Annotated in this window: 47 protein-coding genes (2 of these 47 only partly in view); 19 read left to right on the top strand and 28 right to left on the bottom strand. The window is 73.4% G+C overall.

The genetic code is table 11. From position 1 onward, the window contains the following. From ACFWPI_RS15400 to ACFWPI_RS15385, 4 genes are all read right to left on the bottom strand, one after another. Window positions 1-2,009 carry the 5' portion of an Hsp70 family protein gene (locus tag ACFWPI_RS15400; RefSeq protein ID WP_380380421.1) on the bottom strand. The gene continues 559 nt to the left of window position 1, outside the view, so only the first 2,009 of its 2,568 coding nucleotides appear in the window; it begins with the start codon at window positions 2,007-2,009; the stop codon falls past the left edge of the window. A gap of 31 nt (window positions 2,010-2,040) precedes the next feature. Continuing rightward, window positions 2,041-2,787, bottom strand: a complete 747-nt coding sequence (locus tag ACFWPI_RS15395; protein ID WP_380380423.1) for a nucleotide exchange factor GrpE — start codon at window positions 2,785-2,787, stop codon at window positions 2,041-2,043. After that, window positions 2,784-3,209, bottom strand: a complete 426-nt coding sequence (locus ACFWPI_RS15390) for a hypothetical protein (RefSeq protein WP_063346590.1) — start codon at window positions 3,207-3,209, stop codon at window positions 2,784-2,786. The genes ACFWPI_RS15395 and ACFWPI_RS15390 overlap by 4 nt, the downstream gene beginning before the upstream one ends. A gap of 163 nt (window positions 3,210-3,372) precedes the next feature. Then, window positions 3,373-7,503 (bottom strand): hypothetical protein, encoded by a 4,131-nt coding sequence (locus tag ACFWPI_RS15385; protein WP_380380426.1) that lies wholly within the window; start codon window positions 7,501-7,503, stop codon window positions 3,373-3,375. Between the two features lie 242 nt (window positions 7,504-7,745). On the opposite strand from ACFWPI_RS15385, the gene ACFWPI_RS15380 reads away from it, so the two are divergent. Next, complete coding sequence (locus ACFWPI_RS15380) at window positions 7,746-9,536, top strand: protein kinase (protein ID WP_380339735.1); 1,791 nt, start codon at window positions 7,746-7,748, stop codon at window positions 9,534-9,536. Window positions 9,537-9,662: 126 nt separating this feature from the next. Here the strand turns inward: ACFWPI_RS15380 and ACFWPI_RS15375 are convergent, their stop codons facing one another. The 3 genes from ACFWPI_RS15375 to metF all read right to left on the bottom strand — a co-directional run bounded on the left by ACFWPI_RS15375 (window position 9,663) and on the right by metF (window position 14,353). Continuing rightward, window positions 9,663-11,912, bottom strand: coding sequence for a heavy metal translocating P-type ATPase (locus ACFWPI_RS15375; RefSeq protein WP_380424827.1), 2,250 nt, complete (start codon window positions 11,910-11,912; stop codon window positions 9,663-9,665). Between the two features lie 204 nt (window positions 11,913-12,116). Beyond that, entirely contained in the window at window positions 12,117-13,283 is a 1,167-nt protein-coding gene (locus ACFWPI_RS15370) for a permease (protein WP_380370621.1), read from the bottom strand. A gap of 128 nt (window positions 13,284-13,411) precedes the next feature. Beyond that, window positions 13,412-14,353, bottom strand: a complete 942-nt coding sequence (metF, locus tag ACFWPI_RS15365; RefSeq protein ID WP_380370624.1) for a methylenetetrahydrofolate reductase [NAD(P)H] — start codon at window positions 14,351-14,353, stop codon at window positions 13,412-13,414. Window positions 14,354-14,605: 252 nt separating this feature from the next. Between metF and ACFWPI_RS15360 the strand changes: the two genes are divergently transcribed. Next, the gene (locus ACFWPI_RS15360) at window positions 14,606-14,938 is read left to right on the top strand and encodes a heavy-metal-associated domain-containing protein (RefSeq protein ID WP_380370626.1); all 333 of its coding nucleotides are present in this window, start codon (window positions 14,606-14,608) and stop codon (window positions 14,936-14,938) included. Window positions 14,939-15,186: 248 nt separating this feature from the next. Beyond that, the gene (locus ACFWPI_RS15355; protein ID WP_380370629.1) at window positions 15,187-16,398 is read left to right on the top strand and encodes a cytochrome P450; all 1,212 of its coding nucleotides are present in this window, start codon (window positions 15,187-15,189) and stop codon (window positions 16,396-16,398) included. Window positions 16,399-16,467: 69 nt separating this feature from the next. On the opposite strand, the gene ACFWPI_RS15350 is transcribed toward ACFWPI_RS15355, so the two are convergent. Continuing rightward, complete coding sequence (locus ACFWPI_RS15350; protein ID WP_380370631.1) at window positions 16,468-17,679, bottom strand: Dyp-type peroxidase; 1,212 nt, start codon at window positions 17,677-17,679, stop codon at window positions 16,468-16,470. Between the two features lie 31 nt (window positions 17,680-17,710). Here ACFWPI_RS15350 and ACFWPI_RS15345 point away from each other — a divergent pair, with 31 nt between their 5' ends. Then, window positions 17,711-19,075, top strand: coding sequence for a nitrous oxide reductase family maturation protein NosD (locus ACFWPI_RS15345; protein ID WP_380370633.1), 1,365 nt, complete (start codon window positions 17,711-17,713; stop codon window positions 19,073-19,075). A gap of 42 nt (window positions 19,076-19,117) precedes the next feature. Here ACFWPI_RS15345 and ACFWPI_RS15340 read toward each other — a convergent pair whose 3' ends face one another. Both ACFWPI_RS15340 and ACFWPI_RS15335 read right to left on the bottom strand, forming a co-directional pair. Continuing rightward, window positions 19,118-19,882 carry a hypothetical protein gene (locus tag ACFWPI_RS15340; RefSeq protein WP_063346597.1) on the bottom strand — a complete coding sequence of 255 codons (765 nt, stop codon included), beginning with the start codon at window positions 19,880-19,882 and terminating at the stop codon, window positions 19,118-19,120. Between the two features lie 134 nt (window positions 19,883-20,016). Then, a complete protein-coding gene (locus tag ACFWPI_RS15335; RefSeq protein ID WP_380370636.1) occupies window positions 20,017-22,722 on the bottom strand; it encodes an SdrD B-like domain-containing protein in 2,706 nt (901 codons plus the stop codon). Between the two features lie 491 nt (window positions 22,723-23,213). Here ACFWPI_RS15335 and ACFWPI_RS15330 point away from each other — a divergent pair, with 491 nt between their 5' ends. Beyond that, window positions 23,214-23,615 carry a helix-turn-helix transcriptional regulator gene (locus ACFWPI_RS15330; protein ID WP_380370795.1) on the top strand — a complete coding sequence of 134 codons (402 nt, stop codon included), beginning with the start codon at window positions 23,214-23,216 and terminating at the stop codon, window positions 23,613-23,615. Between the two features lie 30 nt (window positions 23,616-23,645). On the opposite strand, the gene ACFWPI_RS15325 is transcribed toward ACFWPI_RS15330, so the two are convergent. The 3 genes from ACFWPI_RS15325 to ACFWPI_RS15315 all read right to left on the bottom strand — a co-directional run bounded on the left by ACFWPI_RS15325 (window position 23,646) and on the right by ACFWPI_RS15315 (window position 25,228). Further along, window positions 23,646-23,810: a hypothetical protein gene (locus ACFWPI_RS15325; protein WP_380370639.1), complete on the bottom strand. Its 165-nt coding sequence runs from the start codon at window positions 23,808-23,810 to the stop codon at window positions 23,646-23,648. Between the two features lie 39 nt (window positions 23,811-23,849). Further along, a complete protein-coding gene (locus ACFWPI_RS15320; protein WP_380370641.1) occupies window positions 23,850-24,128 on the bottom strand; it encodes a helix-turn-helix domain-containing protein in 279 nt (92 codons plus the stop codon). A gap of 221 nt (window positions 24,129-24,349) precedes the next feature. Next, window positions 24,350-25,228, bottom strand: a complete 879-nt coding sequence (locus ACFWPI_RS15315; protein WP_063346601.1) for a LysR substrate-binding domain-containing protein — start codon at window positions 25,226-25,228, stop codon at window positions 24,350-24,352. A gap of 124 nt (window positions 25,229-25,352) precedes the next feature. Here ACFWPI_RS15315 and ACFWPI_RS15310 point away from each other — a divergent pair, with 124 nt between their 5' ends. Next, entirely contained in the window at window positions 25,353-26,405 is a 1,053-nt protein-coding gene (locus ACFWPI_RS15310; protein ID WP_380370644.1) for a bile acid:sodium symporter family protein, read from the top strand. A gap of 16 nt (window positions 26,406-26,421) precedes the next feature. On the opposite strand, the gene ACFWPI_RS15305 is transcribed toward ACFWPI_RS15310, so the two are convergent. Beyond that, window positions 26,422-26,664 (bottom strand): cold-shock protein, encoded by a 243-nt coding sequence (locus ACFWPI_RS15305; protein WP_380370797.1) that lies wholly within the window; start codon window positions 26,662-26,664, stop codon window positions 26,422-26,424. Between the two features lie 457 nt (window positions 26,665-27,121). Between ACFWPI_RS15305 and ACFWPI_RS15300 the strand changes: the two genes are divergently transcribed. Next, window positions 27,122-27,676, top strand: a complete 555-nt coding sequence (locus ACFWPI_RS15300) for a hypothetical protein (protein WP_380370646.1) — start codon at window positions 27,122-27,124, stop codon at window positions 27,674-27,676. A gap of 169 nt (window positions 27,677-27,845) precedes the next feature. On the opposite strand, the gene ACFWPI_RS15295 is transcribed toward ACFWPI_RS15300, so the two are convergent. Then, the gene (locus ACFWPI_RS15295) at window positions 27,846-29,255 is read right to left on the bottom strand and encodes a DUF2079 domain-containing protein (RefSeq protein WP_380370649.1); all 1,410 of its coding nucleotides are present in this window, start codon (window positions 29,253-29,255) and stop codon (window positions 27,846-27,848) included. A gap of 433 nt (window positions 29,256-29,688) precedes the next feature. Between ACFWPI_RS15295 and ACFWPI_RS15290 the strand changes: the two genes are divergently transcribed. Further along, on the top strand, window positions 29,689-31,080 hold the full coding sequence (locus ACFWPI_RS15290; RefSeq protein WP_380370652.1) for a B12-binding domain-containing radical SAM protein: 1,392 nt from the start codon (window positions 29,689-29,691) through the stop codon (window positions 31,078-31,080). After that, window positions 31,077-32,180: an arginase family protein gene (locus ACFWPI_RS15285; protein ID WP_380370655.1), complete on the top strand. Its 1,104-nt coding sequence runs from the start codon at window positions 31,077-31,079 to the stop codon at window positions 32,178-32,180. The genes ACFWPI_RS15290 and ACFWPI_RS15285 overlap by 4 nt, the downstream gene beginning before the upstream one ends. A gap of 27 nt (window positions 32,181-32,207) precedes the next feature. Here the strand turns inward: ACFWPI_RS15285 and ACFWPI_RS15280 are convergent, their stop codons facing one another. Further along, on the bottom strand, window positions 32,208-33,479 hold the full coding sequence (locus tag ACFWPI_RS15280; protein ID WP_380370658.1) for an MDR family MFS transporter: 1,272 nt from the start codon (window positions 33,477-33,479) through the stop codon (window positions 32,208-32,210). A gap of 512 nt (window positions 33,480-33,991) precedes the next feature. On the opposite strand from ACFWPI_RS15280, the gene ACFWPI_RS15275 reads away from it, so the two are divergent. Together ACFWPI_RS15275 and ACFWPI_RS15270 are read left to right on the top strand one after the other, a co-directional pair. Then, window positions 33,992-34,117, top strand: a complete 126-nt coding sequence (locus ACFWPI_RS15275) for a hypothetical protein (RefSeq protein ID WP_380370660.1) — start codon at window positions 33,992-33,994, stop codon at window positions 34,115-34,117. Next, a complete protein-coding gene (locus ACFWPI_RS15270) occupies window positions 34,111-36,720 on the top strand; it encodes an ABC transporter permease (protein WP_380370663.1) in 2,610 nt (869 codons plus the stop codon). The genes ACFWPI_RS15275 and ACFWPI_RS15270 overlap by 7 nt, the downstream gene beginning before the upstream one ends. Window positions 36,721-36,897: 177 nt before the next feature. Here ACFWPI_RS15270 and ACFWPI_RS15265 read toward each other — a convergent pair whose 3' ends face one another. Then, window positions 36,898-37,713 (bottom strand): SAM-dependent methyltransferase, encoded by an 816-nt coding sequence (locus ACFWPI_RS15265; RefSeq protein WP_380370665.1) that lies wholly within the window; start codon window positions 37,711-37,713, stop codon window positions 36,898-36,900. Window positions 37,714-38,154: 441 nt separating this feature from the next. On the opposite strand from ACFWPI_RS15265, the gene ACFWPI_RS15260 reads away from it, so the two are divergent. The 3 genes from ACFWPI_RS15260 to ACFWPI_RS15250 all read left to right on the top strand — a co-directional run bounded on the left by ACFWPI_RS15260 (window position 38,155) and on the right by ACFWPI_RS15250 (window position 41,628). After that, window positions 38,155-38,715 carry an RNA polymerase sigma factor gene (locus tag ACFWPI_RS15260; protein WP_063346610.1) on the top strand — a complete coding sequence of 187 codons (561 nt, stop codon included), beginning with the start codon at window positions 38,155-38,157 and terminating at the stop codon, window positions 38,713-38,715. Continuing rightward, window positions 38,712-39,374, top strand: coding sequence for a hypothetical protein (locus ACFWPI_RS15255; protein WP_380370669.1), 663 nt, complete (start codon window positions 38,712-38,714; stop codon window positions 39,372-39,374). Before ACFWPI_RS15260 ends, ACFWPI_RS15255 begins: the two co-directional genes overlap by 4 nt. Window positions 39,375-39,948: 574 nt before the next feature. Continuing rightward, entirely contained in the window at window positions 39,949-41,628 is a 1,680-nt protein-coding gene (locus ACFWPI_RS15250) for a CDP-glycerol glycerophosphotransferase family protein (protein WP_380370672.1), read from the top strand. Here ACFWPI_RS15250 and ACFWPI_RS15245 read toward each other — a convergent pair. Continuing rightward, window positions 41,568-43,727 (bottom strand): NB-ARC domain-containing protein, encoded by a 2,160-nt coding sequence (locus ACFWPI_RS15245; RefSeq protein WP_380370675.1) that lies wholly within the window; start codon window positions 43,725-43,727, stop codon window positions 41,568-41,570. The two genes, ACFWPI_RS15250 and ACFWPI_RS15245, sit on opposite strands and share 61 nt — an antisense overlap. A 272-nt stretch (window positions 43,728-43,999) precedes the next feature. Between ACFWPI_RS15245 and ACFWPI_RS15240 the strand changes: the two genes are divergently transcribed. Further along, window positions 44,000-44,422, top strand: a complete 423-nt coding sequence (locus tag ACFWPI_RS15240; RefSeq protein WP_380370677.1) for a hypothetical protein — start codon at window positions 44,000-44,002, stop codon at window positions 44,420-44,422. Window positions 44,423-44,705: 283 nt separating this feature from the next. On the opposite strand, the gene ACFWPI_RS15235 is transcribed toward ACFWPI_RS15240, so the two are convergent. Beyond that, window positions 44,706-45,152 (bottom strand): hypothetical protein, encoded by a 447-nt coding sequence (locus ACFWPI_RS15235; RefSeq protein ID WP_380370680.1) that lies wholly within the window; start codon window positions 45,150-45,152, stop codon window positions 44,706-44,708. Between the two features lie 237 nt (window positions 45,153-45,389). Here ACFWPI_RS15235 and ACFWPI_RS15230 point away from each other — a divergent pair, with 237 nt between their 5' ends. Continuing rightward, entirely contained in the window at window positions 45,390-45,632 is a 243-nt protein-coding gene (locus tag ACFWPI_RS15230; protein WP_380339792.1) for a DUF397 domain-containing protein, read from the top strand. A gap of 95 nt (window positions 45,633-45,727) precedes the next feature. Next, window positions 45,728-46,663 carry a helix-turn-helix transcriptional regulator gene (locus ACFWPI_RS15225; protein WP_063346613.1) on the top strand — a complete coding sequence of 312 codons (936 nt, stop codon included), beginning with the start codon at window positions 45,728-45,730 and terminating at the stop codon, window positions 46,661-46,663. Here the strand turns inward: ACFWPI_RS15225 and ACFWPI_RS15220 are convergent. The 5 genes from ACFWPI_RS15220 to rpe all read right to left on the bottom strand — a co-directional run bounded on the left by ACFWPI_RS15220 (window position 46,657) and on the right by rpe (window position 52,111). Further along, window positions 46,657-47,499, bottom strand: coding sequence for an SAM-dependent methyltransferase (locus tag ACFWPI_RS15220; protein WP_380370684.1), 843 nt, complete (start codon window positions 47,497-47,499; stop codon window positions 46,657-46,659). The genes ACFWPI_RS15225 and ACFWPI_RS15220 overlap by 7 nt on opposite strands. 196 nt (window positions 47,500-47,695) lie before the next feature. Then, complete coding sequence (locus tag ACFWPI_RS15215) at window positions 47,696-48,142, bottom strand: hypothetical protein (RefSeq protein ID WP_380370687.1); 447 nt, start codon at window positions 48,140-48,142, stop codon at window positions 47,696-47,698. After that, window positions 48,129-49,145, bottom strand: coding sequence for a helix-turn-helix domain-containing protein (locus ACFWPI_RS15210; RefSeq protein WP_380424823.1), 1,017 nt, complete (start codon window positions 49,143-49,145; stop codon window positions 48,129-48,131). The genes ACFWPI_RS15215 and ACFWPI_RS15210 overlap by 14 nt, the downstream gene beginning before the upstream one ends. 1,154 nt (window positions 49,146-50,299) lie before the next feature. Beyond that, on the bottom strand, window positions 50,300-51,259 hold the full coding sequence (locus ACFWPI_RS15205; protein WP_380339803.1) for a pirin family protein: 960 nt from the start codon (window positions 51,257-51,259) through the stop codon (window positions 50,300-50,302). A 168-nt stretch (window positions 51,260-51,427) separates the two neighbouring features. Continuing rightward, the gene (gene rpe, locus ACFWPI_RS15200) at window positions 51,428-52,111 is read right to left on the bottom strand and encodes a ribulose-phosphate 3-epimerase (protein ID WP_380370691.1); all 684 of its coding nucleotides are present in this window, start codon (window positions 52,109-52,111) and stop codon (window positions 51,428-51,430) included. A gap of 264 nt (window positions 52,112-52,375) precedes the next feature. On the opposite strand from rpe, the gene ACFWPI_RS15195 reads away from it, so the two are divergent. After that, window positions 52,376-53,227 carry a hypothetical protein gene (locus ACFWPI_RS15195; protein WP_380370694.1) on the top strand — a complete coding sequence of 284 codons (852 nt, stop codon included), beginning with the start codon at window positions 52,376-52,378 and terminating at the stop codon, window positions 53,225-53,227. A gap of 55 nt (window positions 53,228-53,282) precedes the next feature. Here the strand turns inward: ACFWPI_RS15195 and ACFWPI_RS15190 are convergent, their stop codons facing one another. The 3 genes from ACFWPI_RS15190 to ACFWPI_RS15180 all read right to left on the bottom strand — a co-directional run bounded on the left by ACFWPI_RS15190 (window position 53,283) and on the right by ACFWPI_RS15180 (window position 55,428). Next, window positions 53,283-54,062 (bottom strand): C39 family peptidase, encoded by a 780-nt coding sequence (locus tag ACFWPI_RS15190; RefSeq protein ID WP_380370696.1) that lies wholly within the window; start codon window positions 54,060-54,062, stop codon window positions 53,283-53,285. Between the two features lie 69 nt (window positions 54,063-54,131). Further along, window positions 54,132-54,689 (bottom strand): DUF4188 domain-containing protein, encoded by a 558-nt coding sequence (locus tag ACFWPI_RS15185; protein WP_363372889.1) that lies wholly within the window; start codon window positions 54,687-54,689, stop codon window positions 54,132-54,134. Window positions 54,690-54,801: 112 nt separating this feature from the next. Continuing rightward, a complete protein-coding gene (locus ACFWPI_RS15180; protein WP_380370698.1) occupies window positions 54,802-55,428 on the bottom strand; it encodes a TetR/AcrR family transcriptional regulator in 627 nt (208 codons plus the stop codon). A 106-nt stretch (window positions 55,429-55,534) separates the two neighbouring features. Here ACFWPI_RS15180 and ACFWPI_RS15175 point away from each other — a divergent pair, with 106 nt between their 5' ends. Then, window positions 55,535-55,996: a hypothetical protein gene (locus ACFWPI_RS15175; RefSeq protein ID WP_380370700.1), complete on the top strand. Its 462-nt coding sequence runs from the start codon at window positions 55,535-55,537 to the stop codon at window positions 55,994-55,996. Between the two features lie 17 nt (window positions 55,997-56,013). Here ACFWPI_RS15175 and ACFWPI_RS15170 read toward each other — a convergent pair whose 3' ends face one another. Then, window positions 56,014-56,614: the 3' portion of a Crp/Fnr family transcriptional regulator gene (locus ACFWPI_RS15170; protein WP_380370703.1), read on the bottom strand. It continues 116 nt past the right edge of the window; the window shows 601 of its 717 coding nt (coding positions 117-717); the start codon falls outside the window, past its right edge; the stop codon is at window positions 56,014-56,016.

The raw sequence follows: 56,614 nt of genomic DNA, 5'->3' as shown, positions 1-56,614 counted from the left end.
GCCTCGGTGAGCTCGCCGCCCCAGCGGTCGGTGAAGGTCTCGATCTGCCGCTGCTGCTCCTCGACCTGGACCTTGAGCTCGGGGTCGAGGGTGACGCGCTCCAGCTTGACGGTCTTCTCGCCGCCGCCCTGGATCCGCACCGACAGGGTGATGGTGCGGTCCCGGTCGAGGCCGAAGGACACCTCCACGGGGGTGCGACCGCCGAGCCCGGCGGGCAGCCGCAGGGTCAGGTGGCCGATCAGCTCGTTCTGCTGGGCGATCTCGTGCTCGCCCTCGTAGACCGCGATCTCCAGCCGCTGGCGGCCGCTGCCGGAGACTACGAACTCGCGGCTGACCGGCGAACTGGTCGGGTAACTGGTGTTCTTGGGGATGATGACGGCCAGCCGGCCGTCGTTGAGCTCGATGCCGAGGTTCTTCGGGGTGATGTCGAACGGGTTGGTGACCTGCATCAGCTCGCCGCAGCCCTGGCAGGCCTCGCTGCCCGGCGGGTTGACCACGCCGCAGGCGGCGCAGCGCAGGCCGACGTCCTCGGCGGCGGTCGAGGCGACCTTGGTCTGCCCGGGTGCGGCGGAGTTGAGCGCCTCGCCGCACAGTTCGCAGGCGGTGACGCCGGGGGCGGCGGGGGTGCCGCAGCGCGGGCAGTTGTCGCTGCGCACGGCGGTGGCCGCCTGGGACTGCGCCGGGATGGCCGCACCTGCGGCCGAACCGCCCAGCTCCTGGCCGCACTTGGGGCAGGCGGCGGCCTCGGCGTCGACCGGGAGGTGGCAGCCGGTGCAGGAGACCCGGGGCCCACCGAGCAGCGTGGTGGCGCAGTTGGCGCAGTTGGAGGCGGAGAGGTCGCCGGGGGCCCGGCACTCGGGGCACTCCACCTCGCCGACCAGCGCGGACTGCACGGCCGCGCCGAGCGCCACGCACTGCATCGGGTTGACGCCGCGCCGGATCCGGCGCGGCCCGAAGACCTCGCCGAGCCGCCGGGCCACCAGCGGGATCGCGGTGGAGCCGCCGACCAGCACCACCTCGTCGATGTCCCCGACAGTGAGGTTGGCCTGCATGATGGCCTTGTGGGTCAGCTCGATGGTGCGCTCGATCTGGGCCTCGATCAGCTCCTCGAAGCGGGCCCGTTCGAACTCCGTCTCCAGCACCAGCTGGCCGGCGCCGAGGCCCGGCAGGATCACCTCGGAGGCCTCCTGGTGGGAGAGCTCGATCTTGATGGTCTCGGCCGTGGAGGCGATCTTGGGACGGTCCCGCAGGTCGGGCTGGTAGTCCGCGCCGTACTCCTCGCGGATGTCCTCCAGCAGTGCGGTGGTGATGGCCCGGTCGAAGTCGTCGCCGCCGAGCAGGTTGTCGCCCTCGATGCCGAGCACCGAGACCGAGCCGGGCACCAGCAGCAGGATGGAGATGTCGAAGGTGCCGCCGCCGAGGTCGTAGACCAGGACGGTCCGGCCCTCGTCGCCGGCCTCGGAGGTGATCCCGTAGGCGAGCGCGGCGGCGGTCGGCTCGTTGATGATCCGCAGCACGTGCAGGCCGGCCATCCGGCCCGCCTCCTGGGTGGCGGCGACCTGCCGTTCGCCGAAGTACGCGGGGACGGTGATGACGGCCCGGTGGAAGGGCTCGCCGAAGCGCTGCTCGGCGTCCTCCTTGAGGCGGTGCAGGATGATCGCGGAGATCTCGATCGGGGTGTAGGAGCGGCCGTTGAACCAGACGTTGACGTCGCCGTCGGTGCCGGCCGTGACCTTGTAGTCGACCTCCTTGAGGGCGGCCTGGACCTGCGGGTCCTTGAACTTGCGGCCCATGAAGCGCTTGACCGAGCGGATCACGTTGACGCCGTCGATGGCGACCCGGCTGCGCGCCGTGGAGCCGACCAGCAGTTCGCCCTTGCGGCCGCTGCCGACCACGGAGGGCGTGGCCTCCTGGTTCTGCCGGTTGAAGATGATCTCCGGCTCGCCCCGGCGCAGGTGGGCCACCACCGAGTTGGTGGTGCCCAGGTCGATGCCGAGTGTGCGGTACATGTCGTTCCCCTCTTGCCCCTCGTGGTCCTGGCTACTTCTTCCGCTTGCGCCGGCCGCCCGCGGCCGTTCCCTTCCGGCGGGCCCGGGGCGGGGCCGCCGTGGCCCGGGCGGCGGGGTCCACCGGCGCGGCGGCGGGTTCGGGGCCGCCGTCCGCGTCCTCGGCCTCCGTGGGCGCGGTGTCGTCGCCCCCGGCTCCCGCAGGCTCAAGGTCCGGCGCCGCGGCCCCCTCCGGTACGGGCTCCAGGGCCCGCTCGACGTCCTCCGCGAGGACCGGCTCCCCCACCGGGGCGGGCTCGGGCGCCGCGGCGACGACGACCTGGGCGCGGCGCAGCACCTCCTCCTCCCAGAAGAACCCGGTGACCACCGTCCGGACGACCGTCTCCGGCGCCACTGCGGGACGCGGCTCGGTGCCGACGATCTCGGTCAGCGCAGGGTCCGCCGCCAGCCCCTCCAGCCGCATCGGGCGCACCCCGGCCTTGGCGAGGCGGCCGAGCAGCCGCCGGCGGGTGGCCTCGATCCCGGTACCGCGTCCGAGCAGCACCAGCTCCCGGTCCAGGCCGAGCGCGGCGAGGGCGTCGTCCACCTCGACCAGGATGCCCAGCAGGTCCCGCTGGGTGGCCCGGGCGGTCTGCGCCTCCTCGGCCCGCAGGCGCTGCAGGAGGGAGGCCCGGTACAGCAGTTGGCTGAACGCCTGGTCGAGGTCGACCTCCAGGGCGCGCTGCGGGACGTCCAGCGGCCGGTGGCCGTCGGGCGCGGGAGCGGTCGGCGTGTCGGTCATTCGGGTACCTCGATCTGCGGCAGCACGGACAGGTCGGCCGCGTAGCGGGCGGGGACGGGCGGTTCGGGGTCGGCGCCGCCGGGGGCGGGTTCGGCGAAGTCGGCCGCCGCCTCGGCCCGGTGCAGCACCAGGAGGGCGGCGGCGGGCGGCAGCGGCGGGCGCTCGACGACCAGCAGCGGTTCGGCGAGGGCGGGCGCCAGCAGGTCGGCGGCCTGGTCGACCGGCTCCGGCGGCAGGGGGCGCTGGAGGTCCAGCTCCAGCCGCCGGTCGGGGTTGCGCAGCAGGGCGGCGGCGTCCTGGATCTGCTGACGGGTGTAGCGGCCGGCCTTCATCGCCGGGCCGACGGCGAGGTTGATCTCGCGCACGCCGGCCGTGAGCGCAACGCCCAGGACCTCGTACGGCGACGGTTCGTGCAGTGGCATGGCGGGCGGCTTCTCTCCTCACGGCTGACGATTACTCAAGGATTGGCTGTGGCTCGTGGATTGGCTGCGGCTCGGGATTGGCTGCGGCTGCGGCTGCGGCTGCGGCTGCGGATCAGGAATGGGCGTATGGGCTACGACGACGGCGGCGGCTCCGCGGTTGCCGTCAGCGCAGTGCGCCGATCCTCCGTTGCAGGGCGCGCAGGTCGCGGTCGTCCGGGTTGTACTCGACGGCCTTGCCGATCAGCGAGCGGGCCTCCCGGAACTGGCGCAGGTTGGCCTGGCCGACGGCGTAGGAGCTGTAGACGACGCTGAGTTCGACGTGCAGCTTGGCGACGTCCTCCGGGGTGCGGGAGAGCGCGAGCGCCTCCTCCAGCAGCCGGATCGCGTCGCGGTAGCGGTGGGCCTCGTAGTGGCCGATGGCCTCGCCGCGCCAGACGCTGACCATCAGGCGGCGGATCTCGGCCGAGTCGTCGTAGGACCTGGCCTTCTGGAGCATGGCGGCCTGGGTGGTGAACGGGCTGTCCTGGAGGTTGTCCAGCATGTGGTTGGCCAGCATCACGGCGACCCGGCGCGGGGCCTCCTCCTCGGTGTCGCCGTCCCATTCCGGGTCGGCGCGCAGGGCTTCCGACATCCGGGCGACGGCGAGGGCGCGGTGGTCCGCGAAGGCGGCGATGCGGGAGAGGTGGCGCAGGACGAAGGCGAGGCCGAGCCGGTGGTCCGGGTCGGGGTTGAGCGTGATCAGCTCCCGCCACGCGTCGGCGGCCTCCTCCAGTTCCGCTTCGGGGGCGTCGGGGCGGCTGAGCTGGCCGGCCCGGTTGCCGAGGGCGGCCTCCAGGAAGTGGACGGCGGTCGGGTCGCCGGGGGCGAGTTCCATGCTCTTGCGCAGCAGGACCAGGGCGCGGGGGTAGTCCTTGGCCTCGTTGTTGATCTTGCGGGCCCACTGGGCGTAGGTGGCCCCGAGGTCGCCGCGCACCTCGGGGTGGTCGGGGGCCAGCGCGAGGGCCTTCTCCAGGAGTTCGGTGGCACCCGCCTGGTCGTCGTCGCTGCTCTTGAGCAGGGCGCGGGCGGCCCGGACGCCGCACTCGGCGGCGATCGCGGGCGCGTCGGCGGGCAGGACGGCGCCGGGCACGGCCCGGGCGCGGGTGAGGCAGTCCAGGGCCTCGCGCCAGTCCTGGTTGCGGTGGTGCTCGCGGGCCTCGCTGACCAGGCTCTCGCCGAGCAGGTCCCGCCAGCCCGTTCCGCGTTCGGCCTCGGGCACCGCGTCCAGGGCGCCGACGGCGGCGGCCTGGCGGCCCTGGAGGAGCAGGTAGCGCTGCGGGCCGAGGTCGCCGAACAGGCCGAGGGCCCTGGTCAGCGGGTGCCCGTCGGGGGTTTCCGGTCGCCGCCAGGCCCGTACGGCCTCGTCGAACCCGGCTGCCCAGGCGGCGAGTTCGGGCTCCTGGCGGAGCAGCCGGTCGAGCGCGGGGCCGAGGGCGAGGCGCCGGGCGGGGCGGCCGGGCAGGGTGATCCGGACGTCCTCCTGGGCGAAGGCGTCGGCGCTGTGCGCCTCCATGCCGAGGCGCAGGGTCCAGGCGGTGACCTCGTCGCCGGTGCGGCCGGCGGCCCGGTCCAGGGCGCGCAGGTCCTCGCGGAGGCGGTCGGTGAGCGCGCTGCGGGCGGTGGACATCCGCTGCGGTTCGGCCGGGCGACCGGTGATCCGGGCGGACTCCGCCCACAGGTCGGGCTGGTGCAGGGCGGCGACCAGGCAGCCGAGCGTCCAGGTCCAGATCCGCTCGTCCGGGCCTTCCGAGGTTTCCGGGCCCGCCTGGAGGGAGACCGCGAGCCGGTAGCCGGCCAGGCCGAGCGCGTGCAGCAGCCGGGGGTGGGCCGGGTCCTTGAGCAGCAGGGCGTGGTAGCCGTCCCAGGCCTCGCGGTGGCGACCCTCGACGGCGTGCTGGTGGGCCTCGTGCTCGGCGAGCAGGACGAGCGCGGCGGCGGCCTGCGGCCGGCCCGGGGCGAGGGTGAGGGCCTGGCGCAGGTCGCCGGCCGCGCGTCCGGGCTCCCCGGCGTCGAGGGCGGCGCCGGCCCGGCGGATCAGGACGGCGCCGCGCGCGGCGTCGGCGTCCGCCGGCAGGTCGGCCAACGCCTCGTCCAGTCGGCCGAGTTCGGCCCGCAGCAGGGCGAGGTCCAGCCGTACGGGCGCGGCGGCGGGGCTGTCGCCGAGGGCCTGCGCCCAGGCGGCGAGGACGGGTTCGGCCTGCTCGGGCACCCCGGCCCGGCGGGCGCAGTCCAGGACGGCGCGCAGCGCGGGGCCGGTGCAGCGTACGCAGCGCGGCGCGGCGCCGTCGGCGGGGCGGTGCAGGTGGGCGGCGCAGACCTCCCGGCCGCAGCCGGCGCAGACGCCGGTGGCGGGGGCGGGGCAGACGGCGCAGTCGGCCGTCGCGGGCGGGGGCTGCGGCGGCTCGGGGGCCTGGCCGGCGGTCAGGAAGTGGCGGTACCAGTCCAGTGCGGCGGCCCAGTTGCCGGCCCGTTCGGCGAGCAGCGCCCGCAGCCGGGCGAGGCCCGGGTCGCCGGCCGGGTCGGGGGCGAGCGGGGCGAGCAGGGCGATGGTCTGGACCGGACGGCCGGTCAGCAGGGCGGCGGCGGCCAGGTGGTAGCGGTCGAGCGGCCCGGTGGCGGCGTCGAGCAGGGTGCTCAGCGGTGCGGTGGAGCCCTCGGCCAGGGCGAGGGCGGCGCGCAGCCGGGCCTGCCGGTGGGTGACGGAGCCGGGCAGGGTGTCGGCGAGGTCGAGGGCGGCGGCGGCCCGCTCGCGCGGTTCGGGCCGGTCGCGGCCGGTGATCAGGAGGTGCGCGGCCTCGCGCAGGGCGGCCTCGCGCAGCGCGGCCCGGTAGCCGGGGGCGGCCGGGTGGTCGGCGGCGGCCTGCTGCCAGAGCTCCCGGGCGGCCACCGGGTCGTCGGCCAGCCGGGTGCGGGCGAGCCGGTCGCGGGCCAGGGCCTGCCGTTCGCGCAGGTCCTCGTCGTGCAGCGGCTCCCAGCGGGCCAGGGCGCCGGCCGGGTCGTCGGTGCGGGCGAGGGCCAGACCGTGGTGGAAGGCGGCGATCCGGGCCCAGCGGGAGTCCGGTTCGACGTCGGCCTCGGCGCCGAGGACGGGCGCGGCCTCGGCGGCCTGCCCGGCGGCGAGCAGGGCCGCGCCGAGCCGGACCCGGGCGGGGCGCCAGTCGGGGGCGAGGCCGAGGCCGGTGCGGTAGTCGGCGGCCGCCTCGGCGGGGCGCGCGGCCCGCTCGTGCACCAGGGCGAGGCCGAACCGGGCCGGGGCGAAGGAGGGTTGGACGGTCAGGGCGGCGGTGAACTGGTCCCGGGCCTGCTCGTCGGCGCCGAGCAGCAGGGCGAGTCGGCCGAGGGCGTAGCGGGGGCGGGGGTCGCCGGGGGTCTCGGTGGCGGCGGCCGCGAGGTCGGACCAGGCGGCGTCGGTGGCGCCGAGCCGCTGCCGGGCCAGGCCCCGGAAGAGCAGGCTTTCGGTGCGCAGCGCCGGGCCGCGCCCCCACGGGGAGGGCTCGCCGGGGCCGCGGCGCAGCGCCTCGCCGAAGGCGGCGACGGCGGGTTCGTCCCGGTGCAGGGTGAACAGCTGGGCGCCCCAGCGGAACCAGAGTTCGCCGCTGCCGCCGGGGGCGGACGCGGCGAGCAGGGTCTCGGCCTCGGCGGCGCGGTCGGTGCCGCGCAGCAGGGCGGCCCGGGCCAGGACCGGCCAGTCCCGGCCGGGCAGTGCGGCCAGCGACCGGGTGGTGGCGCGCTCGCGCTGCTCGGGGGAGCCCTCGCGGCAGAGCCGCTGGAGCCAGTCCGTGGCGCGGGCGGCGGCCGCGGCCTCCTCACCGGGTTCGGCGCCGTCGGCGGTGGCCTGGAGGAAGGCGAGCAGCGGCCCGAGGTCGCCGTCGGGGGCGGATATCCGCTCCTCGGCGAGGCGGTGCAGGCTCCACCGGGGCAGCTGCCGGGCCGGGTCGGCGAGCAGCGGGAAGGCCTCGCGGTGCAGGGCGAGGGTGGCCTGCTGGTCGCCGGTGGGGACGGTGGCCTCGGCCTGGCCGAGCAGGGCCAGGCCGCGTTGCGGGCGCAGTTCCTCGGGGCCGGCGGCGAGCCGTTGGGCGAGGCGCGCGTAGCGGCGCCGGGCCTGCGGGGCCTTGCCGGCGGCGAGCCGTTCGGCGGCCGCGGCCAGGGCCTTGGCCACGGCCTGGGCGTCCAGGCTCCGTCGGCGGCGGGCCAGTACGACGGCTGCCGCACCGGCCAGTGCCACCACGAGCAGCAGCACCGCGAGCTGCACCATGCACCGTCCCCCTGCGCTTGGAAATACGCCGATCGATGATCAACACAAGGTGTGTGATCATGAGTTGACGCCGTTTCGATGTTGATCGGGCGCCCATCAGAATAGGCCCTCCACCGGACAGACGAACAGAATTGAGCACTATCCTGGGCGACGCAGCGGAAGCGGTGTGAGAACCACCGCGCGGGAACCGGCCCGAGGCCGGGTCGGGGCGAACAGGCCAACAGGGTCCAGTCGGGGGATGCGTGTCCGAGTCGCGTTGGGTGCCCGGGCTCCGGTTCGGGCCGGAGTTCGACCCCGAGCAGTACGAGCTCCTGGAATTCCACCACCGGGGCGGCGAGGCCGAGGTGTGGCGGGCGGTGCGGACCGGCCACAGCGGGCTCAAGGAACTCGTCGCCGCGAAGATCATGCTGGAGCGCGACCCCTCCGAGGTGCGGCGCTGGCTCGGCCGCTGGGACGACGTCTCGCACAACGCCCACCGCCTGGGCGTGAACGACCTGGTGGTGCCCAGCTTCCTGCTCGGCCCCTCCCCGCACCGGCCCGGCGCCGCGCCCTCCGCCGGGCTGCTCGGCTACCAGATCTCCCCCTGGGTCGAAGGCGTGCCGCTGCACACCTGGGCCCGCACCCAGCGCGGCGGCCCGGCGGCGGTGGCCGAGGTGCTGGCCCGGCTCTGCCGGATCGTCGACGAACTGCACCGCAAACGCTGGGTGCACCGCGACATCTCCCCCGCCAACGTCCTGGTGGACGCCCAGAACCAGGTCAAGCTGATCGACCTGACCTTCCTGGCCCCGCTCGACCACACCCTCACCGTCGCGGTGTTCACCCCCGGGCACGTCCCGCCGGAGGCCGAGCAGGTCGGCGGCTTCCCCACCACCGCCAAGGACCTGTTCGCGGTCGGCACCCTCGCCCGCACCCTGCTGCTGCCCGACCACGGCCGGCTCGACCACCGGCTCGCCGCCGAACAGGCCCGCGCCGAACTCCTCGCCGCCGGCTACGGCGAGGACCTGGCGCGCTGGGCCTGCGAACCGCTCGCCCGTGAACCGGACCGCCGCCCCTCCCCGCTCGGCCCCTGGGTGGGCCGCGGCCGCGAACTCCTGCGTTCCCGCCGGCCGGTGGCGCGCACCGCGGGCCTGGCCGTCCTGCCCGACCGGGCCGGCCGGCCGCTGCTGGTCACCGGCGGCGCCGACGGCACCGCACTGGCCGGCCCCGGACACCACGGGCAGCGCCTGCCGGCCGGCCAGGGGCCCGGCCCGGTCAGGGAGTTGCTGGCCGGCTGGGCCGGACACCAGGGCGAACTGGTGGTCTGCGCCGAGGACCGCGGCGGGACGCTCTGGGTCGGCACCTCGGCCGGCTGGTGGGAGGCCGCGCGCGGCGTCAGCGGGCTCGCCGGGGCGGTCAACTCCGCCGGGGAGATGACGGTCTGGACGGCGGCCGGCGGCGCCCTGCGCTCCTACCGCTGGGCGCCCGGCCTCACCCTCACCGGCCAGGAGCTGCCCGGCTGCCCGGCCGACCGGGTGCTCGCCGCCCTGGAGGAACGGGCCGGATCCTGGCTGGTCCTGGTCGAGCACCGGGAGCAGGTGCTGAGCTGGCGACCGGGCTCGGCCGAGCGCCCCGCCCCGCTGGGGCCGCCCGGCGCCCTGCGCGCCGGGGCGCTGGCCCGCACCTCCGCCGGACCGCAGGCCGCCACGCTGCGCCCGGACGGCTCCGTCCAGCTGCACACCCTCGACACGGCCGGCCCGGCCCCCGAGATCGGCGACGGCGAGCCCTCCCTCGGCGTCGCGATGGCCGGCCACCGGGGCGGCCCGACGGTGGCGCTGGCCGGCGCGGGCGGCGTCCGGCTGCGGCTGCCGGCCGGCGGCGCCTCCCGGCGGCCGCGCTGGTGGCGGCCGACGCTGCGCCCGGCCACCCGGGTCGCGCTCGCGATGGGCGAGGACTGGCGGCTGTGCCTGGCCGCGGTGGTGGAGGGCGAGTTGCAGTGCTGGCAGGAGGACGCGGCGTACCGGTGGCAGGCGGTGGCGCTGCCCGAGCAGGGCTGAAGCGGGGCTTCGCGGGGCTGAACGGAACGCGCCGTGGGCCCGGAACCAGGTGCGGTTCCGGGGCCACGGCGGGTCGAGCAGGGTGGGCGGGCTCAGTGGAGTGGGCGGTTCAGCGTTCGGCCGCGCTCAGCGGAAGCGGCGCAGTCGCAGGCTGTTGCCGACCACGAAGACCGAGGAGAAGGCCATCGCGGCCCCCGCGATCATCGGGTTGAGCATCCCGGCGGCGGCCAGCGGAAGGGCGGCGACGTTGTAGCCGAAGGCCCAGAACAGGTTGCTCTTGATGGTGGCCAGGGTCTTGCGGGAGAGCCGGATGGCGTCGGCCGCCGCCAGCAGGTCGCCGCGGACCAGGGTGAGGTCGCCGGCCTCGATCGCGGCGTCGGTGCCGGTGCCCATGGCCAGGCCCAGGTCGGCCTGGGCGAGGGCGGCCGCGTCGTTGACGCCGTCGCCGACCATCGCCACGACCTTGCCCTCGGCCTGGAGCCGCTTGACGGTGGCGACCTTGTCCTGCGGCATGACCTCGGCGATGACGTGTTCCGGGGCGATGCCGACCTCGGCGGCGACGGCCTCGGCGACCGCCCGGTTGTCGCCGGTCAGCAGCAAGGGGGTCAGGCCCAGGCCGCGCAGCCGGGCGATCGCCTCGGCGCTGGTCGGCTTGACCGCGTCCGCGACCTCCAGGACGGCCCGGGCCCCGCCGTCCCAGCCCACCGCGATCGCGGTCCGCCCGGCCGCCTCGGCGGCGCGCTTGGCCGCGGCCAGGCCCTCCGGCAGGTACTGCGACCAGTCGTTCAGCAGCGCCTCCCGGCCGGCGACCACCGCGTGGCCGTCCACCACGCCCTGGACACCCAGGCCCGGCACGTTCTCGAAGCCCTCGACCGCGGGCAGCTCACCGGCCTCGGCGGCGGCGGTGGCGATCGCCCGGGCGATCGGGTGCTCGGAGGCGTGCTCCAGGGCGCCGGCCAGGCGCAGTGCCTCGGCCTCGTCGACGCCCTCGGCGGTGTGCACGGCGAGCAGGGTCATCCGGCCGGTGGTGACGGTGCCGGTCTTGTCCAGGACGATGGTGTCGACCTTGCGGGTGGACTCCAGCACCTCCGGGCCCTTGATCAGGATGCCCAGTTGGGCGCCGCGGCCGGTGCCGACCAGCAGCGCGGTCGGGGTGGCCAGGCCCAGGGCGCACGGGCAGGCGATGATCAGCACCGCGACCGCTGCCGTGAAGGCGGCGGTCCAGCCCTCGCCGGTGCCCAGCCAGTAGCCGAGGGTGGCCACCGCCAGGACGATCACGATCGGGACGAAGACGGCGGAGATCCGGTCGGCGAGGCGCTGGGCGGCGGCCTTGCCGTTCTGCGCGTCCTCGACCAGCCGGGCCATCCGGGACAGCTGGGTGTCCGCGCCGATCCGGGTGGCCTCGACCACCAGCCGGCCGCCCGCGTTGACGGTGGCGCCGGTGACCTGGTCGCCGACGCCGACCTCGACCGGCACGGACTCGCCGGTGAGCATCGAGGCGTCCACCGCCGAGGCCCCCTCGACCACCACGCCGTCGGTGGCGATCTTCTCGCCCGGCCGCACCACGAACCGGTCGCCCACGGCCAGGCCGCCGACCGGGATCCGGACCTCGGCCCCGCCGCGCAGCACGGTGACGTCCTTGGCGCCCAGTTCCAGCAGCGCCCTGAGCGCGGCGCCCGCGGTGCGCTTGGAGCGGGCCTCGAAGTAGCGGCCGGCCAGGATGAAGGCGGTGACGCCGGCCGCCGCCTCCAGGTAGATGTTCGACGGGCCGTCGCTGCGGGCGATGGTCAGCTCGAAGCCGTGCCGCATGCCCGGCATCCCGGCGTCGCCGAGGAACAGCGCCCACAGGGACCAGAGGAACGCGGCGCCGGTGCCGAGCGAGACCAGGGTGTCCATGGTCGCGGCGCCGTGCTTGAGGTTGGTCCAGGCGGCGCGGTGGAACGGCCAGGCGGCGTAGGTGACCACCGGCGAGGCCAGCACCAGCGACAGCCACTGCCAGTTGTCGAACTGCAGGGCCGGCACCATCGCCATCGCGATCACCGGCACCGCGAGCGCCACGGCCGTGACCAGCCGCTGGCGCAGCGGGGCGAGTTCGTCGACCGGCTCGGCCTGCCCGGCTTGCCCGGTCGGGCCTTCGGCGGCCGGCGGCTTCGGCAGCGCGGCGCTGTAGCCGGTGGCCTCGACGGTGGCGATCAGGTCGGCGACGTCGACGCCCGCGGGGAAGGCGACCTTCGCCTTCTCGGTGGCGTAGTTGACGCTCGCCGAGACGCCGTCCATCCGGTTGAGCTTCTTCTCGATCCGGGCCGCGCACGAGGCGCAGGTCATGCCGCCGATCGAGAGTTCCACCTCCGTGGAGGCGGGTGCCTGGGTGGTCATCGTTGCTCCTCGTGACAGTCGTCGTTCCGGGGACGTGCTGAGCGTCTCCGGTCCGACCTCCATACCCTCGGGGGGTATCGGTCGGCGTCGGGTTCCTTTATACCCCCCTGGGGTACACAGAACAAGCGGATACCCCCAGCAGGTATCTTCCGGGTCGGCGATCCGCCCCGCCCGAAACCCCCGGGAGGTATCTGCTGCCGGGCGTCAGTGCCGGTCGTGCCGACGCCCGTCCCCGACTGCGGGCTCGCCGCCCATCATCCGGAGCATGGCGCGGCCGCCGGTACGCAGGAAGCGGGCGAGCAGGGCGGCGGCGAGGAGCAGAAAGACGATGTTCAGCCAGGTGGTGTAGTTCCACTCGATGCCCGCCATCGGGATCTCGGCCTCGCGCTGGTCGGGGACCAGGCCGAGCGCGCCGAAGAGGAACTCGACGGTGTAGCCGGCCGCCACCATGGCCGCATAGAAGGTGCCGAGCAGAAACAGGGCCGTCCGACGCCCGTAGTACTTCCGGTAGATGTTGAGGATCGGCAGGATCAGCAGGTCCGCGAAGATGAACGCGACGACCCCGCCGAAGCTGATCCCGCCCTTCCACAGCACCACCGCGAGCGGCACGTTGCCGATCGAGCAGACGAAGGACGCCATCGCCACCAGCGGGCCGACCAGCGGACCCCACAGCCGGCCGGCGAGCGGGTGGTCGGCGAAGAAGAACGCCTGCCAGAAGGAGTCCGGCACCCAGGCGGCGATGGCACCGGCGATGAGCAGCCCGAGGACGAGGTCCTTGAGGATCGCCGCCCACTCCATCACGAACACGTGCGACACGGCCGTGACGCCCTGCCGGGACAGCAGCCGCCGGGCGAAGGAGCCCTCCCCCGCGACGGACATGTCCATCGCCGCGTGGCCCTCCATCGAGCCGGCCAGGCCGCGTTCGGCCTGGGCGCGGGCCTCACGCAGCAGCCGGTCGCGCAGCAGCAGCCGGAAGAGCAGGGCGAGGACGAGGATCATCACCGGCCCGCCGACGAACTCCGCCGCCGTGAACTGCCAGCCGAGCAACAGGGCCAGGATGACGCCGAGTTCGACGACCAGATTGGTCGAGGCGATCTCGAAGGCCATCGCGGCGGTGAAGTCCGCGCCCTTGCGGAACAGCGAGCGGGCGAGGGCCACGGCCGCGTACGAGCAGGAGGAGGAGGAGGCCGCGCCGAGGAGGGCGGCGACGCCGAGGGTGCGGGGGCGGTCGTCGCCGAGCAGCCGGACGACGGTGGACTTGCGGACGACGGCCTGGACGACGGCGGAGAGCAGGAAGCCGAGGATCAGCGCCCAGGCGATCTCCCAGGTCATCGATCCGGCGATGGACAGCGCGTGCAGGATCGCGTGCATGGTGGGTCCGCCTTCCCTGGTGCCCCGGGTTCGCCAGCGCCGAGCACCATATACCCGTACCGGGTATCACCCCTCGCACCTCGCCGGGGGCCCGGCCGCTCCCCCGCCAGACCCCTGTCAGACCTCCGTCAGGCCGCCGCCAGCGGGGCCGACGGCTGCGCCGCCCGGTCCAGCCCGAGGTTGCGGTGGATCTCCAGGGCGGCGGTGGAGCGGTTCAGCGTGATGAAGTGCAGGCCGGGCGCACCCTCGCGGAGCAGGCGCTCGGCCATCCGGGTGGCGTGGTCGACGCCGATGCGGTGAGCGGTCGGCCGGTCGCCGCGGGCCGCCTCCAGCCGTGCGGCCAGGCCCGCCGGGAAGGAGGCGCCGCTGAGTTCGGCGAAGCGGGCGATCTGGCGGACGTCGGTGGCCGGCATGATCTCCGGGATGACCGGGGTGTCGCAGCCGGCCTCGGCGAGCCGGTCGCGCAGCCGCAGGTAGTGCTCGACGTCGAAGAACATCTGGGTGACGGCGTAGTCGGCGCCCGCCCGGCACTTGGCGACGAAGTGCCGGATGTCGTCCGCCCAGTCCGCCGAGCGCGGGTGGCGCTCCGGGAAGGCCGCCACCCCGACCGTGAACGCGCCGCAGCCCTTGACCAGTTCGACCAGTTCGGCGGCGTGCCGCAGGCCCCGGGGGTGCGGCTCCCAGGCGCCGTTCGGGTTGCCGGGCGGGTCGCCGCGCAGGGCGAGGACGTCGCGGATCCCGACGTCCGCGTAGCGGCGCAGGACGGCCTGGAGCTCGGCGGTGGAGTGGCCGACGGCGGTCAGGTGGGCCACCGGCCGCAGCGTGGTCTGGGCGGCGATCCGCTCGGTGGTCTCGATGGTGCGGTCGCGCGAGGAGCCGCCGGCGCCGTAGGTGACGGAGACGAAGGTCGGCGCGACCGCCTCCACCCGCCGGATCGCGGCCCACAGGGAGCGCTCACCGGCGTCGTCCTTGGCGGGGAAGAACTCGAAGGAGTACGTCCGCTCGCCGACCGCCAGGATCTCGCGCAGTCCGCGCGGGCCGCGCGCTCCGGGTCGGGTGGTGTGGTCCATGGGGTGTCACCTCGGGTGATGGGGGTCGGCCGCCTGCCGGGGCCGGCCGCCGGGATGCGGGCGGCCGCTTCCACCCTGCCGGAAGGGCGCAACGAGATTGCCACAAGGATCAGTTGACGATCGGTCGAGTCCGTTTCACGGCCATCGCGAGCGACGCCCTCAGTTACCCCTGGGGGGTATGGTACGTTCTCCAGGCGAAGCGGCCGACCGCACCTGCGGCCGGCGCCGGGCACTGATGACAGGAGCACCCCCATGTCCGAGACCACCGTCACCGTCGAGTCCCCCGCCACCGGGACCGCCACCGAGACCGCCGCCTCCTGCTGCGGCTCCTGCGGCACCGGCGCCACCGAGGCCCCCGCCACCGGGACGGCCGGGCGGGCCGTCTTCCAGGTCAAGGGCATGACCTGCGGCCACTGCGTCACCTCGGTGACCGCCGAACTGCGGAAGATCGACGGCATCACCGACGTCGCCGTGGACCTCGCCACCGGCAAGGTCACCGTCGACAGCACCCTGCCGCTCGCCGACGAGGCCGTCGCCGCCGCCATCGACGAGGCCGGCTACGACCTGGTCGACCGCCTCGGCTAGGTCGCACCAGCCGAACGCCCCCGACGGCAGGACCGTCGGGGGCGTTCGACTTACGGGGTGGGGGTATGCCCGGCGGGATGCGCCCGGCGGGATGCGCGCCGGACAGGCCCCGGTGAAACCCTGACCGGAGGAGGTGAAATCGCTACCATCGGGACCAACGGGACAAGCAGCAGCGGAATCCAATGATCTACGTAAATACGACAGTTGGATTCTCATCCCGCGCCGGACCGCCGACCCCGAAGGGACCCATGTCCACCGCCGCACCCGCCCTCCCCCCGTTGCACCGACTCCCCGTCACCCCCGCCCAGCCGCCCCACCCCACCACCCTCCCTGACGGCACCCCCGCCTGGCTGGTCACCCGCTACCACGACGTCCGCCAGACCCTCACCGACCCCCGCTTCACCCGCGGCGACCTGGCCACCGTCGGCACCCCCGGCGGCGGCGCCGACGTCTCCAGCAACCCGGCTTCGATGTTCAACCAGGACGGGCCGGAACACCGCCGGCTGCGCAGCACCGTCCAACGGGCCTTCACCGCACGCGCCATCGCCGGCTGGCAGCCCTGGGTCGCGGAGGGCGTCCAGCAGGCCGTCGACGCCCTCGCGGCCGGCGGCACCCCCGCCGACCTGGTCACCGCCTTCACCCGGCCGGTGCCCTTCGCCGTCACCAGCCGCCTGATGGGGCTCGACGGCGACGGCCCGGACCACCTCGACGAGCAACGGCTCCGCCGCTGGACCAGGGCGATCCTCGCCGACGGCACCCCGGACGACGGCGGCGACGCGGCCGACGGCGCCCTGGACCCGGCCGAGGCGCTCGCCGAATACGCCGCCTACACCGGCGAGTTGATCGCCCGCCGGCGCCACCACCCCGGCGAGGACCTGGTCAGCCGCCTCGTCCAGGCCGCCGACCAGGACGGCGGCGTCCCCGAGGAATCACTCGTCTACCTGGTCTGCGGGCTCACCGCCAGCGGCAACGAGAGCGTCACCGGCGCCCTCGGCAACGCCCTCGTCTACCTGCTCGGCGAACGCCCCGAGGACTGGCCCCGCCTCGCCGATCCCGACACCACCGAACGCGTCACCGAACGCCTCCTGCACTTCATCCCGCTCGGCGACGACGAGGCCACCACCCGGCGCGCCACCGAACCGGTCGACCTCGGCGGCGTCCACATCCCCGCCGGCGCCGTCCTCGCCGTCAGCCTCGGCAGTGCCAACCGCGACGCCGCCGTCTTCCCCGACGGCCTCGACGCCGGCCTCGACCACCCCCTGCCCGCCCCGACCCTCGCCTTCAGCGCGGGCCCCCACTACTGCCTCGGCGCCTGGCGGATGCGCCTGGAAATGCGCGAATCCCTCCGCCGCCTCGCCACCGCCCTCCCGGGCCTGCGCCTCACCACCCCCGTCGACCGGCTCACCTGGCAGCTCGGCACCACCACCCGCAGCCCCGCCCAGCTGCCGGTCACCTGGTAGCCGGGGGCGCCGGGCCGCCCGCAGCGAGCAGCCCGCGTCGACCCCCGGGCCGTCGCGGGCAAACCGTCCTCAACCCCAGAGCTGCTCGCCCAGCGTGGCGCCCTCGGGGGCGCCGGGCAGGACGTAGGCGACGGCGGAGGCCTGGTGCTGGACGAACGGGTTGAGGGCGTCGCGGGTGGCGAGGCGGGTCTGGACGCGGGTGAACTGGGCGGGGTCGCGCATGAAGGCACAGAAGAGCAGGCCGCGGTCGTCCGGGCCGTCGTCGTAGCTGTAGCCGCGGCGGAGCATGCGCGCGCCGCCGTCGAGGCGGGGGCTGCTGAGCCGGACGTGGGCGGTGGCGGGGATGACGTAGGAGCCGTCCGGGTTCTTGGCGTAGACGTCCGGTTCGTCGTGTTCGGCGCTGCCGGTGAGCGGGGCGCCGTCGCCCGCGCGGCGGCCGATGACCAGGTCGCGCCGGTCCGCGGGGAGGGCCGCGAAAGCGGCGACGTCCATCCGGATCCGCCGGTAGACCAGGACGGTGCCGTTCTCGTGCGCGCCCGCCGGGCCCCAGACCCACTGCCGGGCGGTCGGCTCGTCGGGGTTGGCGGTGCCGTCCTTGAAGCCGAACAGGTTGCGGGCGGTGCTGCCCGGGGCGGTGGCGGGCAGGAAGCCGGACTGGGTCCAGCGGGGCGTGGCCCCGGCGGCGCGGGCGGCGGTGGTGACGAGTTCGGCGACGACGGTCAGCGTCCAGCGGTCGGCGCCGCAGAGTTGGAGGAGGACGTCGCCGCCGCCGCGCGCCGGGTCGAGGCGGTCGCCGGCGAAGGCCGGCAGGTCGGCGAGCGCGGCCGGGACGTTCAGGCCGAGCCGGGCGGCGAGGTCGGGGCCGACGCCCACCAGGCTGGTGAGCCGGGCTGGTTCGGCGCCCTGGAGCCGCAGGTCCGGTGAGGTCCCGGCGGTCGCGGCGGCCAGCAGCCGGGTGAGCTCCGCGAGCAGGCCGCGCAGGACGTCCCGGCCGCCGGCGGTGGTCGCGGGTGCGAGGTCGAAGGCCAGCAGCTGGGTGGCGGGTTGCGGCGGTGTGGTCACGCCGGCCTGGCGGGGGCCGTGGAAGAGGGGCGCCGGGTCGGGCGGCGGGGCCGCCGGGTGCTGCTGCGCGGAGCCGTCGTGGCCGCCGTGCGCCAACGCCTGGACGCCGGCGCCGAGTCCGGCGGCGAGCACCGCTCCGGCCGCGAGCAGCGCCCTCCGCTCGACACCGGGTCCGGCGGCTTCCGTCTGTTTCCGCACTTTTCCGGTTTCGGCATGCATGGGCGACATTGGAGACGATAGAACACCTCTCATGCAAATCCTGATGATGCGTCATTTCACTCGGCGGCCCTCACCTGCACGTGCCACGAGGCCCCTGCGACGGCTGTCCGCGGCGCTGCTCGCCACCACCCTGGCGCTGGCCGGCTGCGCGGCATCGGGCTCCTCCTCCGACGAGGCCCGCCATCCGGCCGGTACGGTCATCCAGGTCCCGGAGGACTTCCCCACCGTGCAGCAGGCCGTGGACGTCGCGCGCGAGGGCGAAACCGTGCTGGTCCACCCGGGCGTGTACCCGGAGAGCGTCCGGATCACCAAGCCGCGCATCGTCCTGCGCGGGACGGACCGCAACACCGTCGTCCTCAACGGCGGGGTGCGCCTCGTCAACGGCATCACCGTCACCGGCGCCGGCTCGGTGGTGGAGAACCTCACCGTGCACGGCTACCTCGCCAACGGCGTCCTGTTCACCGGCGTCACCGACGAGCACCTGCAACGGCACGGCGCCGGCGGCTCCGCGTACGACCCGCTGGACACCAACCGCTTCCCGCCCGTCCAGGGCTTCCGGGCCTCCCGAGTGACGGCGTACGACAACGGCCTGTACGGCATCTACGCCTTCGACGCGCGCGGCGGCGTGATCGAGGACTCCTACGCCTCCGGGCAGGCCGACTCCGGGATCTACGTCGGCCAGTGCAAGCCCTGCGACACCCTCGTGCACGGCAACACCGTGGAGCGCAACGCGGTCGGCATCGAGCTGACCAACGCCTCCGACGGGCTCAGCATCCTCGGCAACCGGGTGGTCGGCAACCGGGTCGGCGTGACGGTGAACTCCAACGACCTGGAGTCCCTCGCCCCGCAGCACGGCGCGGTGATCGCCGGAAACGTGATCACCGACAACAACGCCGCCGACACCCCGGAGCAGGCGGACGGCGGCTTCGGCATCGGCCTCGGGATCGGCGGCGGCACCGCGAACCAGGTGCTGCGCAACCTCGTCCAGGGGAACCGCGCCGCCGGGGTCATCGTCACCGACCCGCCCGGACACCCGGCGAGCGGCAACCGCGTCGAGGGCAACCGCGCCACGGGCAACGGCGTCGACCTCGTACTGGCCTCCACCGACCCCGGCAACTGCTTCACCGGCAACACGCCCGACATCCAGAGCCCGGACCAGTTGGAGGGCCTGGCGGCGTGCGGGGCGCAGGGCCGCGGCCCGCTCCCCGGCGGGCGGCCCGCCACCGTCATGGCGCCGCCCGGCGTGCCGTTCCACCAGGTGCAGGCCCCGGCCGCGCAGCCCTCCCTGCCCGACCCGTCGGCGCCCGGCCGGCCGGCGACGGACCTGCCGGGGCCCGTCGACCCGGACCGCTACGCCCTGCCCACGGACGCCGCCGCCGTGCCGCAACCCCGGTGAGCCCGGGCCCCGGTGAGCCGCGGCCCCGGCGGCCTCGGGGCCTCACCCGGCGGCCCACGGCGCCTCCGGCATCCGCACGCCGTCCTGCCGCCCGGTGAGGTCGACGGTCGTCGGGGTGCCCAGGCCGGGCATCCGCATGGTGACCCGGCGCAGCGAGCCGTCGCCGTCGACCCAGTAGGTGAGCGGCGACGGCCCGCCGTCCGGGGCCGCGCCCTGGGCGCGCGGGCCGGAGAAGCGGTCGTAGTCGCGGCCGTCGATGCGGTCCCGGCCGAGCAGGCGCGCCCCGGACTGGGCGAGCAGCAGCGGGTTGTCCGGCCGGTCGGCGCCGAGGCGGACCAGCAGGCCGAGCCCGGCGTCCAGCGGGTCCGCCGTGTAGGAGCGCGGCGACCAGCCGGAGCGGGGGACGTGCTCGGCCTGCTCCCAGGCGGGGCCGGAGCCGGCCGGCTCCGGGGCCAGCCCGAGGCCGTCGCCGTCCCAGATGATCAGGCCGTGGTCGAGCTGGCCCGAGGCCCCGGAGACCTGGTAGCGGCCCACCCCCCGGCGGGTGCGGTAGTCCACCACCCCCTCCACCCGGATCTGCACGCCGCCGCCCTCCGCCGCGGTGAGCGCCACCGCCGCCGGGCTGGCCTGGTACAGCGTCAGCCGGGACAGCGCCAGCCGGGACGCCTCGTCCATGGTCACCGCCCGTTCCTCCGGTTCGCCCCAGGCCGTCACCCCGAGGGCCGTGGCCCCGGCAACCACCACCGCGCCGACCACCCCGACGAGCAGGCCCAGCCGCGCCCTCTTCCCGATCTTCCTACGGGCCATCTGGCAGCCCTCCTCCTGGTCAGCACCGTCGTACTGGTCGTGACCGTCGTACTTGTCGTCACCGTCGTGCGAACGAGCGGCGGGCGGGCCCGTGGCATGACTCGCGCCACGGGCCCGCCCCTCCTCACCGCTTCCTACTGGTGCCGCGCCCTGCGCCTACGGGCGACCAGGACCAGCGCACCGCCGGACGCCACCAGCACCGCGCCGCCGACGATCCCCAGCGGCACCAGGGCGTTGGCCCCGGTGTTGGGCAGCTGTCCCCCGGGCGGGGGCAGCGGGTTCACCGTCGACGGGCTCGGCGACTCCGTCGGCCCCGGCGGCGTGGTCGGCTCCGGCGCGCTCGGCGAACTCGACGGGCTCGGCGGGCTCGACGAGTTGGTCGGCGTCGGGGTCGGCGTCGGGGTGGGCAGCAGCTTGTTGACCGCCGTCACCGAGACACCGTCCGCGAGGTTGTCGGAGGTCAGCGCCAGCGGACCGAACACGGTGGTGTCCGGAGCCGCGTAGCCGTCGGGCGGGCTGAGCTCCTGCCAGTAGTACGTCCCCGGCACCCCGGCGCCCTGGCAGAGGCCGTCGGCGCCGGTCGTGCAGGGCCCGCCCACCGCCGTGTCGGGCTTGTCACCGCCGGTCTGCAACCCGTCGGTGCCGTTGGTGTCGTGCCACAGCTGGAACTTCGCCCCCGCCAGCGGCTTGCCGTCCTGGTCGTGCTTGACCAGGCGCAGCGCGCCCTCCTGCTGCCGGAACCCGAAGTCGAAGGTGTGGTCGTTCTCGCCCGGCCCGCCGGTGCTCAGTGCCCGTTCGGGGAACTTCGTGCCGGGCGGCACCAGGCCCTTGGAATCGATGAAGTGGTTGTCGCCGACGTCCGCGTCGGTGGGCACCCACTGGTAGAGCGGCCCGCCCTTGGCGTAGTCCGCGGGGTTGTCGAGCCGGATCGTGTACTTGGTCCTCGGCTTGAGGCCGCCGGTGACGTTCGAGTCGTCGAAGTAGTACTCGCCGCGCTTCGTCGTCTTCGTCGTGCCGACCAACTTGCCCGACTCGTCGTAGAGGTGGACGGTCGCGCCCTCGACGGGGCGCTGGCCCGGGTTCTGGATGCCCTTGCGCTCGGGGTCGTACCAGACCCGGTTGCCGATCTGCAGCGGAGCCTGGTCGCAGAGCACCTCCAGGTCGCCCATCGAGGCGCCCTTGCCGAACGGCGCGATCGTCCCGGCCGGGTTGAGCCGGAAGCCGAACTGCGGGTCCTGCTGGCCGTTCGCCCGCTGGAGGAACGACGTGCCGTACCCGAGGGCGGTGTGGTTGGGGTCGAAGGCGGAGACCGCGACGGTGCTCTCGACCTTGGAGAGCGCCATGCCGGCGAACGCCGTGTTGCGGTGGCCGCCCCAGGTCGTGTCGAAGAACCGGGTGCCCCGGGGAGCGAGCCCGCAGCCGTTGTTGGTGTCCATCACGTACGTGCCGTTCGCCCGGCAGGCCTTGTTCAGGTCACCGCCGGACATGACGACGGCGACGGAGCCCGGCGCCGGGGAGCCCGGCGCGCGGTCGCCGAAGCGGTCGCGGAAGGCCAGCAGCATCGAGCCGTCGGTCTCGAACGTGATCTCGCCCAGCTCGGGTTCGGGTTGGGCGATGGTGTAGTTGCCGCACGGGCGGCCGTTCTGCGTGGTCGGGTAGGTGCTCGTCCACGGGAACCAGCTCGCACCGTCGCACGGGCCCGAGCCGACGGTGGACTGGCGCGGGTAGTCCAGCGGCTGGTCCAGCACCGGCTTGGCGAACACGCCGGTGGCGAGGTCGAAGGGCAGGACCACCGCGCGCAGGTCGGTGAGCTTGCCGGTGGACTCGCCGGAGCACACTCCGCCGAGGTAGCCGGTGCCGTCCTGGAGGCCGAGGCCGAACGGACGCCAGTCCCCCGCCGCCGGGCAGCCCGGGTCGGGGATCGGGTAGGAGGCCGTCGGGCTTCCGGCGGCCGCCACGGTGGCGTTGTAGCGGTAGAGCTTGCGGTCGTTGAGGTTGACGACGAACAGGTCCTTGCCGTCGTCGGTGATCTTGATGCCGCCGAGGCTCTCCCTGCCCGGCGTGTCGAGGAATGCGTCGTCGGTGCCGCCGCCGTGGGCCGTCGAGCCCGCGTTCGGGACGGTGGTGAACAGCGTCGTCTTCTTCTGCGCGATGTCGGTGACGTAGATCGCCCCGGCACCGCCCGGACCGTAGTCGGTGGTGCGCTTGGCCACCGCCGAGGAGAACAACCGCCGATCGGCCTTGTTCCAGGCGATGCCGTACAGCGTGCCGGTATCGGCGTTGGTGGCGAGGTTCGTGGCGGTCACGCCTTCGCCGTCCTGGCCGCGCGCACTGTACGGGAAGGAGACCAGCGTGCGCTGGGCCCCGCCCTCGCGGTCCATCGGCTGGCAGGCCGTGACCAGCGGGGCGTTCTTCTGGCAGTAGTCACCGGGGTTCCAGAGCCCGGTGGTGTACGCCACGTTCTTGCCGCCCGAGAGGTCGACGAACTCCTCGTTGCTGCTCAGCTGGGTCGGCGCGCCGTCCAGCCCCTGCCGGGAGGCGAACGCCGGGAACAGCACGCCCGGCTTCGGATTCACCACCTGCACCCGGTACTTGCCCCCGGACGGCTTGGCCGCCGCCGGGGCCAGGGTGACCGTCCCGTCGGCCGCCGTCACCCCCTCGATCGCCAGCCCGGCGTCATCCGTGAGCGTCACTTTCACGCCCGCGAGCCCTGGCTCCAGGGCCGGTGTCCACACTCCGCTGGTGTCCACCGCCCGGATCACCCGGACGGTCACCGTCCCGTCGCCGGGCTGTGGAAAGGCCGCCGGCGCCGTCACCAGCGCCGCAGCGGACAATCCCATCGTCAGCGCCGCGACCTGCGCGACGCACCTCGTTCGCTGCCTCGTTCTTCCCAATGTCCCGCTCTCATCATCGACGGGTTATCACACCCGGGCTGATCAGGAGTCATCAGCAGATCGGCAATCTTAGCTCTCCGCAAGGGAATTGACGAAACTTCATGTGCACGCGTGACAAGAGCGCCACACCTACTCCACCACCAGTTCGAATCCGGACCCGTTCGTCCGATACCGGCCGCCATGCTCGAAAACAGCACCTTCAGCCGGATTTCGTCCGAACAAACGGTGGGGCGCGGGGACAGCCCAGGACGCAGGGACGGTGGCGCGGGAGCAGGTGGGGCGGGGCGAGGCGGGCCGGGGCGAGGCGGCCCGGGGCAGCGCCCGAAGCACGCCGGCGCGCGACCCTGTCGGACCGGGCGGGTAGCGTGGCAGACGTGCCCCAGGTGTCCCGAGTCCCCCTACCCGACCTCGTCCGACTGCGGCGGGCCCGCGACCGGATGGACCGCGACTACGCCCAGCCACTGGACGTGTCGGCGCTGGCGCACACCGCGCTGATGTCGCCGGGCCACTTCTCCCGCAGCTTCCGCGCCGCCTTCGGCGAGACCCCGTACGGCTACCTCATGACCCGCCGGATCGAGCGGGCCAAGGCGCTGCTGCGGCGCGGCGACCTGAGCGTGACGGAGGTCTGCATGGCGGTCGGCTGCACCTCGCTGGGCTCGTTCAGCTCGCGGTTCACCCAGCTGGTCGGCGAGACCCCCAGCGCGTACCGGGCCCGGGACCACGGCCACGCCGCCGCCCTCCCGGCCTGCGTCGCCAAGGTCCACACCCGGCCGGCCAGGACCGGGGAGGCGGGCGACCCCACCGGCCCGCAGCCCGGCTCCGACCGGGCTCGGCAGTAGCCCCGGACCCTAGGGCGAGTCGGACACGCCTCAGGGCGTGTCCTCCGGATCCGGCTCCGGGGGCAGGCCCACCTCCTCGCGGTCCTCCTCGGTGCGCTCGTCGAGCTCCTCCTCGTCGGGCCGACGGGGCAGACCGCGCCCGTGCCCGGTGTCCGGGTCGCCTTCGACGTCCTTGTTGGGCTTGTGGTGCGACATGGCGCCTCCTCGCCCCCGATTCCGCCGGTACCTTCCCACTCAAACGCGCGCCCCGGGCGCCCGCAAGCCGGGGCCGCGATCACGGGGCGCCCCGCCCGGGGCCTCGGGGAACGCCGCCGACTCGAACTGCGCCCGCTGGTCGGCGTCCAGCCGCAGCACGTCCACGAGCAGCCGCACCGTCTCCCGCCGGGGCCGCAGCGCCCCGCCCCGTTCCAGGTTGCGCACCGCGCGAACACTCAGCGTGGCGAGGTCGGCCAGTTGCTGCTGGGTCAGGCCCCGGTGCTTCCGGTGTCCGTGCAGCATGTCGCCAAATCGCATCTTTCCCGACCTTTCCCTGTCCGCGTCAGCCGGCTGCTCCAGCCTTCGTAACGCGACCGGAGAACCGTCGGGTTCAACGGCCGAGCGGTGTGAAGTCCGACTTCGGCCACCGCCCTTGACTTCCTGTCACCATCGGCGAAAGGAACCCGCCGATCCGCCGCCTCACCACTGCCGTGCGCTCGCCCACGGCCGGGGCAACCCCCCGGCCGTCGCCCCCCCCGTCACGGCTCCGCCCGTTCCGGTGCGCGTTGCAGGCGGAACGCGTCCGCGAGGACGGCCTGGGCCAGCACCCGGGCCGGGCCGCGCGCCGTGGTGCGTCCCGTGGTGAGGGCGAACTCGGTGGTACCGAGGTTGGGCAGGCCCGGCTGGTCGGGCAGCACCCGCAGGCCCGACGGGATCAGGCTGCGGGCGTGCGGCACCACCCCGAGGCCGGCCAGCGCGGCGGCCCGGACCCCGGAGAGGCTGGTGCTGGTGCAGGCGATCCGCCAGGGCCGCCCGTCGCGCTCGCAGACCTCCAGGGCGCGGACCCGGGTGAAGCTGGGCGGCGGGTAGACGATCAGCGGCAGCGGCTCGGCCGGGTCCGTCCGGAAGTCCTCCGCCGCGATCCACACCAGCTTGTCCTGCCAGACCAGTTGGCCCTGCGAGCCACCGCCGGGCGGGCGTTTGCCGAGCACCAGGTCGAGCCGTCCGTCGGCCAGTTGCTCGTAGAGCACGGCGCTGAGGCCGACGGTGAGTTCGAGGTCGACCTGGGGGTTGCTCCGCCGGAAGCTCCGCAGGATCTGCGGCAGCTCGGTGTGGACGAAGTCCTCCGAGGCGCCGAACCGCACCCGCCCGCGCACCTGCGTCTGCGCGAAGTAGCCGAGCGCCTGCTCGTGCGCCTCCAGGATCGTCCGGGCGAAGCCGAGCATGGCCTCGCCCTCGCTGGTGAGCTGCACGGAGTGGGTGTCGCGCAGGAAGAGCTGCCGGTCGGCGGCCGTCTCCAGCCGCCGTACGTGCTGGCTGACCGTCGACTGCCGCAGCCCCAGCCGCTGGGCGGCCCGGGTGAAGCCGCCGGTCTGGGCCACCGCGAGGAAGGACCTCAACTGCACCGGATCGAACACCTGGCCATTCTATCCGCTGATATCACGGATCATGATGACAGTGAGTTCCGCCAGCGGGATTCACAATCACCCCGGCGGGCGGCAGGCTGAGGCCATCCCACCCGAACCGCCACCGCGGAGAACCATGCCTCGCCCGAACCGTCCGCTCCGCTCCCACCTGCCCCGGCGCCCCGCCCGCCTCCGGGTCGACCCGTTCATCGCCGCCCTGCTGGGCACCGTGGCAGTGGCCGCCCTGCTCCCCGCCCGCGGCGCCGCCGCACCGGCCTTCTCCGACGCCGCCACCGGCGCGGTCGCCGTCCTGTTCTTCCTCTACGGCGCCCGACTCTCCGCCCGCGAGGCCTGGGAGGGGCTCAAGCAGTGGCGGCTGCACGGCACCGTGCTCGCGGTCACCTTCGGCCTCTTCCCGCTGCTCGGGGTGGCCGCCCACCTGCTGGTGCCGGCGGCGCTGTCGCCGCAGCTCTACCAGGGCCTGCTGTTCCTGACCCTGCTGCCCTCCACCGTGCAGTCCTCGATCGCCTTCACCTCCATCGCCCGCGGCAACACGGCCGCGGCGGTCTGCAGCGCGACCTTCTCCAGCCTCTTCGGCATCGTCCTGACCCCGCTGCTCGCCGCCGTGCTCCTGCACACCAAGGGCGGTGTCTCGCCGGGCACCGTGCTGGAGATCGCCGAGCAACTCCTCCTCCCCTTCGCCGCCGGCCAGGTGCTGCGCCGCTGGATCGCCGCCTGGATGGCCCGCCACCGCGCCGTCCTCGGCCTGGTCGACCGCGGCTCGATCCTGCTGGTCGTCTACAGCGCCTTCAGCGCCGCCGTGGTGGGCGGGGTGTGGGGCGCCCTCTCCCTGCCCCGGCTGGCGGCCCTGCTGGGGGCGGAGGCGGCGCTGCTGGCGCTGGTCCTGACCACGACGCTGCTGGTCGGCCGCCGGCTCGGCTTCGGCCGGGCCGACCTGGTCGCGATCGTCTTCTGCGGCTCCAAGAAGAGCCTGGCCAGCGGCGTCCCGATGGCCACCGTCCTCTTCCCGGGCCCGGCGGCCGGGCTGATGGTGCTGCCGCTGATGCTCTTCCACCAACTGCAACTGATGGTCTGCGCCGTCCTGGCCCGCCGCTGGGGCGCGCAGGCCGAGGGCGCCGGGGCCACGGCGCAGCCGGCGGCCGCGCCGGCCCTCGACCACGCGGCCTGACGGGCTCCGCGCGCCCTCAGAGGCCGACGACGTCGACGGCCTGCGGGCCCTTGGGGCCCTGCTCGACCTGGTACTCGACCCGCTGGCCCTCCTCCAGGGACCGGTACCCGACCCCGACGATGGACGAGTAGTGGACGAAGAGGTCCGGGCCGGGGACGTCCGGCGCGATGAAGCCGAACCCCTTCTCGGCGTTGAACCACTTCACCGTGCCGAAGTTGATCAAGGCGCGCCGGCCCTCCGCCGGCCGCGTGGCGGTCATGCTGTCCGCCTGCCCCGTGTCCGCCCACGCCGGGGCGCCGACCGCCGCCAGGGCGCCGAGGACGACGGCCGACGCGCACACCACGGCCGCCACGCGGCCGCGCACAAGGACGAGAGGGGACATCACAAGCCTCCTGGTGGGAGAGGAACCGGGCCGTTCAGCAGGGGCACGCGCGACTGATCGCATACTCACGGTGTCCGCCGATACCCCGTCCCGCAAGCCCGGACGACCGACCGGGCGGCCTTCCGTCCCGGCCGCCCTCGGGTCCGCGAGGCCGGGCCCCGGTCCTGGACCATTCGAGGCCCATCGGCGGGGTTCCCGGGATGGCGGCGGCCGGAATTCCTCGCGCCGTGCCACCGTCACCCTTCGGCCCGCCCCGCTCCGAGTGCGTGGGCCTCACTCCCGGTCCGACGAAAGAAAGGGAACCCACGTGTCCGTACGCCGAAGCGTTGTGATCGTGTCCGCCGTCCTCGCCGCACTGTCCACCGGCGTGGCCCCGGTCGCCGACGCAGCCCCGCCGGCCGCCCCGGAAATCCTGGACTGCGCCGTGAAGGCCGCCGTCACCTTCAGCCCGCCGCTCTCGGCCGACCCGCAGTCCATCACCATGGCGGCCGGCGGGACGGCGAGCGGGTGCACTGACTCGCTGGACGGCCCGACGGCCGTGACGGGCGGCACCGTCACCGCGACGCTCAGGTTCGGCACGCTCAGCTGCAGCCCGGCGACACCGCCGGCACTGGCGCCGGGCTCCTCGGCGACCTTCACCTGGAACCTGAAGGACGGCACGCAGGCGACCAGCACCGTCACCGACATCGCCATCGTCGAGGTCGACGGGTCCGGGACCCTCACCGGCACCGTCACCGCCTCCTCCACCCGCCTGGCCGGGCAGAAGCTGACCGCGCTCGTGGACGTCACCAGCGACCAGCCGCTCGTGGACAACTGCGTCGACGTCCTGCTCGGAACCGGCCGGCCCATCGCCGACTCGACCCTGACCGCCGACCTCTCCTTCAGCTGACACCAGGCCGACCTGCCGTCCCTCCGTCCCTCCGTCCCGCTGACCTGTCGTCCCTCCGACGCGCGCAGGGCCACCCCGCAAGTGGCGGGCCCTGCGCGCGTCGGCGCAACCACCGTACGTTGGCGTCGAGTTGTCACCATGCCTCCCGCCGTCCCACCACCGCCCCGGGTCAACCCGCAGGGTCGGTGAGCCGGTAGACCGTGATGCCGGCGGCGCTCGCGACGGGGTGGTAGCCGGCGGCGGGGAGGGCGCGGAGGGCTTCGACCTCGTCGCGGGCGGGGAGGAGCCCGTCCCGCGGCTGGTCGGCTGCCACCACCCAGTCGGGCCGCGCGCCGGGGCCGCCCGGGTAGCGGGGGAAGAGGTAGACCCGGGTGCGGCCGGTGAGTTGGGCCGCGAAGCCGTTGGCGGCGGCCACCTCGGCACCGTCCGGGATCCGGCGCAGCAGCGCGCTCACCGCGTCGACGGTCGCGTCGCGCTGCCAGGTGGCGGGGCGGGCCAGTTCCGCGAGGGGCTGGGCGGGCAGGGCGGCGGCCGTCACGGCGAGCCCGACAGCCACGGAACCGCGGACCGTCCACCGCCGCAGGCCGTGCCGGGCCCGGAACCGGAGCCGGAGCCGGGTCAGGGCGTCGACGAAGGCGAGGAAGACGATCGGCATCAGGACGGCGCCGTAGTGGAAGCCCGTCCCCCAGTAGAACGGGTTGGTGGACCAGAAGCGCCAGCCCAGCGTCGGCAGGGCGAGCAGGATCAGCGGGGAGCGCAGCGCCAGGAACGCGGTGGGGGCCAGAATCGTGACGACGGTGTGCCACTTCTCGCCGGGCAGGAGCAGCCTGGTCACGGGGTTGCCGGCCGGGCCGTCGACGCTGGAGAGGTAGGTGTAGGCGCCGCCCGGGTTGAGGGCCGGGATGACGACCAGCAGCACCAGGAGCAGGGTGGCGGCGGAGAGCGCGACGACGCTCGCGCCCAGTCGGCGGCGGCCGTGCCAGAACAGGTAGCAGCCGATGACAGCGACCGTCGCCGCGAGGTCCTCCTTGACCAGCAGCAACGGCAGGGCGAAGCCGACCGCCGACCGCCACTGCCGGAGCATCAGCCGCTCCAGCGAGAACGCCAACAGCGGTACGGCGAAAGCGATTTCGTGGAAGTCGAAGCCAACGGCCTGTTGCAGGCCGACCGACAGCCCGTACGCCACCCCGATGCCCGCGCCCGCCCACCGGCCGACCGCCCGCACCGCGGCCCTGGTCACGGGGACAGCGGACACGGCGACCAGCGCCGCCTGGGCGACGAGCAGGGTGAGCGCGGAGGGGAACGCCCGGTAGAGCGGTGCGAGGGTGGCCAGGATCGGGTGGAAGTGGTCCCCGAGCAGGTGGAACCCCGGCCCCTTCAGCTCGGAGACCGGCGCGCGGCCCTCGGCGTAGCCGCGCACGGCCTGCTCGAAGATGCCCAGGTCGAAGGCGTTCGTCCGCAGGTGCAGATGGCGGGAGACGGACAGCGCGGTGTAGGCGGCGAACAGCACGGCGGCGAGCGCCCAGGGCAGCAGGGCCGTCCCCGCCCCCTGGGCGGCGGGCCGCCACCGTTCGGGCACGGGCCGGGTCTCGGCCGTGGCGCGGGCTGCACGGATCGGGCTCAGGGGCAACGGGGGCTCACTTGCGACGGGGCGGACGGGGCGGACGGGGAGTGACCCCGGAAGCCTCCGACAAACCCGCTGAAGATCCGCTGAAGAAGCCTGAGCACACCTTCAGAAACCGTGACGCCCCCGTGCCCGCGTACGCGGGTGCGCTCGCGTGCGCGCGGTCAGGACACCGACGCACGGGGGGCGAAGTCCGGCAGGCGTACCGGCGCACGCCCCGGGGGCACGAAGGTCCTTCGCGCTCCACAGGGCCGGTACGCGCACCAGTGAGCGTCGTTCACGCCGATGGCGGCGGCCACCGCCCGGGCAGTAGTTCTTCCGGGCGCGACCGATCGGCGCCCTCCCGTGAGCCGGTCGGTGCGAGCACGTCCCCACGTGCGGAGGAATCGTGACCAGGTGCTGCATCGTCCAACTGCCCTTCCCGTCCACCCGCGACCCCGATGACCGGCTGTCCGCCTACTACCAGGACTACGACCGCCGCTTCCGCGCCTTCCTCCCGGAGTACTTCATCCCGTCCGACGGGCTCTGGGAGATTCCGCTCTGGGTCGCGCACCTGACCGCCCTGCTGGACAGCACCGCGATCGACTCCTGCTTCGTCGACCTGTCCCGCACCCCTGCCGACAGCGAGGCCTGCCGCGCTCCGATCATGGCGGCGACGGCACCCGGCGATCTCGTCCTGTTCTCGCCGCTGGCCCAGAACTTCCGGCTCGCCCTGGACCTCGCGGGCGAGCTGGAACGCGCCGGGCGGCGCGTCGTCCTGGGCGGGAACATGGCCCCGCTGGCGCCCGAGGGCTCCGTGCACGCCGTGCACCGCGGGCAGCTCGACGCCGGTTTCGCGGCCGTCCTGGTCGAGTTGGCCTCGGGGCGGGGCGGCCGTACGGAGAAGCGGGCCGCCCTCGGGCTGGTGGCCGAGCCCATCACCTGGGCACCGGACTACCGCCATCTGGACGGCTACAGCGGCAAGGTGCCGATGCTGCGACTCAACGCCAGCCACGGCTGCCTGTACAAGTGCGCCTTCTGCGGGGACGCCTGGAGCAAGCAGCTCACCCTGGTGGGGAGCAGCGCCCTCCGCGCCGAAGTGGACCAGCTCGCCGACCGCTTCCCGGACACCCGGCTCGTCTACGTCGGCGACAAGACCTTCGGGCAGTCGCGGGAGGCGGTCCGCAACCTGCTGGAGGTGTTCCGCGACCGCCCCGGCTACAAGTTCATCGTGCAGACCCACGTCCTCCAGGTGAAGGAGTGGGTCATCGAGGCGATGCTCGAACTCGGCGTCGTGGCGGTCGAGCTCGGCTTCGAGTCGGCCGACTCCCAGATGCTCAAACGGCTCGGCAAGCTGTCCCGCGGACTCGACGACTACACCGAACGGATCCACGCGCTGAGCGACGCCGGCCTGAAGGTGGTCCTCAACATGATGGGCGGACTGGACGAGGAGACCGAGGAGTCCCACGCGCAGACCGTCCGGTGGCTGGAGGCGAACCGCCGGGCCCTGTGGCTCTTCAACCTCTACAACTTCGTCCCCTACCCGCTCACCCCCGACTTCCAGCGCCTGCGCGAGCGCATCTTCACCTGGGACTTCGCGCAGTGGCGGGAGGACGCTCCGGTGGTCTACCGGCCCAGCCACCTGACTCCGGAGCGCAGCTGGGAGCTCTTCCAGGAGAAGATCGCCGCCGCCCACCGCATCGTCCGCACCCCCGTACCGGCCCACCCCGACCACCCCGACCACTCCGACCACTCCGGCCACTCCGGCCACTCCGGCCACTCCGCAAGGGAGACCGCATGAACCAGCCCCCCACCCAGCCCCCTCACCAACTCCCCGACTTCGAGGCGCTCCACCGCAGCGTCAAGCCCGAGGAGTTCGAGACCGACCCGCTGCCCGGGTGGGCCGGCCTCGCCACCCTGTTCGGCGCCCCCGCCGCGGACCGGGCGCAGGTCGACGTCGGGGAGGACGGCTGGGTGGCGGCCGGCGTCCCGTACGACGCGACCGCCAGCTCCCGTCCGGGCGCGGCCGAAGGGCCGCGCGCGATCCGGCAGGCGAGCCTGGTGTTCTCCAGCTACCTCACCAGCCTGGGCCAGTGGAAGATGCTGGACACCCGCAGCGGCCGGACGTTCCGCTACCGCGCCCCGCGCGTGGCCGACGCGGGGGACCTGCACATCTACCCGACCGACACCATCCGCACCTTCCAGGCGGTCGCCGCCGGGAGCCGGCGGCTGAGCGGATCGGCGCCGCGCCTTGTCTTCCTCAACGGAGACCACTCGACCACCTTCCCCACCTTCGCGGGCTTCCGCGCCGGCCGGCTGGACCGGGGCGCGCGGCGGGTGGGATTCATCAACATCGACCACCACTTCGACTTCGGGAACTGGAGCACCCTGCACGGGCCGCTCTACCACGGGTCGAACTCCCGCCGGATCAGCGAGCTCCCGGGGATGCACCCCGAGGACATCGCCTTCGTGGGCGTCGGCGACGTGACCAGGTACGACCAGTTCCGCGGCCTGCTCGACCGGGGCTTCCACGTGGTGCCCGGATCGCAGATCCTGCGCCAGGGCGCGGCCGCGGCCCTGCGCCCACTCGTCGAGCAGCTCGGCGAGCGCTGCGACACCGTGTACGTGTCGCTCGACATCGACGTCCTCGACAGCGCCGTGGCGACCGGCACCGGCCACGTGACCATGGGCGGCATCGACACCGGCCACCTCCTGGACGTCTACGAGGAGTTGCGCGCCCTGCCCGTGGAGGCCGTGGACATCGCGGAGGTGGCCCCCCGCTACGACCCCTCCGGCAGCACCGCGCAGCTCGCCGCCCGGCTGCTGTTCGAGTTCCTCTTCCGCAGCGAGAGCGCCGCACCCGACCTGGCCCCCTGGACCGACCCGCGCCAGGAGCCGTGATCCGTCCCGTCCCCTTTCAGGGCCTGGTCACGACATCGAGTAGCGCCCGGTGTCCACCCGCCGCCCCAACGCCAGGTACCCCGCCGCGGCCACCGTGCCGAGGACCGCGCAGCACCCCCAGAGGGCGCCCCGGCCGGCGTGGTCCAGCAGCAGCCCGCCGGCGACCGGCCCGAGGAAGGAGGCCGCCGACCAGGCCAGCGAGTTGACCCCCTGGTAGCGCCCGCGGGTGCTCGTCGCCGAGAGCTCGCTCACCAGGCTCATGCTCGTGGGTGCCTGGATCATCTCGCCGAGCGTCCAGACCCCCACGGTGGCGGCGTAGTAGAGGGCGGAGGAACCCGCGAACGCGGTGAGGCCGAAGCCCGACCCGGTGAGCAGCGCGCTGACCAGCAGCAGTATCCCCCGGTGCTGTCCCTTCGTCAGGCGGGTCACCGGGATCTGCAACAGGACGATCAGCAGACCGTTGATCCCGATCACCACTCCGTACTGCGTGCTGGTCAGCCCGGCCTTGCCCATGTCCACGGCGAGCGTCGTGTTGCCCTGCTGGAGCATCAGCCCGAAGGCGAAGGTCAGCCCGACCAGCGCCATGAAGCGCCGGTCCCGGAAGACCGTGCCCAGCCCGGCGCTCGGCCCTGTCCCGGGCCCACTCGGCCCTGCCCCCGGCCCGGCGGCGTCCCGCTGCGGCTCGACGGGCCGGGTCTCCGGGACCCTGACGAAGACCACCACGGCGCAGAGCAGCGTGGACAGGGCATCCACGAGGAACAGCACCCGGTAGTCGTGGGCGGCGACCAGCCCGGCCAGCGCGGCCGATACGCCGAACCCGATGTTGATCGCCCAGTAGTTCAGCGCGAAGGCACGGGCCCGGTCGGCGGCCGGCACCAGGTCCGCGATGATCGCGGACGTCGCCGGACGGGAGGCGTAACTGCTCAGACCGACCAGGAACGCCGTCGAGGCGATCGCCAACTGCCCGTCGGCGAAACCCAGGGCCGCCGTGGTGAGCGCGGTGAGCAGCTGGGCGGCCAGCAGGGTGGGCCGCCGGCCGATCCGGTCCGCCAGCACACCGCCGACCAGCGCGGCGATCGCCGAGCCGAGGCCGATGAGCGAGGCGACCACCCCCGCGTACGAGGCCGAATAGCCACGGTCCGCGGTGAGGTAGAGCGCCAGGAACGTGACCACACCGCCGAGCCGGTTGACCAGGGTCGCGGCCCAGAGCCACCAGAAGGCACCCGGGAGCCCGCCGAGCGACTCGGCGACCGAACGGTGGAACCGGACGATCGGACCGGCAGGGGCAGAAGCGGTCATGGGGCGGCTCCCGAGCGACGAACGCCCGTCAGACGGTGGCGACACCCGCCGGAACAACCACGCACCGAGACGGGGACCCAGGCGGCCAGGCCACCCGAACCGGCCCCATCCTGCCCTGCCCGAGCCACCCCCGCACGTCTCGGCGAGTCGCTCGATTCCCGCCCGCCCCCACCGACCCGAATCCAGAACTCATACCGGATAAGCCGTTATGGGAGAAGCTGCATTTGCAATTGACCTGCACGGACCGTTCCTGACTGATCGTCACCAGGGAAATTGCGATGGGGCGCGGCGGGGCCTCGGGTAGGCTCCCCGAGCATGTCTCAACCTGCGTGGCGTGCCGCATCCGCCGACTGGTCGATCCGCCGGGGTACGGCGTCGAAGGGTTACGGCACGTCAAGGAGCCTGATACCGGCGCTGGATGCCGTACGCATCGGACTGCATCGTGGCGCCCGCACCCTCGGAATGGGACCGTCCGATTCTGGCAGGAGTGCCTTCCCCGGGTGTGCAGCCCGATGACCATGCTGACCACGCTGACCGTGGAGGAGATCGTCACGCCGGCGTTGCGGCTCGCGGGCGGGCTGCGCCGGCCCGCCTCGGGGCAGGGCGCGGCGCGCATGACGCACCTGGGCGCGTGGTGATCCGCCGCATCCGGAGGCTGGTCCGCCTCGTGGTGCCGGACCGCAGGGACCTGTCGCTGGCGTGGAGCACGATCAAGGGGCGCAAGGGCGGGTTCGTCGGCTCCTTCGTCGCGATCGCCGCGGGCTCGGCGGTGATCACCGCGTGCGGGATCCTGCTGATGTCGGGGCTCAGCACCGGGGTGGCCCCCGAGCGCTACTCGGGCGCGGCGGTGGTCCTCGGCGCGGAGCAGTCGTACTGGCTGGACGAGAGCTCCGAGGTCCGCTACAGCGAGCGCGTCACGCTGCCCGCCGACAAGGTCGCCGCCGTCGCCGCCGTGCCCGGTGTCCGGTCCGCCGTCGGCGATGTCGGCGTCGAGGTCGGCGTGCTGGCCCCGGACGGCCGCGCGGTGGGCGGCCCGGACGGCTTCCCCGTGGTCGGGCACGGCTGGTCCGCCGCGGTGCTCGGGCCGTTCGCGGTGCGTGCGGGCAGCGCGCCCGCCGGGCCCGACGAGGTCGTACTCGACGCGGGCCTCGCCGCGCGCGCCCACGTGTCGCCCGGCGCGACGGTGCGGCTCGTGGTCGGCTCGGTCGCGTCGTCGTACCGCGTGGTGGGTGTAGCCGCGCCGGAGGGGGGCGCGTTGGGCCGCCAGTCCGCGGTGTTCTTCACCGACGGCCGGGCGGCCGAGCTGTCCGGCCGCCCGGACCGGGTGGACGCGATCGGTGTGCGGGCCGGGCCCGACGTCACCCCGGAGCAACTGGCCGGCAGGATCACGGCCGCCGTGCCGGGCGTGGTGGCCCACACCGGCGCGGGGCGCGGCAATGTGGAGTTCTTGGACGTGGGCGACGCCCGCAGCCTGGTGGTCGAGACGTCGGCGTCGTTCGGCGGCACCATGGTGCTGATCGTGGTGTTCGTGGTGGCGAGCACCCTCGCGCTGTCGGTGCAGCAGCGCAGGCGCGAACTGGCCCTGCTGCGCGCCGTCGGCGCGACGCCCCGGCAGATCCACCGGATGATCGGCGCCGAGATGACCCTGGTGTCGTTGGCGGGCGCCCTGGTCGGCGCGATCCCCGGCGTCGTCATCGCGTTCGTGATGCGCGGCGCGTTCGTCCTCGCGGGCGCGATGCCCGCGGACTTCCGGATGGACGTGGGGTGGCTGCCCTTCCTCGCCTCGCTGGCGCTGTGCATGACCAGCGCCCGGCTCGGCGGCTGGCTGGTCGCGCGCCGGGTGTCCGGGACCAGCCCGGTCGAGGCGCTCGGGGATGCCGCCGTCGAGCCCGGGAGGATCGGCCGGGTCCGGCTGGCCATCGGCTTCCTGCTGATCCCGCTCGGGCTGTTGCTGACCTCGGGCCGGGTGGCGGTGTCGGGCGACTCTGCCGCCGACACCGCGGCGAGCGCGGTCCTGTTGTTCGTCGTGGCGCTGGGCTGTGTCGGCCCGCTGCTGGTCAGAGGCGCCGTCGTGCTGTTCGGCCCGCGCCTGAACCGGCAGTCCACGGCCCCCGGCTTCCTCGCCCAGGCCAACGCGCGGGCCCATGCGCGGCGGCTCGGTTCGGCCGTCACCCCGCTGGCCATGGGCGTGACCTTGGCCGCCGTGCAGGTGTTCGGCGCCTCCACGACGATCGCGGCGTCGCGGGACCAACTCGACGCCGGCCTGCGGGCCGATCACGTGCTGACCTCGTCGTCCGGCGCCGGGGTGTCCCCGGAGGTCGTGGACGCCGTGCGCGGCGTGCCCGGCGCCGCCGTGGCGACGCCGGTGGCACGGATGCAGGTGCTGCTGACGTTCCCGTCCGAGGACAGCACCGCGACCAAGGTCTTCGCCGCCCAGGGCGTCGCGCCCGAACGGCTCTCCGAGACCATGGACCTCCGGGTGGTCGACGGCGACACCGCGGAACTGCGCGGCGAGACGGTGGCGTTGAGCCGGGTCGTCGCGGACACCGTCCATGCGCGGCGCGGTGGGACGATCGACCTGCGGCTCGGTGACGGCACGGCGATCAGGCCGCGGGTGGTGGCGGTCTACGAGCGGGGCCTGGGCTTCGGGGACGTCACCCTGCCCAACGACCTCGTCGTCGCGCACACCACCGCGCGGGTCGACACCGCCGTGCTGGTCAGGTCCGCGGACGGGACCGACCCGAAGGCGCTCGCCGACGCGCTGCGCGGCGCCGTCGGGCGCTACCCGACGGTCCAGGTGGGCGGCCAGGAGGCGTTCAAGGGCGCGCCCGGGGGCGGCGGTTCGGGTGGCTGGGCGCTCAACCTCCTGTTCCAGACCGTGCTGTTGGGCTACATCGCCATCGCCGTGGTGAACACCCTGGTGATGGCGACGGCGGCGCGGGTGCGCGAGTTCGCGATGCTGCGACTCATCGGCGCCAACCGGGCCCAGGTCCGCGCGATGATGAACGGCGAAGCCAGGATCGTGGTCTTCTCGGCGCTGCTGTTCGGTCTGTTGGCGACGATCCCGCCGCTGGTCGGCATCAGCCTCGGGCTGACGAGGTCACCCGTTCCGAGCGTCTCCCCCGTCGGCCTCGTCGCGATCGTGGCGGTCACCGTCGCGCTCTCCTGGGGTTCGATCGCGATGGCCACCCGGTCCGCCCTGCGGCCGGCGCCGGTCGACGCGATCGGCGGGCGCGAGTGAGCCGCCCTGCGAGCGGCTGATGCCGCCCGCGGGGCAGGACTGACAACGGCTCCTGCGGCCTGCGGAGTTGGGTCGGCGGTGAGTGGTTCGCCCGGCGGCCGGAATGCCGATGTACAGGGCTTGAACATCCGGGCTTCGAAGCTGCCAGACTGGAAGCTGCCGGACTGGGAGCACGGCTCAGGGGCGGATGGCGACGGCCCCGTAGCAGGAGGCCGCCGCGTCGGTGATGTGCTCGGTGTCGTCCGCAGGCGCCGGGTGCCAGCGCGGAGTGGCGGCGACGCCCGGCTCCATGAGGTTCCACCCGGTGAAGAACTGCGCGAACTCGTCGCGGGTGCAGGCGGCGACGGGGGTTCCTGCGGCGGTGTAGACCTGGATGAGCCGAGCGGTCTCCTCGGCGGCGAAGTCCTGCGTGAAGTGGCTGATCACCAGCGCGGAACCGTCGGGCAGTTGTGCCTTGAGGCCTTCGGTGATCCGCTGGGCCTCGAACGGCACGAAGTGCAGCAGGGCGTTCATGCTGAGCGCTATCGGCTGGGTGAAGTCCAGGATCGCCCGGGCCGAGTCCAACAGGTCTGCGGGCTCACGCACATCGGCCTGCACGTAGGCGGTGACGCCCTGTTCGGTGCCGTGCAGAAGCGCCTTGGCGTGGAGGAGCACGATCGGGTCGTTGTCGGCGTAGACGACCTTGGCATCCGGTGCGACGGACTGCGCGACCTCGTGCAGGTTCGGCGAGGTGGGGATCCCGGTGCCGATGTCGAGGAACTGCCGGATGCCGGCCTCGGCGAGCAGGTGCGTCGACCGCCGCATGAAGGCGCGGTTGGCGCGCGCGGCGGAGCGGGCGTAGGGGAAGACCGCCAGGGCCCGGCCGGCGGCCTCACGGTCGGCGGGGAAGTTCGTCGTGCCGCCGAGGTAGTAGTCGTACATCCGCGCGGAGTGCGCCAGGTGTATGTCGAGGTTGACCTCTACGTCGTCGGTCCCGGCGGTGCCGTCCGTCATGCGTTCCCCCTGAGTCATGCGTTCCCCCTGATGCATCATCGACTCGCCCTGCGCAGGACAGGACCGATCCGCGCCCGCGCCACCGTGGCGAGCGGTGGCGAACCCCGGCGCGGCCCCTTCCACTATGCCCACACGCCCGAACGGCCAATCAAGGGCCGTTGCCGGTGACGACGCGGCCGTGCAGCAGGACGACCGAATCAGAGCATGTAGTGACCCACTCTGACCATGTTCGAGCACGGTATCTCCATCATCCGCAGCGCCTTGTGTCTGATCTCGAAACACCTTGCCGCGGTTTAACATCTCGGCATCCAATCCGCCTTAATGTTCCTACCAGGGAAGCGAGTTCCCGCTGTGACCGCCGTACGGCCATGGGGTTCCACCACGGTCGGCGGCCCGCACCGGACGGCAGCCGACAGGCGTGCCGCAGGGGAGGAATGGGACGTGACCGAGAGCGACTGGGTGGTCGGAGGCCGGGACCGCCTGACGTTCGACGCGTTCTGCGACACACATGAAGGGGCGTGGAGCGGGTTCGCCCGCGCGCGCCTTCGCGACGACGACGCCGCACACAGAGCGGTGGAGATCGCGAAGGTCCGCGTGTGGAAGGAGTGGCCGCGCATCCTGCGCGAGCAGATCCCGCCGTTCCACGCCTGGACGATCCTCAAGGAGGAGATCGGCGCCGCCTTGGCGGAACTGATGATGAACGGCGAGCCGCTGCCCACCCAGGCGAGCGTCCCCGGGTGGGTCTACGCGGTGCGGATCGCCGCCGAGCGGGCGCAGCACCTGATGGAGACCGAGGGCAGCCACGAGCAACTCTACGTCGCGATCCGGAGGTTGTCCGAACGGCGGCACGACGTGATCGTGCTGCGGTACCTGCTCGACCTGCCGGACGAGCAGATCGCCGACTGCCTGGGGACGACCGAGGCCAACGTCCGTTCGACCGCGAGCCAGGCCCTCGACCGTCTGGCCGCGGCGCTCGGCGGCCGACGCGGGGAGAGCCGGTGAGCACCGAACACGACCGGGCCCTACACCCGAACATGGCCGGCATCCACGTGCCCACCCGGGCCCCGCGGCCACAGCCGGGGGGTACGGGCGTCTCCTGGGAGCGGCTGCTGACCGCCCCGAGTCCGATGCCCTCCGAGCACAGGCAGGCGGCCCACGAACTCGACCTCGCCGCGTCCCTGGTCCTCTCGATGCCGTCCGCCGCGGCCTCCCTGGGCCTCCTCGTCAACGGCGCGCAGATCCACCCCGAGGGCGCCCTCGTCCTCGGCGCGCTGCTGTACGTCGCGGGCCATCGCGACGGCGCCCAGTTCTGGTGGCAGTTCGCCGCCGGCGGCGGTTCCTACACCTCCGCATCGTTCCTGAGCCTGCTGCACCGCAGCCTCGGGGAGTTCCTGGACGCGGAGGTCTGGCGCCAACAGGCCGAAGCACTGGCCACCAAACCCCGCCCGCCACAGCGCGTCCTGGGCACCCCTCACGCACTGCTGCCGGCCCAGGTGCTCACCGACATCCTCGCCCGGTGCCACTACGGCCTCGACGTGAAGCTGCCCCCCCGCCTCGCGGCCGTCATCCACCAACTCCCCGTCGCCGCCGACGACCCCGAGTACGGCGAACTCCCCCAGGTGAGCAGCACCCTCGTCCGCGACCTCACCGACGAACGATAACGACCGCAGGAACCCCCGCCTCCCCCAGGGGCGGACGAGAAAAGGCCCCCGGCCGGCACTGCACGAGCAGTGCCGGCCACGGCGCCCGGGACGAACCGAATGCACCGTAGATTCGGCATGGATCGGCGAGGCCCGGGAGTTGCTGTTCGTACAGCTCGGTCACCCAGGCAGGAGCCCTGACATCGGTACCCTCCGTGCCAACTCAGACCTCCATGCCCCTGACCAGCGCGTTTCCCTGGAGCGGATAGGCTGGCCACCTGAACGGAGCCTGTTCATGGCCCGGCGTCGCGCGCTTCTGGCAGCAGGGAGGTGAAACGGTTGCTCTACGTTCCGCTATGGGGTAGGGAGAATGCCGCGAGCCGCGAGCCGCGAGCCGCGAGCCGCGAGCCGCGAGCCGCGAGCCGCGAGCCGCGAGCCGCGAGCCGCGAGCCGCGAGCCGCGAGCCGCCTGAACGGCTCTGTGGGATCCTGCGGTCAAGCGGAGGTGCACGATGGATCCCGATGAGCGCATTCACGTCCCCGTAGGGGCGGGTGCCGACCGCTGGCGAACCTTCGATGGCGAACGGACCGTGGTCGTGGCCGCGCGGACAGTCACCTCGCTCGTGCGCGTCCTGGACGTGGTTCCCGAGATACTCCACGACGACGCCCGGATCACCGTGGTCTTCGGCTACGACCCGACGTCGGCCTTCAACGACGGTGTCCTCGACCTGCTCCGTTCACTGCGCTGCCGCACCATGCCCTGGCCGCAACTCGCCGAGTGCGATCCCGACCTGGTGATCTCCGCTTCCGAGAACCTCACCGTCCCACCGGGCGACTACCCGATCCTGGTCCTGCCTCATGGCATCGGCTTCCAGAAGCAGGTCCCCGACTCGGCCAGCGCGGGCACCCGTCTGTCCGGCCTGGTTCCGGACGCGCTGTTGGCGGCCCGCCGGGCCTGGCTCGCGGTGTCACACCCCGCCCAGGAGGCCCAGCTGGCGTCATTCCACCCCGGTACGGCGGGCAGAACCGTCCTGGTGGGCGACCCCTGCTACGACCGGCTCCTCGCCAGCGGCCGATGGCGCGAACGATACCGGTCCGCCCTGGGCGTCCTGCCGGGCCAACGCCTGGTGCTGGTGACCTCGACCTGGGGCACGGAGTCACTGGCCGGACGCCACCCGGGTCTGCCCGCCGAGTTGTTGGCCCAGCTACCGGCCGACGAGTACCGAGTCGCCCTCGTCCTGCACCCCAACGTGTGGTCCGGGCACGGCGCTTGGCAGGTTGGTGTCCTCCAACGAACCGCGGTGGAGGCCGGACTGACCACCATCGACCCGACGAACGGCTGGCAGCAAGCCCTGGTCGCCTCGGATCTGGTGATCGGGGACCACGGTTCGGTGACCATGTACGGAGCAGCGATCGGACGCCCCGTATTGCTCGCCGCCTTCGGCTCCGAGGCCGTCCCTGGCACGGCGGGCTGGGCTCTGCGTGCGGCCGCACCCCGGCTGGACACCGCGCGGCCCCTACCCGGACAACTTGAGGCGGCACTCGCCGATCACCGCCCGGGCCGCTACGAGCAGGTCACCTCCGAGGCGTTCGCCGCCCCCGGCGAGGCACTCCCCCGGCTCCGCGAGACGGTCTACCGTCTGCTCGGCCTGGCCCGGCCCAAGCAGCCCCCCCGTACCTCCCGTGCCTTTCCGCTGCCGGCCCTGGGCACGGCACCGCCCTGTTCCCTGTTGGTCCACACCACGATCACCAGACGCCGGAACGACGCGATCGAGGTGGACTTGCGCCGCTTCCCGGCCGCGCTGGTCGGTGAGCTGGCGGAGACGGCGGACTCGTTCCGGCATCTGGCCTGCGACGTGGACGAGCCGGACACTCGACTCACCGAGAGTGCCACCACTATCCTGGCCCGCTCGTCAGTCTTCGCCGCCGACGACGGTCGGCGGCGGATCACCGAATTGCTGACCGACTTCCCCGGCGCGAGGCTGGCCGCGGTGTCGGCCGAGAACGGGTGCCTGGTCGGCCTGCGCGGCGGCAGTACAGTCGAGGTCACCACCACCGCTACCGCCAGACCGTGCCCTGACCCGGGAGCGGCTGCCGCGGCGGTATACACCTGTCTGCGCCTCGGGGTACCACCGGACGGCATCGCAGTGACGCTGCGTTGCGGAACCCTCGGTCAGGAGCTGCTGCTCCGAACGCACCACCCGGCAGCAGTCGATCAGCCCCTGGCGAGTCGGGACAGGACTTCCGCCGCCCGGGGACTGCCGCCTTCCTCGTAGACCGCGAGCGCCCTGCGCAGGCAGTCCCGCACCTCGGCCGGGTCGTCCAGCAGGTCCGCAAGGTCCTCAAGCGCCCGCGCCTCGTAGTGGGACGCCTCCTCCTCGCGCAGGCCGATGACCGCCTGCCGCAGATCGGCCACTGCCCCGGCACGATCCCCGAGCCGCGCCCTCGTCCGCCCCAGGTCCGCCAGCGCCCGCGCCGCCATCCGCGCGTCGCCCCGGGCGAGCAGGTCCTCCCTGGCCAAGGCGAGACCGGCCAGGGCGGCGGCATGATCGCCGCCGACGCTCTGCGCACAGCCGAGGAAGTAGCGGGCGAGGGCAGCCCCGCGCCCTTCCTCGGCCTGGAGGTTGAGCGCGAGCGAGGCACGGTACGCGTCGATCGCGCGAGCCGGATCATGCCGGTCCCAGTACCGGCCCAGGAACTCCTGCACCGAGGCCTGGAGGACGAGGTGGCCCGACTCCACTGCCAGCTGGTCGGCAGCCTCCAACTGCGTCCACGCCTCGTCGTCCCGACCCAGGTCGAGCAGCGGCCGGGAAAGCAGGCTGCGCAGCCTGGCCTCGGCCGCCGGCTGCCCGTCGCGCGCCGCGGCGGCAGCCCCCAGTTCCAGGGATTCGCGCCAGTCCGCCAGGTGTCGGTGATGCAGGAAGAGCACAGTGAACACCTCGGCCAGCTGCCACACCTGGCGGTCGAAGCCGAACGTCCCGGCAGCCCTGATCACGGCGAGGATGTCACCTCGTTCGGCTTCCAGCCAGTCCAGGGCATCCTGCCGGGGACTTCCCGTTGTCCCGAACGGCCCGGCGCCGTCGGCGTCCGCTCCGGAGCCACTGGTTCCGAGGACCTCGGCGGGCTCGGTGATCCTCAACCGATCGGCCCGTACGGCGAGATCTGCCAGGACGGCCAGGGCGCGGTAGTGACCGCTGACCCGGCGGACCACCTCCCGCTCCGTGCCGGGCGGGTCGAGCCGACGGGCCATGTCCCGCGCATGGAGCCGGACCAGACCGTGCATCACGTACCGTCCGTCTTCGGTCCCGGTCAGCAGGCTCGCCGCTTCGAGGGTGTCCAGTGCCTCCTGCGCAGCCTCCCGGGAGTACCCGGAGGCCAGCGCCACCAGCGCGGTGTCGAAAGCCCGATTGGGAAGGCAGCCCAGGATCCGGTAGACCCCTGCACCGGTGGTGGGGAGGCCCCGGTAGACCAGTTCGAGTGCTGCCGCCATGGTGCGCTCCTCGTGGCCGGACGACTCGGCGATCCGACGGAAGCGGTCCTGCTCGTCGGCCAGTTCACCGACCAACGAACCGATCGTCAATCGCCGGTGGGTCACCAAACGGGCGGCACACAGCCGCACCGCCATCGGCAAGCCGCCGCACAGCCCGACCAGTTCGGCCGCGGCCTCCGGCTCGGTCTCGACTCGCCGCTCCCCGCAGAGTGCGGCCAGCAGTTCCAGCGAGCTCTCCTGGTCAAGCACATCGAGCTGGAGTAGCGCCGCCCCGTCGAGGGCGAGCTCCCCCAGCCGCCAGGTGCTGGTGGCGAGCACCGCGCTGCTGGCTCCCTGCGGCAGTAGGGCAGTGACCTGGGCCGGGTGGCTGACATCGTCGAGTACCACCAGCATCCGCCGGTCCGCCGACAGGGTGCGGTAGAGCGCCGCACGGTCGGCAAGCCTGGTTGGTAGATAGGGGTCGTACACGCCGAGACCGCGCAGGCACATCGCCAGCGCCTCTGAGACGTCCCCGCTGGCACCGCCACCCAAGGCCCCGAAGTCCACATAGAACTGGCCGCCCGGAAAGCGTTCCTGATGACGGTGGGCCCACTGGCGGGCAGCGGCGGTCTTCCCAATGCCGGGAAGACCGCTGAACACTCCGATGGGACATCCCTGGGCGTCCTCCCCGCCCGCTAACGCCCTGTCCAACTCAGCGAGCGCCCACTCACGGTTGACGAAGCGGCGCGGCGGCCGGGGCACCTGGTCGGGGCGCTGGCGCGCCGTCCCCGGCCCCGGGGACGGCGCCGAGTGGTAGTTGAAGGTGATGCCGCCATGGACGCTGCCCACTTGCGCGAGTTGGCCGTGCACGGTCCCTGGCAGGCTGTTGACCACGTGCGGTGGCACGGGGTGCTCCGCGCCCTCCGGCCCGTTCACGCAGCCCACCGCCTCTCCGGATCGCCAACGAGGTCACGTTACTGGAAGGACCGCCCGGAAGACGACGGTTCGACCGATACGAGCGGGACATGCCACACGAGGCCCACAAAGCCGAGTCCGCCACACCTCACGCGGCCGAGTCTCGCCGATCCGCAGGCCCCCGCGAGGCGAAACCTGTGCCTCCCCGGCCGGCTCTCCCTATGGTGTGAACGACCGACACCGATGACCGAAGGAGCACCACTTTGGATCCGATCACCGCCGCCGCCCTCACAGCACTGGCGGGCAGCGTCGCCGGCGAGGCCGGACGCCAGGCATGGCAGGGGCTGTCCGCACTGGTGAGGCGGCCTTTCCGCCGTGGCGGAGAGCAGGAGGAGTTGCCCGGGATCAGCTCAGGCGAGGTGGAAGTCGCCGCCCTGGAGGCGGTGCCCGCCGATCCCGGACGAGCCCAGGCGTTGGCGACCGCCCTCGGCGTACGAGCCGCCTTGGACCCGGACTTCCGAGTGCTTCTCGATGAATGGTGGGCCCAGACAACGGCCGACTCCACGAGCTCCGTCCACAACACCATCAGCGGCGGAACGCAGAACGGAACGATCGTCCAGGGACGAGACTTCTCCAACCTCACCTTCAACATGCCGGGCACCCCGCGAGGCAATGACGGCAGCTAACACCCCCTCGGGCTCGGGCAGCCGCCGGAAAGATCGGCTGCACCAGCGACCCGCCGCAGGAACGACGAGAGCGACTGGGGCGCCGGTCCCCTCCGGTGCCCCAGTTTGCGGGCAGAAACGGCCAGCGCGCTGCGCTCCAGCAGCGCGTCCGCGTCCTCTCGCTGCGCGATACGCACCGCCACGTCCATGGGCCTGGCCCCCTTCGGTTCCGGGTTGAACTCGCTTTCATAGTCGTCGTCTTGGCAGCAGGGCTCCGGTCCCGACTCGTGGCCGGGCGTCGCGGTCACCTGCTTGCGGCCGGCGGCGGGGCGCTGTGAGTGCGGGGGCTGCCGGGGAAGGGGATCCTGGTCCAGTGTTCGGCCGCCGTGCCGGTGGAGGTGGCGTCCGGGATGGCCCGTAATGCGTCGGCAGCTCCTTCGGCGGGTGGCGAGTGGGCCGGGGTGAGGACGAGCAGGAGGGCGTCGGGGGCTTCGACGAGGCTGAGCCATCCCTCTTCGCGCTCGAAGCCGTGCAGCTCGAAGCCGTGCAGCAGGTCCTCGACGGCTTCGTCGAGCGCCTGCGCGGTGACGGGCGTGCGCCAGTGGGCGACGGTCGCCCGGGCGAAGTCGCGGGCCGCCGTGGCGGCGTCCGGGGTGCCGGGCAGGTGTCGCGCCGCTGCTCTGGGCACCCCCAGTCCCAGGGCCAGGTCGCGGTCGAAGCGCGGATGGGCGTGGTCCTGGGGCCCGATCACGGGTGTCCTCCGGTGCTGGGATGCGGCGGGTGTCTGCGCAACGTTTCCCGCCCGTCACGGGCCGCAACCGCCCCGGGGGTGGTACGGCGAGGCCCGAAAAACGACACCCGTTTGGAGGACACCGCGTTCGAATCGGCTGCCGCTAGCATTCCCGGGCCGGGCATTTGCAATTGCAAATGGGATTGCAAACGGCCTCGGCCGTCCGCATATCCGTGCGATGGGAAGGGGAAGAATCGAATGACTGTCGAAATGCCGGAGAACGGGGTCCGCGCCGATTCGCTGGACGTGGAATGGGTGAAGAGCCCGAGCAGTCGCGAGGTGGGGAACTGCGTCGAAGTCGGACCGCTGCCGGACGGCGCCGTCGCCTTCCGCAACTCCCGTGACAAGGAAGGGCCCGCCCTGGTCTTCAACCGCGGCGAGGCCGAGGCCTTCGCCTGGGCCATGGAGAACAGGGCTTTCGATCACGTGTTCCACCGCTGATCGGCCCGATTCCGTGGGATCTATAGAACGGCGGGTATGCGGGATGGGCGCCGTGGGATAGTGCTTTCCCGAAACCGCGCCCCCAGGAGTCCCGCATGCCCGCCCACCCGGACCGTCCCACGCCGAGCGACCCGGACGGCGACGAGGTACGCAAGCTCCACTGGAGCGGACCGGTGGGCGCGGCGAAGGTCCTGGGCACGGTGCTGCGGTCGCTGCGGGAGGAGCGGCGGCTGCGTCTGTCGGACGTCGCTCCCCGGATCCGGGCGTCGGCGTCGAAGCTGAGCCGGATGGAGCGCGGGGAGAGCACCCCCTCCAAGAGGGACGTCAACGACCTGATCACGATCTACGGCGTCGGCCCCGAGGTCCGCGCGCACGTCGACGTGCTTCTGGAGCGGGTCGTGGCGGGACCGTTCGCGGCCGAGTACGCCGACATCACACCCGGCTGGTTCAGGCGCATGATCGGGCTGGAGGTCGAGTCCGCCCGCATCCAGTACTGGGAGGGCGGAGTGGTGCCCGGGCCGCTGCAGACGTGCGCCTACGCGCGGCGGATGATCAAGGCCGGCCTGCCCCGGGCCCCCGCCGAGGAGATCGAGCGCCGGGTGAGCCAGCGCATGGACCGCACCCGGCTGCTGGACGACGCCGACCGCACGGTCGTGGCCCTGCTGGACGAGAGCGTGCTGTACCGCAACACCGGAGGCCCCGAGGTCATGATCGGGCAGCTGGAGCACCTCAAGGAGCTCAGCCGGCGGCCGAACGTGCATGTGGCGATCCTGCCGTTCACCGCGGACCTGACCCCGCCGTCGGGGGCCTTCACCCACCTCGCCTTCGAGTACGGCGGCCCGAGCGACGTCGTCTACGTCGAGGGCCCCGGCATCGGGGCCATCTACCTGAGCAAGGACCCGGACGTCGAGCGTTACGCGGACCTGCTGAACACCCTTTTGTTCCACGTCGCCGACTACGAGGTCGGCCTGGCGCTCATCGACGAGGCGATCGGGATCCACCGGGGCAGGATGCGCCGCCCCGGTCAGTGAGCCCTGGCGACGCCGCCGAACTCCGTCCACTCGTCGCTCGTCTGCGCCGTCCGGGCAGCGGTCGGGTCGGGACGCCACTGCGACACCTCCACCACACCGGGGTCGAGGATCTCCATGCCTTCGAAGTAGCCGACCACGTCCTCTTCCGTACGGACCTCCCCCCAATGGCGCTGGGTGAGGTCGGCCATCAGGTCCGTGATCCGCCGGCGGACGTCGAGATGGGGGCTGACGAGCTGGGAGATGGCCATGTAGGCGGGGGCGTCGGCGGGCAGCCGATCACGGACCCGGCGCACGAGCCGCGCGGGCGGGACGGATCCCTTCTCCGGGATGCAGTGCAGGACGGAGACGAACAGCGCCGCCGTCGGCACCCGGGGCAGGATCAGGTCCTGCACGGCCCTGCTGGAGAAGATCTCGTCGGTGTCGCGCATGTCGGCGTAGACGACGGCCGTGTTCGGGTTCCCGGCCAACAGGGTTCGGCCGGTGTGCATCACCATCGGGTCGTTGTCGATGTACACGACCCGGCAGCTGTCGTCGATCTCCTGAGCTATCTGGTGCACGTTGCGCTGGGTCGGCAGGCCCGAGCCGTGGTCGATGAACTGCCGCACCCCGTAGTCACGCACCAGCGTCTGCACCGTGCGCACCAGGAACGCCCGGTTGATCGCCGCGACCTCGACGCTGCTCGGTGCGACCTTCAGCAGATCGCGCACCCCGTCACGGTCGGACTGGAAGTGCGCGTGCCCGCCCAGCAGGAGGTCGTACATGCGGGCCACGCTCGGAACGGCCGGATCGTAGGTGACGGGAGAAACGATTTCCGCATCCGGTTCCAACGCGACCACCCCTGGCTCGGCCCCTTGATCGAAGTGCCCATGCTAGAGCGCTACATGACACTGCGCCAGGTTGTTAAAGGGTCTCGGAACCCGTAAGGCTGAACTCCGGGCGGATGTTATGGCGCACCTGAGCGAAGGGGTGGCGCAGGTACGAAATCCCGCGCCACCCCTTTCACTCCACGCCCGCCGGAGCCGCCCCCTTCCGTCACGCCCTTCCGGGGCCGAAGGCGAGTTCGCCGACCAGGGCGCGCGGCAGCCCCCGCTCGGCGGCGAGCACCAGCCCGGCCGCAGCCGCCGGTTCGACGCCCATCAGGTCCGCGGCCTCGGTCAGCCGCATCCCCAGCCGGTAGTGCAGGACGGCGGCGTCGGCCGCCGCGACGGGCAGCAGGCGGTGCAGCACGTCCTCGCCGTCCTGGCCGTACGGCATCCGGCAGTGCAGGGACACCGCCTCGCGCACCAACACCCACGCTCCGGCCGCAGGGCTGCGCTCGCACACCAGCTGAGGCCAGCACGCCACCAGTGCCTCCACGACATGGTCGACGACCTCGCCGGCCGCGGGCGTGCGGCCCAGCCGGGCCACGGCGTACCCCCGGTACAGGCCGCGGCGGCGTTGGACGAACGCGTCCAGGCCCACCGCCTCAGCTCCCGTCACGGTCCTCGCCCCCTTCCGGCGCCGCCGAGCGCGCGAAGCACCCGGACGGTCCGAACTCGTCGGAGTAGACGGCCGCGAGCGCCGCGTAGTGCATGCGTTCCCAGTACGGGCGCAGGTCGCCCGGGTGCCCGCCCAGCGCCGCGGCCAGCTGGCTGACCACCGGCCAGTCCGGCACGGTCTCGCCCGCCAGCACCGATCGCACCAGCTCCGCCGACACCCCCCGGGCGAGGGCGCACACGGCTTCGGCGTCGGGCTGCCCGGCCGCCAGGTGCAGGCCCCGGATCGCCCGCAGCATCTGGTCGGCGGCACCCGCCACCGACACCCGCCCCGGGCGCTCGGCGCCCTGGGCCACCTCCCACAGCAGCCGCAGCTCCTCCGGCACCCCGCCGAAGGCCCGCGCCAGCGTCTGCAGGACCGGCCACGTCGGCACCCGGTCCCCGGCGAGGATGCGCGAGACGTACGACGGCGAGCACCCGGCCAGCTCCGCGGCGGCCTGCGGGCTCACCCTGCTGCGCTCCTGCAGCGCCGTCAGCGCCGCGGCGAGCAGCCCCGCACGGGGTCCCGAATCCGGCTCCGGCTCCCCCGCCGAGGCCGGTGCCGGCGCGGCCGGTGCCGCGCCCGAAGCGGTCCCCGGCGCGGGCGGGGCCTGCCGGTTCGAACGCCGGCTCAGCTGCTGTTCCACCCGCCGCAGGGTCCACCGGCGCCGGGCCGAGTCCGGCTGGACGCCCAGCGCCGACCCGATCTCCCCCCACTCCATCCCGTCGGCCCGTGCGTCGCGGACGACGGCCGCCACATAGTGGTCGGCGTCACCCCGCAGCGCCCGCGCGCACGCCAGCCTCACCGTCAACGGCGCCCGGCGCGCCTGCGCCTCCAGCAGCCGGCCGGCACCCGCGTGCACGTCCTCCGCCACCAGTTGCCCCCAGCCCCCGGCCGCCCGGGCGGGGCGGCGCGCCGCCCCCTTGGCCGCGTCCCGCAGCCTCTGCGCCTGTTTCTGGCACGCCACCCGGTGGTACAGCCGGGGTCGCCCGGCCCTGACCGGCCGCCTGAACACCTCTCCGCACGACGGCAGCGCACACACCACCGTCACCCATCCCGCCATCCTCACCCGCTCTTTTCTCTCTCCCTCGGCGGTATTTCCACCCCCGGGGGCGGGCCGCGGCGCGCGGCGCCCCCGGGGCCGACGGACCGGGGCGCGTCCGCCACGGCGGACGCCCCCCGACCGCCCTGCTACGGGTGCAGCCGCAGCCGCCGGAACCGGCATCGCGCCTGACCGGCGGCGGTGACCAGAGCGCCGATTCCGGCGAACCGCCGCCCCGACCGTCTGTCGGCACATGCCAGCGACACATTTGCGGCCGAGGAGACCGAACCGAGGGAGACCGAAACTCGCCAGTAATCAAAGCCGGACGGCCTTCGGGCCGGCAGCGGGACACTGGTACGTTCGGTGGTGATCACGGGACGCATCAACCGCCCCGTGAGGGCGTAGCAGTGCATGACACTCCTCCGCTCCGGGCCCCGGCCGACGGTGGACAGACCATGGCCGGGGCTGCGCTTTCTTGACGCTGAAAAAGGTACTCCTCCGTGAAAGCGGTTTGCACCGCAGATGTCTCAACCCGGTGCTGCACGTGCTGATGGGAATGGCATTGCCGGTGAGATCCAGCAGCGTCTGCGGACCTCGCAGCGACACCGGTTCCGCTCTCACCATGACGTGACGATCGGACAGAATCGGGCACGTGTTGACGCTATCCGGGCTCTACCGATCGGTAATAGCCGATTTCTGGGCCGGTGCACCGCGTGGCGACTACAGGGCCGTAGATGGACGGGCCGGTTTTCGGTATTCATCGAATTGCAGATGCAAGCAATCGGATGATGAGATTCCACAAAAGCCGTGATGCAAGTCACATGATGTGGCGGTCGCGGGCGTCGATCATCGCGCGAACGCACGGTACGGACAGATCGCCCGGCCCCAGGCGCCGTGATATCGGGAGGACCCGGCGAGTCAGCTGACAGCTCGTCAGCAAAGGCAGCAAGAGGTCGGCAAAAGGTCAGCATCGGTCCGATTGAAGGCTGCCGCGCCGCCCCGAACGCGCGAGTCGACGTGACATCCCGCAGGGCCCTCCCACCCAACCAGCGCGCGCCTCACGAACGCAGTTCACCAGGTCAGCGCACGCGCCCCCGCGCCTTCAGCGGGAGGGCGGGGAGCTCCGGCGCGCGCAGCCGGTCGCCGGCGTAGCCGTGGACGTCGCCGAAGCGGGCGGTGGACATCCAGTCCTCACGGGCCCGGGTGATCTCCTCGCCGGTGCGGCCGATGAAGTTCCACCACATGAGGATCTGCTCGTCGAAGGGTTCACCGCCGAGGAGGAGGACGGCGGCGTCGGTGCGGGCGTGGAGGGGGAGTTCGGGGCGGCCGCAGCCGAGGTAGAGCATGGAGCCGGGTTCGACGCGGACGCCGTCGACGTCGACGCTGCCGGACATGGAGAGGACGGCGTACTCGAAGTCGGGGACGAGCGGGAGCTTGAGGTCGGCGCCCTCGGTGAGGGCGAGGTCGGCGCCGACGAGGGGGGTGTAGGCGGTGCCGGGCGAGGTGGCGGTGTCGAGGGTGCCGAGGATGACGGTGCCGCGCAGGCCGGGGGCGGTGACGACGGGCAGGTCGGCGTGGTGCTCGAAGGTGGGGGCGGTGTGCCGGTGGGCGTCCGGGAGGGCGACCCAGAGCTGGGCGCCGTGCAGGTAGCGGGCGTGCGGGCGCGGGGATTCCTCGGAGTGGGAGATCGCCCGGCCGGAGGTCATCAGGCCCAGTTCGTACGGGCGGACGGTCTGGAGGCTGCCGAGGCTGTCGCGGTGCAGCACTTCGCCCTGGTGGAGCCAACTGACCGTCTGGAGGCCCATGTGGGGGTGGGGCGGGACCTGCATGCCGGGTTCGTCGGCGATGTCATCGGGTCCGTAGTGGTCGACGAAGCACCAGGCGCCGACCATCCGGCGGCCCAGGTTGGGGAGCAGGCGGCGGACCATCGTGCTCTCGCCGAGCTGGACCTGACGTCCGGTCAGCAGGTCCTTGACCGGTCCGGTGTCGGCCTCGCGGCCGCAGGTGGTCGGGGAGGGCTTGCGGTCGAGGTTGCTCATGTGCGGTTCCACCACCGTGCGGAGAGGGGCCGGGCGAGGGGCGTTCGCCAACGATCATCCCTGACGACCGTTGAATCCTCCACCCCTCGCCGGGCCGGGCCCCGGAACACCGCCCCTGGACGACAGCTGGCCCGGACCCCTGCGCGCCGCTCCGCCCGGACTCAGGGCTCAGTGCCCGCAGGCCCACCAGGCGTCCGCCGAGGCCTTGGTCGCGAGCTCCCGCAGCTTGCGCACGGCCTCGGCCGGGTCCTCGGCCCCGTACACCGCCGAGCCGGCCACGAACACGTCGGCGCCGGCCTCGGCGCAGCGCTCGATGGTGCCGGCGGAGACGCCGCCGTCGACCTGGAGCCACAGTTCCAGGTCGTGCTTGGCGATCAGCTCCCGGGTGCGGCGGATCTTCGGCAGCATGATGTCGAGGAACGCCTGGCCGCCGAAGCCGGGCTCGACGGTCATGATCAGCAGCATGTCGAGCTCGGGCAGCAGGTCCTCGTACGGCTCGATGGGCGTGCCCGGCTTGAGGGCCATGGAGGCGCGGGCGCCCTTGGCGCGGATCTCGCGGGCGAGGCGGACGGGCGCGGCGGCGGCCTCGACGTGGAAGGTGACGGAGCCGGCGCCGGCCTCGACGTACTGGGGGGCCCAGCGGTCCGGGTCCTCGATCATCAGGTGGCAGTCGAGCGGGGTGTCGGTGGCGCGGGCGAGCGACTCGACGATCGGGACGCCCAGGGTGAGGTTGGGGACGAAGTGGTTGTCCATCACGTCGACGTGCAGCCAGTCCGAGCCCCTGACGGCCTCGGCCTCGTCGGCGAGCCGGGCGAAGTCCGCGGACAGGATGCTGGGGTTGATCTGCGCCATTACCGACTACCTTCACACGAGGGTTCACACGAGGGCTGCGGCGTCCCGGGAGCGGGCACCTCGTCCCATCATCTCGCGCCGACGCCCGGCCGGGTGCACACCTGGACCTCCCCGTGACCGTCATCACACCCGGTCCGGGATTACCGTGGCCGCCGCCGTGGTCATCAGCACTGAAGCGGCCCGCGCGCGCCCGATCCGTCGGCGCCCGCCGAGCCGCCCCGTCCGGCCGGGTTCGCCCCGCCCCTCTCCGAGGAAGGTCCTTCGATGGCCGATCTCGTCCACCCCGCCCGTGCACTGTGGTGGCTCTTCGAACCGGTGCACGCCGTCACCTACTTCCTGCCCGAGAGCCGCGAGGCCTACGAGGCGGCCGGGCTGCACGGTGGCTGGCGCGGCTACTTCGCCAGCCGGTCGGCGCCGCTGGGCGCGGTGGACGCGCCGCCGGTGATCGCCGCGTTCTTCAGCTTCTCCCCGGCGATGGTCGAGCGCGCGCTGCCGGAGGTGTGGACGCACGCGAGCCCGGAGGAGGCGCTGGCCGCCCGGTTGAAGGGCTCGGCGGCGGCGCTGGCCCGGCTGCTGGAGCACGTGGACCCGGCGCAGGTCGAACTGGTGGTGGAGGCCCTGGAGCGGGCCGCGGGCCGGCTCGACTGCGTCGGCCGGGTGCTGGCCGCCGCCAACGCCGCGCTGCCCCGCCCCTCCGGCCTGTACGAACGGCTGTGGCAGGCCGCCACGGTGATGCGCGAGCACCGCGGGGACGGCCACGTGGCGGCGCTGGTGGCGGCCGGACTGGACGGGTGCGAGGCGCTGGTGGTCCGGTGCGCGATGGACGTCCGGCGCGAGATGCTCCAGCCGATGCGCGGCTGGACGGACGAGGAGTGGGACGCGGCCGCGGCGCGCCTGGTCGAGCGGGGCTGGCTGACCACGGCGGGCTCGGTGACCGAACTCGGCCGGATCCGGCACCAGTCCCTGGAGGCCGCCACCGACCTGGCCGCCGCGCGGGTCTGGGAGGACTACCCGCGCGCCGAACTCGACCGTCTGGCCGCCGCGTTGAAGCCGATATCGGCGCTCTGTCGCAGCCAGCTCCCGGTCAACCCGGCCGGCCTGCCGGACAACCCCTGATCAGCCCCTGATCAACCCTTGATCAGCCCCTCATGAGGTCCCGACCAGCCGCCGGTCAGCTCCCGACCGGTTGCTGGTCGGGAACCGATCGGGCGCCACCCGTGCCCGGCGGGCCGAGGACGATCCCCCGCCCGGCGTAGAAGCGCTCGAACGACCGCCACGGCACGTGTGCGAAGGACTGCGACTCCCCCGGGAATCCGGACGGGTTGTGGATCACCACCGCCGTGTCCGTGGCGCCCACCACCAGCACCAGGTGTCCGCCCCGCCGCACCGGCGCCGGACCGGCCGGCTCCCGGATCGCGGGATGCACCGACACCATCACCAGCCGCCCGCCGGCCACCTCGGCCGCCAGCTCCGCGGGCGCCAACTCCCGCGCCTGCGCGGCCAGTCCCCACCGCCGCCGGACGTAGTCGGCGAACGGCGTGTGGATCAGTCCGCGCAGGCTCTCGCCGTCCCGGACGTACGCCCCCGCCGCCACGCACTCCCCGGCCAGCGTGAGCGCCGGGGGCGCCAGGCCCCACCAGTGGTCGAGTGCCATCCGCAGGCAGGCCACCCCGCACAGCCGCCACGACCACCACGCGTACTCCTCCGGGGTGGTCGCACCGGACTGCCCCCACCGGGGGTCCTCGGCCGCGTCGACCTGTCCGTCGATGATCACCCGCACCAACTCGGCCGATTCCCACTGCGCGTGGTACGGCACCTCGTGCACCACCGGCCCGCCCGTGGGCGCGCCCGTCGCTGCGCCCGCGTGTGCTCCGGCCGATGCGCCGGTCGGCGCGCCCGCCCGTACACCTCTCGGCGCGCCCGTCGGCATCCCGCCCTGCTCCTCCGCCATCCCCCGACGCTCTCACGCCGCGGCACCCGGGCCGACCCGCGACACTCCCTGAGCGCCCGGTGAGCACCCCTACTCGGGCACGCGCTCCCCCGAGCCTTCCTTCGAGCCCTCCTTCAGGCCTTCCGTCGAACCCTCCGACCGGTAGGCCAGCCGCTGCGACGCGCGGCGCCCACGCGCCTCGAGCGGCAGGGAGCCGGTAGCGCCCGCGAGACCGAACGGCGGCATGTCGAAGTAGATCGACTCGTACCCGCCCTCCGGCACCACGTACGTCTCGTGCCACAGCCCGACGTGCCGACGGGCCTTCCCCTCCCGCAGTTTGCGGTTGACGATGCCCCAGACGCTGTGGTGGAAGCCGTCCGGCGCGCTCGCGTAGCCGTACAGCTTCTCCTTCGACTCCCAGTACTGGACGACGTAGTACGTGCGCGGCGAGGCGGTGAGCAGGATCCGCCCGCGCAGGCCGCGTTCGGGGCTGCGCCCCAGTTCGTACAGCATCCGGAACATCGCGAACATCACCGGGCCCCAGTGGTGGACGGCCCAGAAGCGGTTGATCCGCATGCCGATCAGCAGCACCACGGTGTCGCCGGTGGCGCCCGCGGTGGTGTAGCCCGGCGTCGGCTTGGCGAACATCGATCGGACGAACGTCGTTCCCATGGACATCTCGGCCTCCCGCACCCCATGTAATCGGTGATTACATCAGGGCCGGGAAACCCGGTCAAGGCTCACTGCACGCACAAATCGGTTACTGCGAAGGAAGGTTGGCGATTCCCTGGCCGAAGGTGTCGAGCACCTTCCCGGCCAGCTCCTCCGCCTCCTCCCCCGGCAGGTAGCCGTCCACGATCATCTGTGCCAGCCCGAACACCAGCGCCTGCCCGGCCAGCCCCATCAGCCCCGGATCCCCCGGACGCAACCGGCCCGCCTCCTGGTCCGCCACGATCAGACCGGTGAACGCCCTGTCCATGCCGTCCAGTTGATCCCGCAGCTCCGGCTCCCGAGAGGCCACGAACACCCGCGAACGCACCAGATCGAACCGGTGCGGATGGTGCAGCGCGTACCGGACGAACCCGAGCCCGACCGCCCGCATCACCGACCCCCCGGCCGGATCCACCGCCGCCACCGCCGCCACCTCGGCCTCCTGGCACCGCACGAAGTCCGCCAGCACCCGGTCCGCCAGCGCCGTCAACAACGCCTGCCGGTCCGCGAAGTGGCGAAACGGCGCCCCCGCCGACACCCCGGCCCGCCGCGCCACCTCCCGCATGCTCACCTTCTCCTGCCCGTACTCGTCCAGCAGCTCGAACGCCGCGGCGACCAGCGCCTCCGGCAGCGATCCGTGGTGGTACGAGCTGCGCCCGCCAGGCCGTTCCGTCATGCCTGCCTTGCTACCACAGCAGGCCGCCCCACCAGGAAACCATCACCCCACCGATCGGAGCCCCATGCCCACGCCCATGCCCACACCCACGCCCATGCCCACACCCATGCCCACTCCCACACCGACCGCCCCCACCCCCCAACCCGCCTCCCGCGCCGCCGCCTTCGCCGCCGCCTACGCCCTCCTCCGCGCCTCCGCCACCCTCGCCGACCACTGGATCCAGACCGACCACCAGGCCGGCACCAAGGGCCGGCCCACCCCGGCCGGCCGCCGCGCCTGCGCCGCACACGTCACCGCCTACACCGCCACCCAGGCCGCCGCCCTCCTCCTCGGCACCCGCGCCCTCGGCCTCCGCCCCAAACCCCGCCGCCTCCTCGCCGCCCTCGCCCTGTCCGCCGCCACCCACTACCTCGCCGACCGCCGCGAACCCCTCCGCCGGGCAGCCGACTTCACCCGGCGGGGAGGCTTCGTCCGCCTCGCCGAGCACGGCATGAACGGCGCCTACCTCCTCGACCAGGCCTGGCACCACGTGTTCGAGACCGGCGCCGCCCTGATCGCCGCGACGTGACAGCATCCGTCCACCGCTCACGGCAGCCCCCCGAGCCGCGCCGCGGCCGCGCGCAGCCCCTCGGGGTCCTCGACCACGAGCCGCCCCCGCCGACCGGCCAGCGTCCCGCCGAACGGCGTCACCGACACGACCTGCCGCACCTGCTTGGCGCCGATGCCCAGACAACTTGCGAGATCCCTTTGGACAACCGAAAGTTGGACGTCATTCGCCACACTCCGGGTACGCCCCTCCTCGTGGTCGAGCAGCGGCACAAGGACCCACGCGACCCGAGCCCGGTTGTCGCCGGGCTGCGCCAGCATCTGGGCCTCCCAGTGTCGGCCGGCGATGTACGACGAGATCGCCAAGCCGTAGTCGCGCTGGAAACCGGGGCTCCGAAACGTCTCCCCGGGCACGATCGCCACCTCGCAGTCGGTGTACGCCGTCACCGTGGCCGTCCGCACGCCGAAACCGAGCACGGCGAGATCCCCGATGAGATCGCCGCCACGCCGGAAGGCAAGCAGCCGCTTACCGGCGCCGGCACCACCCCCGATCTGGTCGACCCTCACCACACCACTGATCACGACGATCACGAAGGCGCCCACGTCGCCCTGCCTTACCAGCTTCCGGCCCGCCGGGAGC

The organism is Kitasatospora sp. NPDC058492, from assembly GCF_042720685.1.
Lineage (GTDB): Bacteria > Actinomycetota > Actinomycetes > Streptomycetales > Streptomycetaceae > Kitasatospora.
This window is presented reverse-complemented; position numbering and strand designations above follow the sequence as displayed.

Excerpts from the sequence above, each read along its gene's own strand:
- ACFWPI_RS15395 (WP_380380423.1), bottom strand. The coding sequence starts at position 2,787 with ATGACCGACACGCCGACCGCTCCCGCGCCCGACGGCCACCGGCCGCTG.
- ACFWPI_RS15390 (WP_063346590.1), bottom strand. The coding sequence starts at position 3,209 with ATGCCACTGCACGAACCGTCGCCGTACGAGGTCCTGGGCGTTGCGCTC.
- ACFWPI_RS15385 (WP_380380426.1), bottom strand. The coding sequence starts at position 7,503 with ATGGTGCAGCTCGCGGTGCTGCTGCTCGTGGTGGCACTGGCCGGTGCG.
- ACFWPI_RS15375 (WP_380424827.1), bottom strand. The coding sequence starts at position 11,912 with ATGACCACCCAGGCACCCGCCTCCACGGAGGTGGAACTCTCGATCGGC.
- ACFWPI_RS15370 (WP_380370621.1), bottom strand. The coding sequence starts at position 13,283 with ATGCACGCGATCCTGCACGCGCTGTCCATCGCCGGATCGATGACCTGG.
- metF (WP_380370624.1), bottom strand. The coding sequence starts at position 14,353 with ATGGACCACACCACCCGACCCGGAGCGCGCGGCCCGCGCGGACTGCGC.
- ACFWPI_RS15360 (WP_380370626.1), top strand. The coding sequence starts at position 14,606 with ATGTCCGAGACCACCGTCACCGTCGAGTCCCCCGCCACCGGGACCGCC.
- ACFWPI_RS15355 (WP_380370629.1), top strand. The coding sequence starts at position 15,187 with ATGTCCACCGCCGCACCCGCCCTCCCCCCGTTGCACCGACTCCCCGTC.
- ACFWPI_RS15350 (WP_380370631.1), bottom strand. The coding sequence starts at position 17,679 with ATGCATGCCGAAACCGGAAAAGTGCGGAAACAGACGGAAGCCGCCGGA.
- ACFWPI_RS15345 (WP_380370633.1), top strand. The coding sequence starts at position 17,711 with ATGCAAATCCTGATGATGCGTCATTTCACTCGGCGGCCCTCACCTGCA.
- ACFWPI_RS15340 (WP_063346597.1), bottom strand. The coding sequence starts at position 19,882 with ATGGCCCGTAGGAAGATCGGGAAGAGGGCGCGGCTGGGCCTGCTCGTC.
- ACFWPI_RS15335 (WP_380370636.1), bottom strand. The coding sequence starts at position 22,722 with ATGGGATTGTCCGCTGCGGCGCTGGTGACGGCGCCGGCGGCCTTTCCA.
- ACFWPI_RS15330 (WP_380370795.1), top strand. The coding sequence starts at position 23,214 with ATGGACCGCGACTACGCCCAGCCACTGGACGTGTCGGCGCTGGCGCAC.
- ACFWPI_RS15325 (WP_380370639.1), bottom strand. The coding sequence starts at position 23,810 with ATGTCGCACCACAAGCCCAACAAGGACGTCGAAGGCGACCCGGACACC.
- ACFWPI_RS15320 (WP_380370641.1), bottom strand. The coding sequence starts at position 24,128 with ATGCGATTTGGCGACATGCTGCACGGACACCGGAAGCACCGGGGCCTG.
- ACFWPI_RS15310 (WP_380370644.1), top strand. The coding sequence starts at position 25,353 with ATGCCTCGCCCGAACCGTCCGCTCCGCTCCCACCTGCCCCGGCGCCCC.
- ACFWPI_RS15305 (WP_380370797.1), bottom strand. The coding sequence starts at position 26,664 with ATGACCGCCACGCGGCCGGCGGAGGGCCGGCGCGCCTTGATCAACTTC.
- ACFWPI_RS15285 (WP_380370655.1), top strand. The coding sequence starts at position 31,077 with ATGAACCAGCCCCCCACCCAGCCCCCTCACCAACTCCCCGACTTCGAG.
- ACFWPI_RS15280 (WP_380370658.1), bottom strand. The coding sequence starts at position 33,479 with ATGACCGCTTCTGCCCCTGCCGGTCCGATCGTCCGGTTCCACCGTTCG.
- ACFWPI_RS15275 (WP_380370660.1), top strand. The coding sequence starts at position 33,992 with ATGACCATGCTGACCACGCTGACCGTGGAGGAGATCGTCACGCCGGCG.
- ACFWPI_RS15265 (WP_380370665.1), bottom strand. The coding sequence starts at position 37,713 with ATGACGGACGGCACCGCCGGGACCGACGACGTAGAGGTCAACCTCGAC.
- ACFWPI_RS15230 (WP_380339792.1), top strand. The coding sequence starts at position 45,390 with ATGACTGTCGAAATGCCGGAGAACGGGGTCCGCGCCGATTCGCTGGAC.
- ACFWPI_RS15225 (WP_063346613.1), top strand. The coding sequence starts at position 45,728 with ATGCCCGCCCACCCGGACCGTCCCACGCCGAGCGACCCGGACGGCGAC.
- ACFWPI_RS15205 (WP_380339803.1), bottom strand. The coding sequence starts at position 51,259 with ATGAGCAACCTCGACCGCAAGCCCTCCCCGACCACCTGCGGCCGCGAG.
- rpe (WP_380370691.1), bottom strand. The coding sequence starts at position 52,111 with ATGGCGCAGATCAACCCCAGCATCCTGTCCGCGGACTTCGCCCGGCTC.
- ACFWPI_RS15195 (WP_380370694.1), top strand. The coding sequence starts at position 52,376 with ATGGCCGATCTCGTCCACCCCGCCCGTGCACTGTGGTGGCTCTTCGAA.
- ACFWPI_RS15190 (WP_380370696.1), bottom strand. The coding sequence starts at position 54,062 with ATGGCGGAGGAGCAGGGCGGGATGCCGACGGGCGCGCCGAGAGGTGTA.
- ACFWPI_RS15185 (WP_363372889.1), bottom strand. The coding sequence starts at position 54,689 with ATGTTCGCCAAGCCGACGCCGGGCTACACCACCGCGGGCGCCACCGGC.
- ACFWPI_RS15180 (WP_380370698.1), bottom strand. The coding sequence starts at position 55,428 with ATGACGGAACGGCCTGGCGGGCGCAGCTCGTACCACCACGGATCGCTG.
- ACFWPI_RS15175 (WP_380370700.1), top strand. The coding sequence starts at position 55,535 with ATGCCCACTCCCACACCGACCGCCCCCACCCCCCAACCCGCCTCCCGC.